Origin of the sequence: Corynebacterium sp. KPL2850 (assembly GCF_040225855.1) — a bacterium.
Classification (GTDB): Bacteria; Actinomycetota; Actinomycetes; order Mycobacteriales; family Mycobacteriaceae; genus Corynebacterium.
Window position 1 is genome coordinate 56,821 of record NZ_JBEHFV010000003.1, and the last position, 56,658, is coordinate 113,478.

56 protein-coding genes (2 of these 56 cut by a window edge) are annotated in these 56,658 nt (G+C 59.2%); 33 read left to right on the forward strand and 23 right to left on the reverse strand.

Features of this window, described 5'->3' with window-relative positions:
* The 9 genes from ABRP93_RS01680 to ABRP93_RS01720 all read right to left on the reverse strand — a co-directional run.
* Positions 1-15, reverse strand: partial view of an FUSC family protein gene (locus ABRP93_RS01680; protein WP_349886631.1) — the 5' portion only. 1,677 nt of this gene lie to the left of the window's left edge; 15 of the gene's 1,692 nt are visible here — the first part of the coding sequence; its start codon is at positions 13-15; its stop codon lies beyond the left edge, outside the window.
* 60 nt (positions 16-75) lie between these two features.
* Positions 76-1,524 carry an ATP-binding cassette domain-containing protein gene (locus tag ABRP93_RS01685; RefSeq protein ID WP_349886632.1) on the reverse strand — a complete coding sequence of 483 codons (1,449 nt, stop codon included), beginning with the start codon at positions 1,522-1,524 and terminating at the stop codon, positions 76-78.
* Positions 1,521-2,342 carry an ABC transporter permease gene (locus tag ABRP93_RS01690; RefSeq protein WP_349886634.1) on the reverse strand — a complete coding sequence of 274 codons (822 nt, stop codon included), beginning with the start codon at positions 2,340-2,342 and terminating at the stop codon, positions 1,521-1,523. Before ABRP93_RS01690 ends, ABRP93_RS01685 begins: the two co-directional genes overlap by 4 nt.
* Positions 2,339-3,304, reverse strand: a complete 966-nt coding sequence (locus ABRP93_RS01695; protein ID WP_349886636.1) for an ABC transporter permease — start codon at positions 3,302-3,304, stop codon at positions 2,339-2,341. The genes ABRP93_RS01690 and ABRP93_RS01695 overlap by 4 nt, the downstream gene beginning before the upstream one ends.
* Positions 3,301-4,821, reverse strand: coding sequence for an ABC transporter substrate-binding protein (locus ABRP93_RS01700; RefSeq protein ID WP_023023467.1), 1,521 nt, complete (start codon positions 4,819-4,821; stop codon positions 3,301-3,303). Before ABRP93_RS01700 ends, ABRP93_RS01695 begins: the two co-directional genes overlap by 4 nt.
* A 188-nt stretch (positions 4,822-5,009) precedes the next feature.
* Entirely contained in the window at positions 5,010-6,029 is a 1,020-nt protein-coding gene (locus ABRP93_RS01705; protein WP_349886638.1) for an LLM class flavin-dependent oxidoreductase, read from the reverse strand.
* A gap of 188 nt (positions 6,030-6,217) precedes the next feature.
* Positions 6,218-7,645: a branched-chain amino acid transport system II carrier protein gene (gene brnQ / locus ABRP93_RS01710; protein WP_349886639.1), complete on the reverse strand. Its 1,428-nt coding sequence runs from the start codon at positions 7,643-7,645 to the stop codon at positions 6,218-6,220.
* Positions 7,646-7,859: 214 nt separating this feature from the next.
* Complete coding sequence (locus ABRP93_RS01715; protein WP_349886640.1) at positions 7,860-8,990, reverse strand: MalY/PatB family protein; 1,131 nt, start codon at positions 8,988-8,990, stop codon at positions 7,860-7,862.
* Positions 8,991-9,032: 42 nt separating this feature from the next.
* A complete protein-coding gene (locus ABRP93_RS01720; protein WP_349886641.1) occupies positions 9,033-10,919 on the reverse strand; it encodes an ABC transporter ATP-binding protein in 1,887 nt (628 codons plus the stop codon).
* Positions 10,920-11,086: 167 nt separating this feature from the next.
* On the opposite strand from ABRP93_RS01720, the gene ABRP93_RS01725 reads away from it, so the two are divergent.
* A complete protein-coding gene (locus ABRP93_RS01725; RefSeq protein WP_023023457.1) occupies positions 11,087-11,635 on the forward strand; it encodes a hypothetical protein in 549 nt (182 codons plus the stop codon).
* Positions 11,632-12,174: an isopentenyl-diphosphate Delta-isomerase gene (gene idi, locus ABRP93_RS01730; protein ID WP_349886643.1), complete on the forward strand. Its 543-nt coding sequence runs from the start codon at positions 11,632-11,634 to the stop codon at positions 12,172-12,174. Before ABRP93_RS01725 ends, idi begins: the two co-directional genes overlap by 4 nt.
* A gap of 6 nt (positions 12,175-12,180) precedes the next feature.
* Here the strand turns inward: idi and ABRP93_RS01735 are convergent, their stop codons facing one another.
* Positions 12,181-13,443: a carboxylesterase family protein gene (locus ABRP93_RS01735; protein ID WP_349886644.1), complete on the reverse strand. Its 1,263-nt coding sequence runs from the start codon at positions 13,441-13,443 to the stop codon at positions 12,181-12,183.
* A 38-nt stretch (positions 13,444-13,481) separates the two neighbouring features.
* Here ABRP93_RS01735 and ABRP93_RS01740 point away from each other — a divergent pair, with 38 nt between their 5' ends.
* The 4 genes from ABRP93_RS01740 (at position 13,482) to ABRP93_RS01755 (ending at position 16,842) form a co-directional block, all read left to right on the forward strand.
* The gene (locus ABRP93_RS01740; protein ID WP_349886646.1) at positions 13,482-13,685 is read left to right on the forward strand and encodes a hypothetical protein; all 204 of its coding nucleotides are present in this window, start codon (positions 13,482-13,484) and stop codon (positions 13,683-13,685) included.
* Positions 13,678-13,953 (forward strand): hypothetical protein, encoded by a 276-nt coding sequence (locus tag ABRP93_RS01745; RefSeq protein WP_349886647.1) that lies wholly within the window; start codon positions 13,678-13,680, stop codon positions 13,951-13,953. The genes ABRP93_RS01740 and ABRP93_RS01745 overlap by 8 nt, the downstream gene beginning before the upstream one ends.
* Positions 13,954-14,104: 151 nt before the next feature.
* Positions 14,105-15,937, forward strand: coding sequence for an AMP-dependent synthetase/ligase (locus ABRP93_RS01750; protein ID WP_349886649.1), 1,833 nt, complete (start codon positions 14,105-14,107; stop codon positions 15,935-15,937).
* 224 nt (positions 15,938-16,161) lie between these two features.
* A complete protein-coding gene (locus ABRP93_RS01755) occupies positions 16,162-16,842 on the forward strand; it encodes a hypothetical protein (RefSeq protein ID WP_349886651.1) in 681 nt (226 codons plus the stop codon).
* A 128-nt stretch (positions 16,843-16,970) separates the two neighbouring features.
* On the opposite strand, the gene ABRP93_RS01760 is transcribed toward ABRP93_RS01755, so the two are convergent.
* The 4 genes from ABRP93_RS01760 to ABRP93_RS01775 form a co-directional block, all read right to left on the reverse strand.
* Positions 16,971-17,936 carry a hypothetical protein gene (locus tag ABRP93_RS01760; protein WP_349886652.1) on the reverse strand — a complete coding sequence of 322 codons (966 nt, stop codon included), beginning with the start codon at positions 17,934-17,936 and terminating at the stop codon, positions 16,971-16,973.
* Positions 17,937-18,101: 165 nt separating this feature from the next.
* Positions 18,102-19,256, reverse strand: coding sequence for a DUF8462 domain-containing protein (locus ABRP93_RS01765; protein ID WP_349886653.1), 1,155 nt, complete (start codon positions 19,254-19,256; stop codon positions 18,102-18,104).
* 110 nt (positions 19,257-19,366) lie between these two features.
* Positions 19,367-20,425 carry a CNNM domain-containing protein gene (locus ABRP93_RS01770; RefSeq protein ID WP_284624370.1) on the reverse strand — a complete coding sequence of 353 codons (1,059 nt, stop codon included), beginning with the start codon at positions 20,423-20,425 and terminating at the stop codon, positions 19,367-19,369.
* A complete protein-coding gene (locus tag ABRP93_RS01775) occupies positions 20,425-21,813 on the reverse strand; it encodes a hemolysin family protein (RefSeq protein ID WP_349886655.1) in 1,389 nt (462 codons plus the stop codon). Before ABRP93_RS01775 ends, ABRP93_RS01770 begins: the two co-directional genes overlap by 1 nt.
* Before the next feature lie 149 nt (positions 21,814-21,962).
* Between ABRP93_RS01775 and hemW the strand changes: the two genes are divergently transcribed.
* The 12 genes from hemW (at position 21,963) to ABRP93_RS01835 (ending at position 33,366) form a co-directional block, all read left to right on the forward strand.
* Positions 21,963-23,102, forward strand: coding sequence for a radical SAM family heme chaperone HemW (hemW, locus tag ABRP93_RS01780; protein ID WP_349886656.1), 1,140 nt, complete (start codon positions 21,963-21,965; stop codon positions 23,100-23,102).
* A gap of 163 nt (positions 23,103-23,265) precedes the next feature.
* The gene (gene hrcA / locus ABRP93_RS01785) at positions 23,266-24,306 is read left to right on the forward strand and encodes a heat-inducible transcriptional repressor HrcA (protein ID WP_023023433.1); all 1,041 of its coding nucleotides are present in this window, start codon (positions 23,266-23,268) and stop codon (positions 24,304-24,306) included.
* Between the two features lie 80 nt (positions 24,307-24,386).
* Positions 24,387-25,544: a molecular chaperone DnaJ gene (gene dnaJ, locus ABRP93_RS01790; protein ID WP_349886657.1), complete on the forward strand. Its 1,158-nt coding sequence runs from the start codon at positions 24,387-24,389 to the stop codon at positions 25,542-25,544.
* Entirely contained in the window at positions 25,544-26,287 is a 744-nt protein-coding gene (locus ABRP93_RS01795) for a 16S rRNA (uracil(1498)-N(3))-methyltransferase (RefSeq protein WP_349886658.1), read from the forward strand. The genes dnaJ and ABRP93_RS01795 overlap by 1 nt, the downstream gene beginning before the upstream one ends.
* Before the next feature lie 10 nt (positions 26,288-26,297).
* Complete coding sequence (locus tag ABRP93_RS01800; protein ID WP_349886659.1) at positions 26,298-27,275, forward strand: PhoH family protein; 978 nt, start codon at positions 26,298-26,300, stop codon at positions 27,273-27,275.
* A complete protein-coding gene (gene ybeY, locus ABRP93_RS01805; protein WP_349886660.1) occupies positions 27,276-27,896 on the forward strand; it encodes an rRNA maturation RNase YbeY in 621 nt (206 codons plus the stop codon). It abuts the gene before it with no gap.
* A 51-nt stretch (positions 27,897-27,947) separates the two neighbouring features.
* Complete coding sequence (gene pdxY / locus ABRP93_RS01810) at positions 27,948-28,796, forward strand: pyridoxal kinase PdxY (RefSeq protein ID WP_349886662.1); 849 nt, start codon at positions 27,948-27,950, stop codon at positions 28,794-28,796.
* 126 nt (positions 28,797-28,922) lie between these two features.
* Positions 28,923-29,942, forward strand: a complete 1,020-nt coding sequence (locus ABRP93_RS01815; protein WP_349886663.1) for a formamidase — start codon at positions 28,923-28,925, stop codon at positions 29,940-29,942.
* A 607-nt stretch (positions 29,943-30,549) separates the two neighbouring features.
* Positions 30,550-30,777, forward strand: a complete 228-nt coding sequence (locus tag ABRP93_RS01820; protein ID WP_023023418.1) for a hypothetical protein — start codon at positions 30,550-30,552, stop codon at positions 30,775-30,777.
* A 65-nt stretch (positions 30,778-30,842) separates the two neighbouring features.
* Entirely contained in the window at positions 30,843-31,880 is a 1,038-nt protein-coding gene (gene era, locus ABRP93_RS01825) for a GTPase Era (RefSeq protein ID WP_023023416.1), read from the forward strand.
* Between the two features lie 6 nt (positions 31,881-31,886).
* Positions 31,887-32,603, forward strand: coding sequence for a DNA repair protein RecO (gene recO, locus ABRP93_RS01830; RefSeq protein ID WP_349852878.1), 717 nt, complete (start codon positions 31,887-31,889; stop codon positions 32,601-32,603).
* A 10-nt stretch (positions 32,604-32,613) separates the two neighbouring features.
* Positions 32,614-33,366, forward strand: a complete 753-nt coding sequence (locus ABRP93_RS01835) for an isoprenyl transferase (RefSeq protein ID WP_349886666.1) — start codon at positions 32,614-32,616, stop codon at positions 33,364-33,366.
* A gap of 31 nt (positions 33,367-33,397) precedes the next feature.
* On the opposite strand, the gene ABRP93_RS01840 is transcribed toward ABRP93_RS01835, so the two are convergent.
* Together ABRP93_RS01840 and ABRP93_RS01845 are read right to left on the reverse strand one after the other, a co-directional pair.
* The gene (locus tag ABRP93_RS01840) at positions 33,398-33,817 is read right to left on the reverse strand and encodes a Fur family transcriptional regulator (protein WP_034658244.1); all 420 of its coding nucleotides are present in this window, start codon (positions 33,815-33,817) and stop codon (positions 33,398-33,400) included.
* A gap of 68 nt (positions 33,818-33,885) precedes the next feature.
* Entirely contained in the window at positions 33,886-34,176 is a 291-nt protein-coding gene (locus ABRP93_RS01845; protein ID WP_349886668.1) for an ArsR/SmtB family transcription factor, read from the reverse strand.
* A gap of 188 nt (positions 34,177-34,364) precedes the next feature.
* On the opposite strand from ABRP93_RS01845, the gene ABRP93_RS01850 reads away from it, so the two are divergent.
* The 3 genes from ABRP93_RS01850 to ABRP93_RS01860 are packed head-to-tail and all read left to right on the forward strand — an operon-like array spanning position 34,365 to position 36,794.
* Positions 34,365-35,744, forward strand: a complete 1,380-nt coding sequence (locus tag ABRP93_RS01850; RefSeq protein ID WP_349886669.1) for a glycine--tRNA ligase — start codon at positions 34,365-34,367, stop codon at positions 35,742-35,744.
* A 4-nt stretch (positions 35,745-35,748) separates the two neighbouring features.
* Positions 35,749-36,258 carry a hypothetical protein gene (locus ABRP93_RS01855; RefSeq protein ID WP_023029086.1) on the forward strand — a complete coding sequence of 170 codons (510 nt, stop codon included), beginning with the start codon at positions 35,749-35,751 and terminating at the stop codon, positions 36,256-36,258.
* Entirely contained in the window at positions 36,258-36,794 is a 537-nt protein-coding gene (locus ABRP93_RS01860; RefSeq protein ID WP_349886670.1) for a hypothetical protein, read from the forward strand. The genes ABRP93_RS01855 and ABRP93_RS01860 overlap by 1 nt, the downstream gene beginning before the upstream one ends.
* 63 nt (positions 36,795-36,857) lie before the next feature.
* Here ABRP93_RS01860 and ABRP93_RS01865 read toward each other — a convergent pair whose 3' ends face one another.
* Complete coding sequence (locus ABRP93_RS01865; RefSeq protein WP_349886671.1) at positions 36,858-38,876, reverse strand: TPM domain-containing protein; 2,019 nt, start codon at positions 38,874-38,876, stop codon at positions 36,858-36,860.
* 108 nt (positions 38,877-38,984) lie between these two features.
* Here ABRP93_RS01865 and ABRP93_RS01870 point away from each other — a divergent pair, with 108 nt between their 5' ends.
* From ABRP93_RS01870 to ABRP93_RS01885, 4 genes are all read left to right on the forward strand, one after another.
* The gene (locus tag ABRP93_RS01870) at positions 38,985-39,494 is read left to right on the forward strand and encodes a YdcF family protein (protein ID WP_349886672.1); all 510 of its coding nucleotides are present in this window, start codon (positions 38,985-38,987) and stop codon (positions 39,492-39,494) included.
* Positions 39,495-39,638: 144 nt separating this feature from the next.
* Entirely contained in the window at positions 39,639-40,277 is a 639-nt protein-coding gene (locus tag ABRP93_RS01875) for an ABC transporter ATP-binding protein (protein WP_349886674.1), read from the forward strand.
* Positions 40,277-42,040 carry an ABC transporter permease gene (locus tag ABRP93_RS01880; protein ID WP_349886675.1) on the forward strand — a complete coding sequence of 588 codons (1,764 nt, stop codon included), beginning with the start codon at positions 40,277-40,279 and terminating at the stop codon, positions 42,038-42,040. Before ABRP93_RS01875 ends, ABRP93_RS01880 begins: the two co-directional genes overlap by 1 nt.
* A 50-nt stretch (positions 42,041-42,090) precedes the next feature.
* Positions 42,091-43,383: a deoxyguanosinetriphosphate triphosphohydrolase gene (locus ABRP93_RS01885; protein WP_349886676.1), complete on the forward strand. Its 1,293-nt coding sequence runs from the start codon at positions 42,091-42,093 to the stop codon at positions 43,381-43,383.
* Between the two features lie 208 nt (positions 43,384-43,591).
* Here ABRP93_RS01885 and ABRP93_RS01890 read toward each other — a convergent pair whose 3' ends face one another.
* Both ABRP93_RS01890 and ABRP93_RS01895 read right to left on the reverse strand, forming a co-directional pair.
* Complete coding sequence (locus tag ABRP93_RS01890) at positions 43,592-43,825, reverse strand: hypothetical protein (protein ID WP_349886677.1); 234 nt, start codon at positions 43,823-43,825, stop codon at positions 43,592-43,594.
* Positions 43,826-43,827: 2 nt separating this feature from the next.
* Positions 43,828-44,250, reverse strand: a complete 423-nt coding sequence (locus ABRP93_RS01895) for a guanyl-specific ribonuclease (protein WP_284641428.1) — start codon at positions 44,248-44,250, stop codon at positions 43,828-43,830.
* A gap of 225 nt (positions 44,251-44,475) precedes the next feature.
* On the opposite strand from ABRP93_RS01895, the gene dnaG reads away from it, so the two are divergent.
* Positions 44,476-46,395 (forward strand): DNA primase, encoded by a 1,920-nt coding sequence (gene dnaG, locus ABRP93_RS01900; protein WP_349867882.1) that lies wholly within the window; start codon positions 44,476-44,478, stop codon positions 46,393-46,395.
* Between the two features lie 67 nt (positions 46,396-46,462).
* Here dnaG and ABRP93_RS01905 read toward each other — a convergent pair whose 3' ends face one another.
* Positions 46,463-46,744 carry a hypothetical protein gene (locus tag ABRP93_RS01905; protein WP_023023385.1) on the reverse strand — a complete coding sequence of 94 codons (282 nt, stop codon included), beginning with the start codon at positions 46,742-46,744 and terminating at the stop codon, positions 46,463-46,465.
* A 138-nt stretch (positions 46,745-46,882) separates the two neighbouring features.
* On the opposite strand from ABRP93_RS01905, the gene ABRP93_RS01910 reads away from it, so the two are divergent.
* Both ABRP93_RS01910 and ABRP93_RS01915 read left to right on the forward strand, forming a co-directional pair.
* Positions 46,883-47,008, forward strand: coding sequence for a hypothetical protein (locus ABRP93_RS01910; RefSeq protein WP_255342553.1), 126 nt, complete (start codon positions 46,883-46,885; stop codon positions 47,006-47,008).
* A gap of 144 nt (positions 47,009-47,152) precedes the next feature.
* Positions 47,153-48,439, forward strand: coding sequence for an acid phosphatase (locus tag ABRP93_RS01915; RefSeq protein WP_349886679.1), 1,287 nt, complete (start codon positions 47,153-47,155; stop codon positions 48,437-48,439).
* A 46-nt stretch (positions 48,440-48,485) separates the two neighbouring features.
* Here ABRP93_RS01915 and ABRP93_RS01920 read toward each other — a convergent pair whose 3' ends face one another.
* Positions 48,486-49,703, reverse strand: coding sequence for an acetyl-CoA C-acetyltransferase (locus ABRP93_RS01920; RefSeq protein ID WP_349886680.1), 1,218 nt, complete (start codon positions 49,701-49,703; stop codon positions 48,486-48,488).
* Positions 49,704-49,712: 9 nt separating this feature from the next.
* Positions 49,713-50,486 carry an IclR family transcriptional regulator domain-containing protein gene (locus ABRP93_RS01925; protein WP_023023374.1) on the reverse strand — a complete coding sequence of 258 codons (774 nt, stop codon included), beginning with the start codon at positions 50,484-50,486 and terminating at the stop codon, positions 49,713-49,715.
* A 115-nt stretch (positions 50,487-50,601) separates the two neighbouring features.
* Between ABRP93_RS01925 and ABRP93_RS01930 the strand changes: the two genes are divergently transcribed.
* Both ABRP93_RS01930 and ABRP93_RS01935 read left to right on the forward strand, forming a co-directional pair.
* Positions 50,602-51,345 (forward strand): CoA transferase subunit A, encoded by a 744-nt coding sequence (locus tag ABRP93_RS01930; RefSeq protein WP_005278125.1) that lies wholly within the window; start codon positions 50,602-50,604, stop codon positions 51,343-51,345.
* Positions 51,345-51,986, forward strand: a complete 642-nt coding sequence (locus ABRP93_RS01935) for a 3-oxoacid CoA-transferase subunit B (protein WP_284641414.1) — start codon at positions 51,345-51,347, stop codon at positions 51,984-51,986. Before ABRP93_RS01930 ends, ABRP93_RS01935 begins: the two co-directional genes overlap by 1 nt.
* Positions 51,987-52,110: 124 nt before the next feature.
* Here ABRP93_RS01935 and ABRP93_RS01940 read toward each other — a convergent pair whose 3' ends face one another.
* The gene (locus ABRP93_RS01940) at positions 52,111-53,457 is read right to left on the reverse strand and encodes an MFS transporter (RefSeq protein WP_349886681.1); all 1,347 of its coding nucleotides are present in this window, start codon (positions 53,455-53,457) and stop codon (positions 52,111-52,113) included.
* A gap of 425 nt (positions 53,458-53,882) precedes the next feature.
* Between ABRP93_RS01940 and ABRP93_RS01945 the strand changes: the two genes are divergently transcribed.
* The 3 genes in view from ABRP93_RS01945 to accC are tightly spaced (at most 17 nt apart) and all read left to right on the forward strand, a layout consistent with a single transcriptional unit that may run on beyond the window.
* Positions 53,883-55,439, forward strand: coding sequence for a hydroxymethylglutaryl-CoA lyase-like TIM-barrel protein (locus ABRP93_RS01945; protein ID WP_005278129.1), 1,557 nt, complete (start codon positions 53,883-53,885; stop codon positions 55,437-55,439).
* A gap of 2 nt (positions 55,440-55,441) precedes the next feature.
* A complete protein-coding gene (gene accB, locus ABRP93_RS01950) occupies positions 55,442-56,005 on the forward strand; it encodes an acetyl-CoA carboxylase biotin carboxyl carrier protein (protein WP_349886682.1) in 564 nt (187 codons plus the stop codon).
* A 17-nt stretch (positions 56,006-56,022) separates the two neighbouring features.
* Positions 56,023-56,658, forward strand: partial view of an acetyl-CoA carboxylase biotin carboxylase subunit gene (gene accC, locus ABRP93_RS01955; RefSeq protein WP_349886683.1) — the 5' portion only. The gene runs 741 nt beyond the window's last position; the window shows 636 of its 1,377 coding nt (coding positions 1-636); the start codon lies at positions 56,023-56,025; its stop codon lies off the right edge, out of view.

A 56,658-nucleotide genomic window follows, 5' to 3' on the forward strand; every position in this document is an offset into this window, starting at 1 on the left:
GTGGTCGATGCTCACGAGCCTGTGGGACTCCTTTCGCTAAAAACGTCTACCGCAACCACCTTACGCCGTGGGAATTTATTGCCCTGCGGCGGCGATGAGCCGGCGGGTGTAGTCGCTCTCGGGCTTCGACCACACGCGCTCGGTGGGACCGTGTTCGACCAGTTCGCCGCGGTTGAGCACGGCGACCCTATCGCAGAGCCCGCGCACCACGGAGAGATCGTGGGTGACAAATAGCAGGGTCAGCCCGCGATCCTCAATGAGGCGGGCGAGCAATTCCAGCACCTGGGCTTGCACGGACATATCGAGGGCGGAGACGGCTTCATCGGCAAGTAGAATATCCGGTTCGCCGCACAGCGTGCGGGCGATGGAGATGCGTTGGCGTTGCCCGCCGGAAAACTCGTGGGGATAGCGGTCGAGCGCTTTGCCGGAAATTCCCACTTCTTCCAGTGCGGCGGCGGCGCGCTCGCGCTGCTCGGCCTTGGATAGGCGCCCGGGCATGGCCTCGGCGATGGATTTCCAGATCTTCAGCCGCGGGTTCAGTGAACCTTGCGGGTCTTGGAAAACCATCTGCACGCGCCCGTCCACGGTGCTGGTTCCAGAGGTCGGGGCATCCAGGCCCGCCACAATCTTCAGCAGGCTGGTCTTGCCGGAACCGGAGCCACCGACAATGCCGAGCCGCTCGCCGCGGCGCACGCGGAGATCGATCCCCGCCAGCGCGGCCTGGGAGCCATGCTGCTTGCCGATGCCCTCCAATACCACCACATCCTTCCCCTCGCCCGCCGGGGTGAGGGCGAAGTCGGGCGGCTGCGAGGCCGAGACCAGCTCTTGGGTATAAGCGTGGCGGGGCTTAGTAAGCACGCGCTCGGTGCGGCCTTCTTCCACGATGTAGCCGTCGCGCATGACCAACACCCGCGGGCACATGCGCTGGATGACATTGAGGTCGTGGGTGATAAAAAGCAGTGCGGTGCCGCGTTGTTCGGTAACGCGCTCGATGACGCGGAGGACACCGTCCTGCGTGGTGGCATCGAGGGCGGTGGTGGGCTCGTCGCAGATGAGCACGTCGGGGCTGCCCGCCATGGCCATGGCTAAGAGGACGCGCTGGCGCTGCCCGCCGGATAGCTGGTGGGGAAAGCGCGAGGCGAGGTCGGCGTCGAGGTCGACTTCCTCTAGGGCCGCGGCGGTATCGTGTGCGCCGGCGTGGGTGAGCTGGGCACTAATGCGCATTAAGGGATCCAGCGCGCTCATGGGCTCTTGAAAGACCATGGCCATGGTCTTGCCGCGCAGCGGGCGGATAGCGGAATCCCGCGCGCCGATGATCTGGTGATCGGCCACTGTGACCTCGCCGGTGGCGGAAATGCCCGTGGACAGCAAGCCCATGATGGACAGCGCGGTCAGTGATTTACCAGAGCCGGATTCGCCGATGATGCCGAGCTTTTCGCCCGCCTCGAGCTCGAAGTTAAGAGGCCCGACGAGGGAGGATTCGGAGGCACTGAGGCTGAGATCGCGCACGCTTAAAAGGCTCATCGCGTGGCTCCTTTCATGCGGGGGTCGAGGGCATCACGGAGGGCATCGCCAAGCAGGTTAAAGCCCAAGACCGTGGCGGCGATGGCAAGGCCTGGCCAGAGGGCCTGGAGGGGATCGGTGCTCAGCAGCGATTGGGAATCCTGCAGCATGCGGCCCCACGAGGCGGCCGGGGGAGGCGTCCCCAAACCGAGGTAGGACAGGCCCGCCTCCGCGAGGATGGCGAGGGCAAAGTACACCGAGGCTTGGACGATAATAAGGCCCGCGATATTCGGCAGGACGTGGCGCACCGCAACCTTCCAGCCCGGCACGGCGGAGATGCGGGCGGAGGCGATATAGTCCTGCGTGACTACCTGCAGCGTGCCAGAACGCGCCACACGGGCAAAGGACGGGATGCCGGAAATACCGATGGCAATCATGGCCGTGAGCGTCGATGGGCCCCAGACCGCGCCGGCAATAATGGCGAGCAAGAGCGCCGGGAAGGCGAGTACGACGTCGGCGCCGCGCATGACCAGCGCCTCTACCCAGGTGCCACGGCGCATGCCCGCGAGAATCCCCAGCGGGATGCCGATAAGCCCTGCGATGCCGACGGCAATAAGCCCCACGAATACCGTGATTTTCGCGCCCGCCATGATGCGCGAAGCGGTATCGCGCCCGAAACGGTCCGTGCCCAGGATGTGATCCGCGGTGGGGCCGGACAGGCGGCTACCAGGTTGGGCGAGGGTGGGATCGTATGGCGTCCACACCAGCGATACGAGGGCGACTACTACGACCGCGCCGACGAGCACGGCGCCTAGCCAACCGGAAAAACGCATTTTCATCGCGCGTCACCTGCCTTGATTCGGGGATCGATGAGGCGGTAGGCGACATCGGTAAGCATGTTTACTGCCAGCGCGAAGGTGACCAGCAACATGACGAGGGTCTGCACCGTGGTCAGATCGCGCACGGAGACAGCATCAAGCAGCATGGAGCCCACACCGGGGATGACGAAGACGGATTCAATGACCACGGCGCCTACCACCATCGAGGTCAATTGCAGGCCAGACACCGTCAGCACCGGCAGGGCGGCATTGCGCAGCCCGTGGCGGCGCAGGGCCTCACGCGGGGAATCGCCCAGGGCGCGCGCGGTGCGGATATAGTCCTGGTCCATAACGTCGAGCACCGAGGAGCGCATATAGCGCGTGAGCATAGCGCCCTGGACTAGGGCTAAGGCGATGACCGGCAGGATGAGGTGGCGCAGGAAATCGCCCACGCCGCGATTGGGCGGAACCCACCCATTGGCCGGCAGCCAGCCCAGGTGGACCGCAAAGATGGCCACCAAGATGATGCCGACCAAGAAGCTTGGTACGGCGATGCCCAGCTGCGTTCCCGCAGAGACCAAGCCGGCAACCCGCGAATTGCGGTTGTGCGCCAACCACATACCGATGGGAATCGCGCAGGCCAGCGCCAAGGCCATGGCTAGGCCGATGAGGATGAGCGTGACCTGCAGGCGGTCAAGGACGAGCGGGGTGATGTCCTGCTGCGAGGACAGCGACTTGCCGAAATCGCCGGTGGCCAGGCCCTTTACCCACTCGACATACTGTGCGAGCAGCGGCCGGTCCAGGCCGAGTTCGGCGCTGAGCTCGGCGATAGCATCATCAGTGGCATTAACCCCCAACGCGACGCGCGCCGGGTTGCCCGGCACGGCGCGCATGAGCGCGAAGATGATGAGGGAGGCGAGAAAAAGCGTGAGCACAAAGCGCAGCAGCGGCCGGATTAAGGCCTGGGCTCGAGAGGTACTCATTGGTCCTCCTTGTCGTCGGTGAGATCGCGCAAGACGATCGCGTCGGTGACCTGGTCTGTGTGCAAGCCTCTAATGCCGTGGCGCGTGAGAACGACATTCGGCATATTCATCACGGTCAGTGCGCCGGCATCGGCCATGATTTGGTCCACCACCTGCGTCATGCGGCGGGGATAGTCTTCAGGTGCTGCGGTATCGGCCTTATCGAGCAGCTCGCGCGTGCGGGCGGAATCGTAATTCAGGTAGTAATCCGGGTTGCCAAAAAGCGCCGGGATATCGCGGGCCTCCACGTGGGAGATAATCGACATCTGGTAGTCCTTGGCGCCGTGAACCTGGCCCAGCCACACGGCGGGGAACTCGGCGGTTTCGAGGGTGACGTCGAAGCCGACATCGGAAAGCTGCGAGTACAGCAGCTCGGAAATGGCCTGGGCGTAGTAGAGCGTGGGCACGGTGATGGTAAGTGGGGTGCCCTCGGCGCCGGCATCGGCAAGCAGCGAGCGGGCCTTATCCGGGTTGAAGTCGTAATAGTTCTTGCCCTCGAACCAAGGATCGGTGGGCGGCATGGGCGCGCCGCCGGTATCGGTGGCCATGCCGGACCACACAATGTCATTGGCGGCCTTGCGGTCGACGGCGTAGGCCACGGCCTGCCGCACGCGCGGATCGTCGAAGGGGGCGCGGTCATTATTCATCGAAAGCAGGACCTCACCATTGGTGGTGCCTACGTTGGTATCGATGGAATCATCCAGGGAATCGAGGATTTCGGGGTTGCCCACGCCCCAGACGACGTCCACGCCGCCCGAGCGCAGCGCGGTGACCGAGGAAATGGCATCGGGGAAGTAGCGCACCGTGACATCGTGCTCAGACGGCGTGCCCCAATAATCATCGCGCTTGTGCAAGGAGACGAATTCTGAGGGGGAAAATCCCGCCACCTCGTAGGGGCCGGTGCCTATAGGCTTCGCTGCGAGGTCGTCCATGCCCTTAGGCGACATCATTGCGCCGATGGTGGTGCCCATGGACCACAGCCAGCCATTGGAGGGCTTTTCTAGGCGCACCTTGAGGGTGTGGTCATCTACTGCGGTGGCGCTTTCGACCGGGTCCATGGCAGCGGAAATGCCGTTGGCCCAGTCATTTTTTACGTAATTAATGGAAAAGGCTGCGGTCTGCGCGGTAAAGGGGTCGCCATTGGAAAAGGTCACGCCATCGCGCAGGTGGAAAGTATAGGTCTTCGCATCCTCACTGATGTCCCAGTCCTTGGCTAAGCCTGGGGTGATGGAGCCGTCTTCATCGATGCGCACCAAGGTTTCATAGACATTATCCATAAGCACCGAGGGCGCGGCGGCCCCACCGGTAGTGGTGAAATCGAGCGAGGTGGCCCCCGAACTAGATGCCACCGTTAGGGCGGCGTTGTCGCCGGAGGTATCTACCACCGCCGTATGGCCCGCTGAACAAGCTGTTATCGTGCCCAGGGCTGTCACCATCGCGAGACAGCCCAGCGCTGAGCGCGCGCGCAAAATTTTCATAAATGAAGAATAACGTGTGTGTTACTCAACACATAAACGCTCTAAAACCATTCGGGGGGAGGCATATATTGCCATTAATTAGGGCAATCTCAGCGGCTGTTGTGTGGCGAGCCTCGGTGGCACCGAGCGGCCAGCGTTGAGGCCGAGGGCGGCCCAACGCGGCGCTTTGTAGCGCAGTGAGGCGGGGTTTAGCGCGGGGTACCCGCTACGTTGGCTGGATCGAGCTGCCAGCCCTCGGCAAGCACGTGCATATTCTTGATGACGTTCTCGTGCGAGCTGGATTGCAGGGAAATCATCAGCTCGTCGGCCTTGGCGTGCTCTTGGAACTTCTCCAGGTATTCGGTGACTTCCTTGGTGGTACCGACCGCGGAGTAGCGCAGCATGTCCAGGATTTGCTGGCCCTGGTAGGACTCGATGATCTGCTCTACCTGCTGGTCGGTCAGGTACTTGCCGCGGCCGGCGAATGATTTCACGCGGTTGAAGCACACGCGCTCGTACTCGGCTTCTGCCTCCTGCATAGTATCGGCGGCGGTGACGTTTACTCCGGCGATGACGTAGGGCTCGCTAAACCGCACGGAAGGCTGGAAGTTTTCCCGGTAGTAGGTGGTTGCTTCCTCGAGGTGCTGCGGGGCGAAGTGGGAGGCAAAGGCGTAGGGGAGGCCGAGCTTTGCCGCGAGCGAAGCGCCGAACATGGACGAGCCCAGAATATAGATAGGAACGTTCGTATTAGCTCCGGGAATCGCGCTGACCCCAGGGATATAGGCCTTGCCTTCTAGGTACGCATTGAGCTCTTTGACGTCTTCTGGGAAGCGCTCGGCAGACTGCCCATCGCGGCGCAGCGCACGGCCCAAGGTATTCATGTCCGTGCCGGGGGCGCGGCCGACGCCCAAGTCGATGCGGTCCGGGTACATCTCCTCCAAGGTGCCGAATTGCTCGGCGATGACGTACGGCGAGTGGTTGGGCAGCATCACGCCGCCGGAGCCTAACCGGATGCGCTCCGTCTTGGCGCCGATGTGCGCGATGAGGACGGCGGGCGCGGAGGACATAATGGACTTCATATTGTGGTGCTCGGTGTACCACATGCGGGAATACCCCAGCTTTTCGGCTTCTTGGGCCAATTCCACCGACCGGTTAATGGATTGGGCAGGGGTTTCACCGTCATAGATGGTGCAAAAGTCCAATACGGAAAGCGGCGCCTGATCAGTCATGGGAAAATAATCCTTTTTCTCGCGGGGATAGTACCTATAGTGCAACGGTACGTGGGGCGGGGCTATTCCGTACTTTTTCGCGCGACCATGCGCATCCCGGCGTCCCTAGCTGAGTTGAAATCGCAGACAAAACCCCGCCGCGGAGCCCGAGGAATGCGGGCCCACGGCGGGGTGTGGAAGGAGAGAGCTTAGCTCTTTGGCGATGCCGCGGCATCGAGCGGCGAGTCAACGACGGCCTCGTCATCAGCATCGGCCGCCGCGGTCACGGAGTTGGAGTGCTTCTCCCCGGCCTTGGTGGAGATATCCACAATCAGGCCAATAACTGCCGCGATGACGGTAGGTACAATCCAGCCGAGATCCACTGTTTGGCCCGGCGCCAGCGACAAGATGGGATCCAGGGCGGACGTGCCCCAACCTTGTGCGGAAATAACGGTCAGGGCGGACCAGATGACCGATACCCACAGGGCAAGGCGGTACGTCCAGTAGAACACGATGGACTTCTTTACCGCCGGCTGGATAAGCGTGAGCAGGATAAGGGAGATGGCCGGTGGGTACAGGAAGGTGATAAACGGCACCGCGATGGACAGCACGGTGTCGAGGCCTTGGAAGGCGAAGAGGATGGACATCGCGGTGAAGATGCAGGCCCACAAGTGGTAACTCGTCTTCGGCACCAACATCTCGAAGAATGCGGAGGTAGCGGTGATAAGGCCCACCGCGGTGGTCAGGCAGGCGAGGACGACGATGGCGGAGAAGAGGGCCTGGCCGAAGGTGCCCATGGTGAGATTGGCGGCCTCGGCAAGCAGCGGCGCACCGGATTCATAGGACTGGCCATCGGGCAAGGTCTGGCCCACCCAGGCCAGCCCCAGGTAGATGGCGGCAAGCAGGGCGCCGGCGACAAGCGCTGCGGTAATGGTGCCCTTCACCAGGGACTTTTGGGTCTTAAAGCCCTTAGAGCGCAGGGAACCCACGATGACGATGGAAAAGGCCAGGCCAGCGATGGCGTCCATGGTGTTATAGCCCTCGAAAAGGCCGGTGACCATGGGGGAAGAGGCATAATCTTCGGTGGGCATCTGGGGGTCGCGCGGGTGGTTTAGCGCCGCCAAGGTAATGAGGACCACCAGCAGCGCCACCAGGGCTGGGGTGAGGAATTTGCCCAGCGTATCGATGATGGAATTGGGCTTCCACGCCAGGCCTAGCGCGATAAGGAAGAAGACGGTATTGAATGCACCGCTGGCCATCGTGCCTTCCCAGCCCAACAGGGGAGTGATCGCCGTTTCCATGGATACCGCGCCGGTACGCGGAAGCGCGTAGAACGCACCGATGGAAAGATAGGACAGGGCGGAAAAGACGACGCCAAAGATCGCGCCGCCATTTGCTCCTAAGTCACGGACGGAGCGGCCGGAAATCGCGACCGCGATGATGGCTAGGACGGGCAAGAGCACGCCGGCGGCGAGGAAGCCCAGCACGGCGGGCCAGAAGTTGGTGCCGGCGGAAACGCCCACCATCGGTGGGAAAATGAGGTTGCCGGCGCCGAAGAACATCGAAAAGAGCATGAGCGAGGCAATGACAACGGTGGCCTTGCTCTTGGGGGTGCCTGAGGCAGTGGTGGTAGCCATCCTGGCTCCTTAACATTGCGTACTAAAACCGTCGGCCGCGCCGAGGGCCGTGGTGGCAAGCGACGCGAACGAGAATGCGAATTCTGTAGCCCTATAGGGACTATTCGTGTAATGAGATATTACTGCCCACCTGTTGAGAAATCAAAGCATGGTGAAAATACAATAAATGCCCCATCGCGTGTGCGATGGGGCGAGGAGAAAGGGCGGCTGAGAACTAGTCGAGCTCGGCGAAGGCTTTTTCCATGCGGTCGAGTGCCTCGCCCAAGATTTCGCGGGAGGTAGCGAAGTTCAACCGCGCGTGGCCGGGGCCGCCGGTGCCGAAGGTATCGCCCTCGTTGAGGGCGACGCGGGCGTTTTCGCGCAGCCACTTAGCGGGCTGGGGATTGCCGGCGATGGCGGTATCGGAAAAGTCTAGCCACAACAGGTAGGTGGCCTGTGGCTGCGAGGTCTTTAGCCCAGGGATGCGCTGCGGGAGTTCTTCCACCAACCAGTCGCGGGTTTCGCGCAGGTACTCAATTTCCTCGTCCAAGAAGTCCCCGCCGTGGCGGTAGGCGGCCTCGGCGGCAAGCACGCCCAAGGTGCCGGTGCCGTCTTTGGCCACGCCGGTAAGCCCGTTCCACTTCTGGGCATCGGCGGCATTGGAAAAGATGATCTGCGCGCATTTGAGGCCCGCGGTATTAAAGGCCTTGGAGGTGGCGGTGACGGTGATGGTGCGCTGCGCTGCTTCCTCGCTTAGCGATGCCACCGGAATATGCTTTCCTTCATAGACCAGCGGGGCATGGATCTCATCGGCCAAGATGCGGGCATCGTATTTCTCCGCCAACTCCACCAGCCCGCGGAGGTAGTCCTCCGACAAGACGTGGCCGTGCGGGTTATAGGGGTTGGCCAAGAGAATCGAACCGGCGCCGTCCTTGAAAGCCTGCTCAATCTCATCTAGCTCGAGGCTGGTTTCGATCTTCTCGCGCCCCGCCGTGCGGGGTAGTTCCAGCAGCGGTGGGTAGGAGGGCACGGGCACGATGACGGGGGAATCATCGCGGGTAAAGTACTGCACGCCGAGCAAGAGGCCGCGGACGACATCGCCTATCCAGAAGATGTGATCGGCATTGGGGCGCCAGTCGTAGCGCTCCGCATAGAAATCGGCGACAGCCTCGCGCAGCCCCGAGGCCTTGGGGGAGGGGGTATAGCCGAAGGTTTCATTATCCACCATCTCCTGCAGCGCCTTCTTGACGGCGGGGGCGGTGGGGAAATCGGACTCCGCGATCCACAGCGGGAGGACGTCTTCATCGAAGACGGTCCACTTGCGGGTTCCGCGGGCTTGCAACTCTTCTAGGCTAGGAAACTGCATGCACACAAGCTTAACGCTTTAAGCGCAGCAGTCCCAGTGGATTTATTCACTTTCTTCGCCGTGCTCGCTGCGGGAATTGGCCCCGGTAACAAAGCCGTACTTTTTCAGCCGGCGGCGGTCCGCCGCGGAGCTGGATTGGGTGAGTTTGAGCAGCTCGGCATAAATGCCGCCGGATTGCGCGAGTTCGGCAGGCGAGCCCATTTCATCGATCCGCCCTGCCTCGAGGGTGATGATGGTATCGACATCCGCGATGGTGGATAGGCGGTGCGCGATAATCAGCGTGGTCCGATCCTTCATCAGCTCATCCAGGCCGGCTTGGACGGCGCGCTCGGCCTTGGTATCCAGCGCGGAGGTGGCCTCATCGAGCACCAAGATAGGGGCATCTTTCAGCATGGCGCGCGCGACGGATACGCGCTGTTTCTGCCCGCCGGAAAGTTTTAGCCCGCGCTCACCGATGACCGTGTCATAACCATCCGGGAAGGTCTCAATGAAGTCATGGGCATTGGCGCGCTTGGCCACATCCACGATTTCTTCCTCCGTGGCCCCAGGTTTGCCATAGGCAATATTGTCGCGGATGGTGCCCGAAAAGAGGTAGGACTCTTGGAAGACCACGCCGACCGATGCGCGCAAGCGAGACGCGGTGAGGTCATCGACGCGGTGGCCCAGTACATCGAGGTGGCCAGCCGAGGGGTGATAAAGGCTCAGCAGCAGGTTGACCAGGGTGGATTTACCGCCGCCCGATTCGCCCACGAGCGCGACCTTCTGGCCCTCGTGGGCGGAAAAGGAGATGTTTGTAACGACGGGCTTTCCTTCTTCATAGGCAAAGGAGACATCATCAAAGGCAAAGACTGGCGCGCCGGGCGTTGGCTCCAATGGGGCGATGGGGGTGAGGTTGAGATCGGGGGTGCCGGAATCCGTGATTGCTGCGACCAGCTCGCGCGGGGCGGTGGGCTCTAAGTCTTCTTCCATGACCTTGAAGTAGTCGCGTGAGCCGGCGATAGCGCGCTGGGCCGTATCGATCATCCAGCTCATCATGAATACGGGCTGCTTGGCCATGGTGACCATTTGCAAGAGCATGACCATATCGCCGATGGAAAAGTGGCCTTCAAGGGTGCGCCAGAAGATGACCGCGTAGATACCCAAAAAGATAACCGCCATGGCGATGCCGCGGAAGGTATCCATCATGTGCCACCAGCGCGACTGCGGCCGCGTGGTATCGACCACGGTGCCATAGCGCTGGGCAAAATGGTCCAGCTCGCGGGATTCGGCGACGAAGGACTTGGTGACCTTGACCTGGCCTATAACTTCAGCAAAGCGGCCATTGGCCTGGTCGATGTTTTCGTTTTTAACAGCCTCAAATTTTTGCCAGCGCTTCGAGGTTAGCGCGGTCAGCCACATATAAATGGGGAAAAGCAGCGCCAATAAAATGGTCAGCGGCCAGTAATACCAGGCGGTAATGGCCAAGACCGCGATGGTCTGGATGATCATTGTGAAGAAGTTATTGGCAAAGGACTGGATAAACTGCGTGATATTCGCAATGGAGCGATCCAGCCGGGCAATGATCGTGCCGGTGACCTGATTATCGTAATAGCCCTGCGGCAGCGCCAAGAGCTTGGCAAAGTAGCGATTGGATAAAATCTGGCGCAAGCGCGAGACCATGACATCGCCGATATAGCTGCCGACATTCCGGAATAAAGCATTGGCGGCATCGGCCAGGAAAAGGGCGAGGGCTAGGAAGAGGACGGCACGGAGGGTATCGCCAAGCGGCTCGTTTGTTTGCAGCGCCTCAACGATGATGTCGGTGGTTTCCCTGGTAAGGAAGGGTGAAATCAACGCTAGGACGGCGGTGACCGTCGCTGCGAGCAAGACGCCGAGATAATAAGGCCACAGGGCAGAAGCGCTGCGGGTAATGCGTACGAGGGATTTCATGGGGGGATGCTCAATTCAAAGACGCGCGGAGGAAGAGTACCTAAAAGAGACAGTCCAGTATGCCACACGCCACGGCGCGCAGCCCAGATGCATACCTTGGGCGGGCTTTCGGCTAAGGTATCTGTGCAGAAATAAAGTTATCTTCGCGTGCAAAGGATCCATCCACGGTGAAAATTTCTCACACTTTAGGCGCAGGCGTGGTCAGCCTTCTCGCCGTGACCCTGGCCGGATGCAGCATTCTCCAGCCGGAAGAGACCGGGTTGGGGGACAATATCACCGTCTCCAGCTCGGAAGAAGCGCCTTATCAAGCGGAAGACACCGACGATAAGGAGGTTACTTCCAACCTGGCGAGCCCGGTGAAAGATGCCGGCCTCGGGGTCAGCTGGGAGCTGCAGGGGGTTTATGCGGATAATAATTCCGGCGGCTCCGTGGTGACCATTTTGCTCAAGAATGAAAACGAAATGGCCCTGCCCACCGATGCCTTCGATGACCCCGTCCTTGAGCGCGCCGACGGAAACGGCGGCTGGTCTAAGGTAAAGGCCCTGCCCTATGACGAGAACTCCGCGCCTGACGTGGAACCCCCGGGCCTCGATCACCCGCTGGGCGCGGGCGCCTCGGTCAACCTGCAATACCGTTACGATGTTGCACCAGGCAACCTCTGGAATGCTCGCCTGCACATTGGAAACGTCACCTGGGTGGGGGATCTGAACCTATGACGGAACGGGTAGTCCTGGCGGGTGCTGATGGGAAAGCCATTGGTACTGCCCTCAAATCTGAGGTGCATACCACCGACACCGCCTTGCACTTTGCCTTTTCCGCGTGGGTTACCTGCCAAGGCAAGGTACTCATCACCCGCCGGGCGCTGAGCAAGCAAACCTGGCCCGGCGTGTGGACCAATTCCTTTTGCGGGCATCCTGGCCCGGGAGAGCCGACTGCCGATGCCGTCATTCGCCGCGCTGAGTTCGAGTTAGGGATTCCCGCGGACGCGCTATCTAACCTGCGCGAGGTGCTGCCCACCTTTTCTTATCGGGCGGTAGATTCTTCCGGCCTGGTGGAAAATGAAATCTGCCCCGTCTACTGCGTAGAGCTCGACTCCCAAGCGCAGTGGCAGCCGAACTCGGACGAGGTCGACTCTTGGGAATGGGTCGAGCCAACTCGCCTCATCGCCGCAACCGATGCCGTGCCGGCGGTATTTAGCCCGTGGATGTGCGAGGAACTGGCGGAAGCTGAATTGCGCACGGCGCTTCAGGCGTAGTAGCAGTTAGTCCTCTTCATAAAACGCCGCCGCCACGTAATCCAGGGTGGCATAAGCAATGCGCCGATCCCCGGTATCCAAATCAAACTCGAGGACGCGGTGGTCGCTGCCATAGCGAGGGAAACCCGGCTCGCCGGTGGTGGCGAAGTGGTAGAGCCACTCATTTAGCTCGCAGTCGGTGCCGAAGAGCGGGTAGAGCTCATCGCAGTGCAGCGCCGGCTTAAGCTTCCTCGTAAACTCCATCATCCAGGTAGGCCCTGGCGCGCCGGAGGCTACCTGCGCCGTCCAGCGGCGAACGAGGGAATCGCCGATTATCCGGCCCATCAGGCGGTCCGGGTCCACGTACTGCGCGAGCTGGCGCCATTGCGTGTAGCGCCCGTGTGGGAAGCCGAAGCGTTGGGAAAGGTAATTACAAATAAACTTGCCCAGGGCCATATTATCGATGCGCTTGCCGGCCGGAAGATCATAAAACTCATCCCGGGTAGAGCTCACCACGATGGGGATATCCGCCAATTCGGAGGCCTGCATCGGCGCTGGGCCGAGGGCCAAGTCATAGCGGTGCTTCTTGCGGAACTTTTTGTAGCCCTTTTCTAATGCCTCGGGCGACAGCGATTCCAAAGCGCTTTGTTCGATGGGCACCGAGAGGTACCTGTGCAATCCCGCCACGCGGTGTTCAAAAGTGTCGCGGGGATAGGCAGGCGATAGGGCGAGGACCCGCCGAAAAGCACCGCGGTAGTGATCGCGCCGGGCAAGCCACAGGCTAATCGCCGCGCCGGCGGATTGGCCCACCAGGGTGATATTCGTTTTATCCCCGCCAAAGGATTCGATATTGTCCTGTAACCACTCCAAAGCCAGCACGCAGTCATCGATGCCGCGGTAGCGGTCCGCTTCATCGTCGGCAAAGCGAGCAAATCCGGCTAGGCCCACGCGGTAGCCCACCCGGACCTGGATGATGCCCTTGCGGGCAGTTACCGTGCCTGGCACCCGCTCGTCCTCATGCGAGCCGCCTTCGAAGCTTCCCCCGTGGATATAGACCACCACGGGGCAATCCGCAGCGTTTTCGGGGGCGGTGATGCTGAGTGCTACCTCGTCCGGTTGAGGTGTCCGTGCATCCTGGTCGAGGGGCTGCTCCAGTGGCCGCGCCGGGGCGAAGCGGCTAGGGATTTCGCAAAAGCGCAGCGAATGAAAGTAGGAGAGGCCATCGCGGCTAAAGCCGGTGATGCGTCCAGATGGGGTGGCAATGGTGACGGGTATCTGTGCGCTCGACATACCTGCCAGATTACCGTGGGGAAGTAATATAAGAACCCATGGAGTGGTTGACTGAGGTGAGCAGCGCATTTTCGCAGTTCTTGGTGCAGGCGCCCGTGTGGGTACAGATGATCATCGTGGTCATCATCGTGGTGCCCATCATGATTGGCCTTGCGTGGTGCCTGATGTGGGCCGTGGACCGCAGCGCTGCCCTAATTTCCCAGTTTCGCGATCGCGGCACTACAGTAAAAGACCATGGCTGAACAACATTCGGAGGGCGCGGGCAATAACGCAGCTAGCGGCGACGTACCCGGCGCCAGCTCGGATAGGATTCAGCCGGTAGATCCCCGCGAAGGCCTGTGGGATCCAGAGCGCAAAAAGGATGAGCGCGCTACAACTACGCCGGTTGCCGGCACCTCCCAGTCCGTTCGCCGCAAGCGCTCCCTGCCCAAATCGCGGGTCTCGCTTACGCTGTGGTCCATGATTGCGCTAGTTCTCATCGTTGCACTCATCGGCAGCCTGTGGCCCTAGGGCAAGCTGGTGGATTGCTCCAATAAATAGGCCACTCTGGTGTTATAAGCCCTGAATAATTACAGCTTCGATCGTGGGTGAAACGCGTTGATACGCTCTCCGGTTGGTACAGTAGGCACAGATTATTATTAGCTGTGCGAAAGGATATCGCGTGACCCTGCAACAAGTGCACACCCCGGCGGAATTTACCATTGAGCCGGGGGAGACCTGCCTCACCGCCCTAATGGATACCGCGAAGAAGCGTCCGCACGGCGTCATGTTTACCCGCCCAGCAAATTACGAGTGGGTCAATGTCACCGGTAAAGAATTTATCGATGAGGTCTTTGAAGTAGCTCAGGGTTTAATCGCGCTAGGCGTGAAGCAGGGCGATCGCATTGCCCTCATTTCTGCTACCCGCTACGAATGGTCCCTGCTGGACTACGCCATTTGGGCAGCCGGCGCGGCATCGGTTCCGGTCTATCCCTCCTCATCTGCCTCCCAGGTGCGCTGGATCATTGAGGATTCCGGGGCGGTGCTGGCCATTACCGAAACCCGCGAGCACTCCGAATTGGTAGAAAACTTGGTCCTACAAGACGACGGGGAACCAAACCTGAAGGGCTCGCCATCGCAGCTGCGGCGCGTACTAGAGATTAATTCTTCTGCTATCGATACCTTGAAATTCGAAGGCCGCAGCATTGGTACCGAGGAGGTGTCTGCGCGCATTGCCGCCACCAATACCGATGATCTTGCCTCCTTGGTGTATACCTCCGGCACCACCGGCCGGCCGAAGGGTTGCATCCTGACGCACCGGAATTGGCTCTCAGAAGCTAGGGCGCTGACCACCAATCCCATCGGCGTATTCGCCGTGCCGGGTAGCCACACCCTGACATTTTTGCCCTTGGCCCACGTCTTTTCCCGTGCCGTATCGATCGCCGTGGCCATTCGCGGTGCTTCACAGAATCACTGGTCCGATTTTTCCACCATCTCCATCGAATTCGCCCGCTCTCGCCCCAACGTGATTTTGGGCGTGCCGCGCGTATTTGAAAAGGTCCGCAACTCTGCGGCCTCGAAGGCGGCGGATTCTGGCATCAAGAGCTTCCTTTTTGAGCAGTCCGAAAAGATTGCCATCGAATACTCCAAGGCACTCGATACGCCGGAAGGCCCAGACCGTCTGCTGAAAATTAAGCACAAGCTCTTTGACAAGCTGGTCTATTCCACCATCCGCCAGGGCGTGGGCGGCAATGTTCGGTACTGCATCACCGGCGGTTCCGCGATGGGCCACGATTTATTGCATTGGTTCCGCGGCATTGGTGTTCCCGTTTTTGAAGGCTATGGCCTGACCGAGACCGCTGCGGCCGCGGCCGTGGACTACTTGGACCAATCCATTGGTACCGTCGGACCGCCGCTGGGCGGGGTGACCATGCGCATTAACGATGACGGCGAAGTCTGCATCAAGGGCGGCATGGTCTTCCAAGGGTATTGGAATAACCCCGAGGCCACGGAGGAAGCCTTCGAGGATGGCTGGTATAACACCGGTGACTTGGGGGAAATCGACGATGATGGCAAGCTCACCATCACCGGCCGCAAGAAGGACTTGATTGTCACCGCAGGTGGTAAGAATGTATCGCCTGGCCCGATGGAGGATATCCTGCGCGGGCACCCCCTGATTTCGCAGGCCATGGTCGTAGGTGATGGTAAGCCGTTCGTGGGAGCGCTTATCACCTTGGATCCAGATATTCTCAAGCGGTGGAAATTGGACCACAATATCCCAGAAAACCGCTCCATGAGCGACATGGCTACCGACGCCACCCTGCGCGCCGAGGTGCAAGACGCCGTCAACAAGGTGAACACCACTGTCTCCCACGCGGAAGGCATCAAGAAGTTCTACATCCTAGAAAGCGACCTTACTGAGGATGAAAATGAGCTCACCCCAACGATGAAGGTCAAGCGCAACGTGGTGGCTCAACGCTACGCCAGCGCCATCGAGCACATTTACAAGCGCTAGAAAGGCGCGAAACGGGTACACCCGGGGATTTTATTCCTCGGGTGTTTTTCTTCTTGCAGGTCACAATGGGCGAAGCGCGAACCTGCCATAAACCTGTGAAACGCTTCGGAGTGTCGCGCTCTCGCGGTGGACGATCTGGCATAGAGTCATGAGTCGTCGCCGAAAACCTCAACCTCTACTAGAGGTTAGAAAAAGAAAACCGCGGAAGGAGTGGCTCGAAGCCTATGCAGAAGATCGCCGCCGAGCTGCGTCACCGCGAGCTCACCCAGGAGATTTATAATATCGGCGACGAAGTCGCGGAATACCTCGAGCACCTCATTGAAGCAATCGAGGATTGGGATGAGGAACTGTCCATGGATTGCCTGGCAGAACTCGGCGATATTGTCGACGATGCCCGCGTGGACTCGGGCCGCTGCGTGGGTGAGCTAATTGGGCTTCGCCAAGCGCTGGTGTCCGGTGTGCGTTCAGGAACCATCTCTGCCGCTCCCTCCGGCGCGAATGATGCGGAGGAGCCGGAGCAGCTCACCCCGCGCCTATTGGACGAGAGCTATCCCATTGCCAAGCCCATCGTCGTGCACGAACTGGCAGAAGCGCTGCGCCAGCGCACGCAGGCGGTAGCAGATTACCTCCGCGAGGTCGTGGAGTACGTGCTGGCGCAAACCGATGCCGTCGCCCGCAACCTCGACATGGTGTCCCTGCCGCACCTTTATAAGTGCACCGGGGAATCCGCGCTCATTGCCGTGCAAGCCTGGAAGCACACCGTGCTCGATACGCACCCAGCGTACGTGCGCTCCATGCGCGGGCATAACCCGCCGCAATTCCTAGAAGAACGCGCCCGCATTGCCGCGGTCGTAGAAAAAGTCCGCGCCAAGCGCGAGGCAGCCCGCCGGGCCACAACTGCATAGCTACTTTAGACTTCCTTGCTTAAAGCAAGGGGATTTTAGCGGCCACCGAGATTCCCTCTCTCGGTGGCCGTTTCATTTGTAAATGACCATCCCGCGAACCTGCCGAAATCTCCGGTGCCAGTGAGAATTCAGCGGCGAGACCACTGGGTGCGTACCGCGTTCTGGCGCGCAGAGATAGTGGCAGTGACCTCAGTGATGAAGCGTTCCGGGTGCTGTACTAACTGACGCGGGGAAAATCGTATGACGGTAAAACCCGCATCGTGCAGGCGCTTTTCGCGGGATTGGCCGGTTTGGTCCCGCGGCTTCGTTGGCATCGTGGTGGCCGCGGCGTCGTCTGGCCGCCCAACGGCTGTGGAAGAGGCCCCGGCCGTATGGTCATCGTTCGGTTCAGTGATGTCGATGATGTAGGTCTTATTGATACACAACTCCGCGGTAATGCCGGGAAGGGCAGTGTACTGAACCTCGAAAAACATTGGCCACGGAAAATCCGCCTGGATGAGCAGGGCGCGGGCAAAGGAGGCATGGGGAGACGGGGAGGCGGCGCAGCTGTGGTGGATCACGTCCCGGACGACCGCGCTATTGCGCACCCTGCCCATCCGCGCGAACTCCTGCCTGAGTTTCTTCTTCGTTATCCCTGCCCGCAAGGCAGAGTCGGCGGCAATGAGGCCTTCGCGAAAACCGTGGAATCGGGCGATATCGATCACAGCTCGGGCTGGCGAAACGGTGCGGGAGCCATGCACCAGCATCGGTTCGGGTAATTTCGTTTTGCGGTACATGCGTTCTGGATGGCGCCGATCTTTATTGGGTAAAGAGTTATGGGGAAGGGCCATTTCCACCTTTTCTTCCGCGGAGGCAAGCACCCATAGCCCGTGGACGCGGGCGGCGGACTTAGAGATGAGCACCGCGGTATAAGCGCTGCGGGCGGCGGCGATGGCGCGCAGGCGCAGCTGGGAGGATAGGCTCAAACCGTGGTAATGGTCGCGGTGTACCGCGATGCGGGGCGCGAGCTTGAGGTAGGTGCCGTTATCGAGGTCGCGGCCGAAGGTGGGATGGTTGTGCCGGATGGAAGGAATATTAGTTAGTGCTTTGCTCATGACCCCGAGCACATATGAGGCGCACGATGCCTGCTGCCCGAATGCGCGCGAGGCTGTGGAGTTCTCGTTGAATCTTCACTAAGTGTGAACCGTGGTGCTCGAGTGGCGCCACGAGCTTAAGTTATCCACACCCGCGCTATTGGTGGGTTGTGCGACTGAGCTTGATTAGTACGAATCGATTACCAAGCTAGCGGCATGCTCGCGCAAATAATCTCGAAGGTAGGGCAGGGCAAAGTCTACTTGGCCACTGGCTGGTATCTCGATTAGTTCCGAGTCAAGCAAGCGGCGGCGGTAATTGGATGCATATTGCGAGCTTTTTCCTAGGCGGGCCGTGATATCACTCATGGATGAGGGGCCATTGTCTTGCGCCATATGGAGCAGGAATGTCCGATCGATGGGGGAAAGCTCCGCTAGGGCGGGCTCATGGACTAGCTGCCCTAGCTTTCGTCGTGCTTTGGAAATGCCTTCCTGCGCAGCTTCCACCGAAATCGTATTGTCTGTTCGGTGGCGGAAAGCCCATAGGCCGACGAGCTGAATCATAAAGGGGTATCCCTGGCAAGCGGATACGGCAGATTTCAGCGCGTCCTTGTCCCAATTAACCTCTGTTTCTTCTACGGGAGCCTTGAGTGCCTTCCGGACGTCCGTATCCGCCACTCGGTCCAATTCAATACGGTTCGCACGGCGGAGAAAAGTGACAGGATTAGAGTCATCCTGGCTGGCTAAAAGCGGTTTAATCGAGGAAGGGATCCCTGCCATGACCACGGCAATATTTTCCCCTTCTCGCACGAGGTGCTGGATGGTAGCACCAAAATCGATGACCTCATCACTGCGCTGGTGGTGCATTTCATCCAACGTAATGAGCACCCCGGTGGGCTCGCCGTGGGAAATCCGGTCGAGTTCGCGCTGCGCATGGAGGAGGTCTTTCAAAGCCCTTCTTAAGGGATAGGATTCCACGGATAATGTCCTTGGATCCCATTCCATCCCTATGCCTAATTGAAAAAGGTGCAGGTTGAAACCTTTTAGCGCTGTGCGGTTGAGTTGAAGGGTATTAATAATTTCAGCTCGGAGCCGCTCTGCAAAACCGGCAGATGCCGTGTCATTAAGGATGCGCCAACCGCGATCTGACGCGGTGTCTTCGAAAGCATTGAGCAACACCGTCTTGCCGATACCGCGCGGACCCACGACGAGAGAAATACGTTCATGGGATCCGGGGCCATCGTCCAAGGCATAAGCGAACTCCTCAATGGAGTCTTTACGGCCAGCTAGGTAGGGAGGCGTGGCTCCAAGCGTGGCGGTAAACGGATTCTTCCGGTGGGTCATAGCTCAAGTGTAAAACACCGCGCTTGTGTACGCTTGTTTATCTTTTGAATTTTGTTTATAAAACTATTAGGTACCGAAACCAACGGGACTGGTTGGTTTCGGTGAGGACGCTATACCGCAGGGGGAGGGGTGACCTTGTCCAGCTGCTCGGTAATCTGCGGCCACAGCTGGCCCATGATGTCATCCCAGGTAAGGATCCACACGGCCTTGTCTTTGTCCGCTTTGCCTACGACCACGAGCTGCTCATTGCGGGCGCGCATGTGATCGAGCGTCTTTTGCACGGTGGTGGCGGAAGAGACGGAGATCGGGGCGCGGGAGAATTCGAGGACGGGGGTATCGGGATCCGCCATGAGGGTATCGCGTACGTGCACCACGCGGGGCACGCGGGAATCCTTGGGGAAGACGAGCACGCGCATGATGTTTTTGCGCAGGACGAGCTCTTGGAGCTGTTCCACCGTGGCATCGGAAGGCAGGGGCACAACTTCGGAGCCGTGGGCGCGCGCCATGGCGCCCACCGTGGAGTTCTCGAGCTCGATGACATCGGAAATCTGGTTGGCGGAATTATCGTCAAGCGCGCCGGTCTCGCGGGAGTGCTCGACCAAGGTGCGCAGCGTCTCGGCATCGTAGCCGGCAGCGCCGGCGCGGTCGACCGGTTCCTCACCCGTCATGGCCACCAACTTATTGGCCATCGTGTTAATCCACTTCAACAGCGGACGGAAGACCCACACGAATCCGCGGGCGGGGATGGCAATGACCTGCAGGGCAGATTCTGGGTGGGCGATGGCCCAGGACTTGGGCGCCATTTCACCCAGCACCAAGTGTAGGAAGGTGACGATGAATAGCGCGAGGATGAAGCTGGCGACATCGGCAATGCCCAGCGGCAGGCCAAGGGCCTCTAGCGGGGTCATCAGGAGGTGATGGACCCAGGGCTTGGTCACGGCGCCGAGCACGAAGGTGGCAGCAGTAATGCCCAATTGCGCGCCCGCCAGCATGATGGTCAGCTCATTGAGCGAGCGCAGGCCGGCGCGGGCGGTGCGCGAGGATTCCGCGTTTTCTTCAAGCCGGTTGCGGCGCGAGCCCATGAGGGAAAACTCGATGACCACGAAGAAGCCGGAAGCCGCAATAATGAGCAGCGTGACGATGAGGTTGAACCACCACGTATCGGTCATTATGCCTCCTCCTCTTCTTCTTCGCTGTCATGAACGTAGTCCTCAATAAGCTCGATGGCCAGGGAGGATGGCACGTGGCGGTCTACGTCATCCACGCGCATGCGAATGGAGCGAGTCGGTGCTTCGTCCTGATCCACCCAGTCGTCCGGCTCGGCCTCTAGGTCGATGGTGTGGACCTCGCCTACCTCTGGCAGGGCGCCGGCATGTGCGATGAGCAGGCCGGCGATGGTTTCAAAATCGCCCTCCGGAAGATCGTGGCCAATGGCGCGCTCGATTTCATCCAGCGGCGTATCGCCATCCACCAGCCAGTGGGATTCGTCCTGCTCGGTGATTTCTTCGGTTTCCTCGATATCGTGCTCATCGGTGACATCGCCCAAGATCTCTTCGGCCAAGTCCTCCATGGTGACGATGCCGACAAATCCGCCGTACTCATCGATGACGCAGGCCAGCTTTTGTTCTTCGCCGCGCAGTTCATCGACGACATCGGGAAGCGGCATAAGCTCCGGAACTACCAAGGGCTCGCGCATGATGGCAGTAGCGCTAGTGGCAGCAGGGAGATCGGAGCCCAAGACATCGAAAAGATGCACCACGCCGATGGGATTGTGCTCATCATCGATGACGGGGTAGCGCGTGTGGTTTTCAGACATCAATTCGCGCACCTCACCCAAGGTGGTGCCTGGGTCGATCACGTCCACGCGGGAGCGGGGGATCATGGCGTGCTCGACGTCGTGCTCGGGAAAGTCGAGCAAACGGTCCAAGACCATATAAGTATCCTCATCCAAAACGCCGGTTTCGTGCGAGGAATCGACGATGGACTCGAGGTCATCGGCAGTAGCAGAAGAATCGACGTCTTCTACCGGCTCGATGCGAAATAGCTTCAAAATCGCGTTGGAGGAGAACTCAAAGAAGCGGATGAGCCAGCCGAAAATGCGCAGGTACCACTGCGTGGACGCCGCCAGGCGCAGCGCCGTTTTCATGGGCGCGGCGATGGTGTAGTTCTTGGGGAAAAGCTCCGCGAAAAGCATCGTGGCGATGGTGGAAATAAACAGCGCTGCGATGGTGCCGATAGCCACGGATACGCCGGTGGGAATGCCCACGCCGCCGAGCAGCACGCCCAGGCCTTGGCCCACTAGGGGCTCTGCCACATAACCAATGAGCAGGCCGGTAATGGTGATGCCGAGCTGCGCGCCGGAGAGCATGAAAGAGGTGCGCTTGGTGATGTCGAGCGCGCGCTGGGCGGATTTATCACCTTCAGCGGCCATGGACCGCAATTGGGTGCGGTCCACAGACATGAATGAAAACTCTTGCGCCACGAAATAAGCGTTCGCGACGATGATGATTCCGATGACGACAAAGCCTGCCAGGATCATCAAAATAGCCGATAACATGAGTTACTCCCCACCGCCTATAAGGTGGCGGGGACATCGACTGGGAGGCTCCACTGAAGGTACCTTTCTATACGCGGGAAGTTGGCAATATACTACATGTTTAACACCCATTTCGGCCATTTTGTTCCCCTCCTATTAGGGTTTGATTCATGACTGAACCATTCGGGCTGTATATCCACGTTCCCTTTTGCGCCACCCGCTGCGGCTATTGCGATTTCAATACCTATACCCCCGGCGAGTTGGGCAGCCCGCGCGATCTCACTGGCCCGTACCTCGACGCCCTGGACAAGGAGTTGGAGATGGCGGCTGGCCGCGTGGGGCGCACCGCGGATACGGTCTTCATCGGCGGTGGCACGCCCTCGCTCTTGGGAGGCCAGGGCCTGAGCCGCATCCTGGACACGGTGCGTTCTACCTTTGGCCTAACCCCAGGCGCGGAGGTCACCACCGAGTCCAATCCGGAGTCCACCTCGCCGGAGTACTTTGCCGCGCTTGCCGATGCCGGCTTTAACCGCATCAGCCTCGGCATGCAGTCTGCCTCGCACAGCGTGCTCCAGGTGCTCGAGCGCGCCCACACCCCTGGACGTGCGTTTGACGCCACGCGCGAAGCCCGTGCTGCCGGTTTCCAACACGTCAACCTCGACATGATTTACGGCACGCCCACCGAAACCGACGATAACGTCCGCGAGACCTTGGACCGCGTGCTCGAGACCGGCGTCGACCACGTCAGCGCGTACTCCCTCATCGTGGAAGACGGCACCCGCATGGCCCGCAAGGTCAATAAGGGGCTACTGCCCGCCCCAGATGAAGACGTGCTGGCCCGGCGCTACGAAATGATTTCTACGGCCCTCGAGGACGCCGGCTTTGAGTGGTACGAGGTCTCCAATTGGTCGCTGCCCGGCGGCGAATGCGAGCACAACCGCATCTACTGGGTGGACGGCAACTGGTGGGGCGCAGGTCCCGGTGCCTACTCCCACTTAGGCGACGAGCGCTTTTATAACGTCAAGCACCCCAACCGCTATATCCAAACGATAGGAAAGGGTGAGCTGCCCATTAAAGACAGCGAAACCCTGACGGGTGCCGATCGCCACATGGAAAAGGTGATGCTCGGCCTGCGCCTGCGCGAGGGCATCCCAGAATCCTGGCTCGATGCCCACGCTGCCCCGGCATTGGAGGACTTCATCGACCGCGGCCTGCTCGAGCGCGCCGGCCAGCGCGTGCGCGTGACCAAGCCTGGGCGCCTGCTTGCCGATGGCATCGTCTCCGATCTCCTCATCGCCGAAGAGTCCTAGCCGCCGTCAGAAAGTTCTTATATTTTCCCCTGAACCACCAAAACCCCTTATTCGGGCTTATTCTTGTTAGACTTTTAAGATTGGCACTGGATTTACGCTGTATTTATAGAGAGACGCCGGTACATCGACTTAAACAAACCCGCAGAGAATAGGAGCACTTGAAGTGTCCACCTCAACTGATGCCCGCCGCAAGGAGGTCCTGCGGGCCATCGTTGCGGATTACATTGCCTCCCAGGAACCTGTTGGTTCTAAAACGCTGGTAGAGCGTTACCGGCTGGGCGTTTCTTCCGCGACCATCCGCAATGATATGGCCGTGCTGGAATCCCAAGGGTTGATTTCGCAGCAGCATGCCAGTTCTGGGCGCGTTCCCACGCAGCAGGGCTACCGGCAGTTCGTTGATTCTCTGCACGAGGTTAAGCCGCTTTCTACCCCGGAGCGCAAGGCGATGCTGAATTTCCTGGAAGGCGGGGTAGACCTCGAAGATGTGCTGCGCCGCTCCGTGCAGCTTTTGGCCCAGGTCACCGAGCAGGCGGCCGTGGTGCAGCTGCCCAATTTGAAGGTCTCGCGCGTCAAGCACTGCGAGGTCGTCACGCTATCTCCGGTGCGGGTGCTGCTGGTGCTGATTACGGATAACGGCCGCGTGGATCAACGCAACGTGGAACTAGATGAGGTCATTGACCAGGATCAGACGTATCGCCTTCGGGACATCGTCAATAATGCGTTGGTGGGCAAGACGCTTACTGATGCCTCCGTGGAGCTCGCCCACCTCGTCGATGACGCCCCGCTGGATATCCGCCACCACGTGCTCAAGGTGGCGACCACGCTCATTGAAACCTTGGTGGAACAACCTTCCGATCGCCTGATTATGGCGGGCACCTCCAACCTCACCCGCGTCGCCCGCGAATTCCCAGAAGGCCTGCCCAAAATTATCGAGGCCTTAGAAGAACAAGTCGTCGTATTGAAACTTCTGGCGCGGGTGCCGGATCTGGGCAATGTTTCCGTGGTGATTGGAGACGAAAACGAAGAGGATCAACTGCGCGATGCCTCCGTCGTTGCCGCAGGGTATGGTTTTGGAACCGGGGGACAGGCGGCGACGCTTGGCGGCCTTGGTGTGGTGGGGCCGACGTTTATGGACTATTCGGGAACAATCTCTAAGGTCTCTGCTGTTGCACAATACGTGAGTGAAATTTTGGCCGGCGAGTAGTGCGAGTAGACTAGCCGGTCGCTACATAAATTTTTTCAAGGTAATACCAACAAGACGATCGAGAAGGAATATCTCTAACAGTGGCTCGTGACTATTACGGCATCCTCGGTGTTGATAAGGACGCAACGGACCAGGAAATTAAGAAGGCGTACCGCAAGCTGGCCCGCAAGTATCACCCGGATGTGAACCCGGATGATGAGGCAGCGGCGGAGAAATTTCGCGAGGCCTCGGTAGCCCAAGAAGTTTTGCTGGATCCGCAAAAGCGCCAGATCGTCGATATGGGCGGCGATCCCATGGAGCAAGGCGGCGGTGGTGGCGCTGGCGCCGGCGGATTTAGCGGCTTCGGCGGCGGTGGCTTGGGCGATATCTTCGCCGAGTTCTTCGGCGGTGGCGCCGGCGGCGGATCCCGCGGGCCTAAGTCGCGCGTGCAGCCCGGTAACGACGCCCTCCTGCGCACCCGCATTACCCTTGAAGAGGCCTATACCGGCCTGAAGAAGAAGGTCACCGTCGATACCGCGGTGCTGTGTGATTCCTGCGGCGGCACCGGATCGAACTCTAAGTCCAAGCCCGTTACCTGCGATAACTGCAACGGTATGGGTGAAATCCAGGAGATGCAGCGCAGCTTCTTGGGCAACGTGATGACCAGCCGCCCGTGCCCGAAGTGCCAGGGGTTTGGCGAAATCATTGAGGATCCCTGCAACCAGTGCGCCGGCGATGGCCGCGTGAAAAAGCGTCGCGACCTTACGGTGTCCATCCCGGCCGGCATCAACGATGGCATGCGCATCCGCATGGCCTCCCAGGGCGAGGTTGGCCACGGCGGCGGGCCCGCAGGTGACCTTTACGTGGAGGTACACACCCAAGAACACGAGGTTTTCCAGCGCAATGCGGATGACCTGAACGTCACCGTGCACGTGCCGATGATCGATGCTGCCCTGGGCACCAACTTCACCATCGACCAGCTCAACGGCGAAGAGCTCACCATCGATATCGAGCCGGGCACCCAGCCGGGCGAGTCCATCAAGGTCGAAGGCGCGGGCATGCCACGCCTGCGCACCGATGGTTACGGCAGCCTCTTTGCCCATGTGGATGTGGTCGTCCCCAAGGATCTGGACCGCAAGAGCCGCGAGGCGCTGGAAAAGATCCGCAATACCCGCGATGAGGGCGCCCGCGTGCGCACCGCCAGCGACGGGCAGGAAGACTCCTTCTTTACCCGCCTGCGCGATAAGTTCCGCCGCTAATGTCACTGCCCGTCTTCATCCACCCGGATCTCTCCGCCGCCGAGGCCGGAGACAGCATCACGCTGTCTGGGTCCGAGGCGCGCCACGCCGTGACGGTCAAGCGGATGCAGCAGGGGGAGAAGCTGGCGCTTATCGATGGCACCGGAATCCGCCTTACCCTCACCGTCACCGAGACCTCGGGCAAGGACCACTTGAGCGGCATCGTCGAGTCCGTTACCCAGATTCCGGAGCCGAATCCGCGGGTAACCGTGGTGCAGGCGATCCCCAAATCCGAGCGCGCCGAGCTAGCCGTTGACCTAGCTACCCAAGCTGGGGCGGATGAGATCATCGCCTGGCAGGCGGATCGCTGCGTGGCTAAGTGGGACGGGAAGAAGGCGCCGAAGGCCATAACCAAATGGCAGGCCGCGGCCGAAGCGGCCGCAAAGCAATCCCGGCGAGACCGCATCCCGCAGGTTCGCGGCCCGCTGACTACCCGCCAGTTGGTTGCGGAGCTGGCAGAGCGCGCAGAATCAGCGAGCGTGCTGGTCTTGCACGAGGAAGCCACCGAATCCATCCGGGAGGTGGGCTTGCACGGCGAGGTCTTCCTCTTGGTTGGCCCCGAAGGCGGAATCGGGGAAGAAGAGCTGGCAACGCTGCGCGAGGCCGGGGCCGTTCCCATCAAATTGGGCCCGGAGGTTTTGCGCACCGCCAGCGCGGCGATGGTGGCCTTGGCGGCTATCGGCATGCGGACTGAGCGCTGGTAGCCTATTAGACGTGCCTATCATCACCAAGAAATGTGAGATCGATTCCGCGTATGTCAGCAGCGTATTGGGCAGCGCGGACGATAACCTCCGCGTGCTCAATGACCGCCTCGATGCGGACCTTTTTGCCCGCGGCAATATTGTCACCGTCACCGGCCCCGATTACGAGGTAGCCCGCGCGGCGAAGATCCTCGACGAGCTCGAAGCCATCGCTAGGCGCGGCCATGCCGTATCCACCGATACGGTCAAGCACACCATGGACATGGTCGCCGTAGAGGCGCCGCAGTCGGTGGCAGCGGCGATGGCGGCGGACATCGTCAAGCGCCGCGGCAAGTCGATCCGCCCCAAGACCGTGGGGCAGTCTGAATACGTGCAGGCCATCGACAATAATACGGTGGTCTTTGGCATTGGCCCGGCCGGTTCAGGCAAGACCTATCTGGCGGTGGCGAAGGCCGTGCAGGCCCTGCAAAATAAGCAGGTCTCGCGCATCATCCTTACCCGTCCCGCGGTCGAGGCGGGCGAAAACCTGGGCTTTTTGCCGGGTACGCTCAATGACAAGATTGACCCGTATCTGCGCCCGCTTTATGACGCGCTGCGGGACATGCTCGATCCAGAGATGATCCCCAAGCTGATGGATGCCGGCATTATCGAGGTCGCCCCGCTGGCGTATATGCGCGGTCGCACGCTCAATGATGCTTTCGTCATCCTTGATGAGGCGCAAAACACCACGCCGGCGCAGATGAAGATGTTTTTGACCCGCCTGGGCTTTGGTTCCACCATCGTGGTCACCGGCGATATCTCCCAGGTGGATCTTCCGCGCGGCCAGGTGTCCGGCCTGCGTATTGTGCGGCGGATTCTCAATAACGTGGACGATATCCACTTTGCGGATCTCAGCGCCCAAGACGTGGTGCGCCACCAGCTGGTGGGCCGCATCGTGGATGCCTATGATTCCTTTGATAATAAAAACGCTGCGGAATATGAGGGGGAATAAGTGAGTATCGAGTTTCTCAATGAGTCGGGGTTTGATGGTGTCAACGAGGAGATGCTGATCGATGTCGCCTCCTATTCCTTCGGCGCAATGGACATCAATCCCGATGCGGAATGCACCATTACCTGCGTGGACCTGAAATCCATCGAGGATCTGCACATCCGCTGGATGGACTTGGAAGGCCCTACCGATGTGATGAGCTTTCCCATGGATGAACTTACCCCCGGCGCCACTTCTGGTGGCGGGCGCCCCGATGCCGCCGATCCGGGGCCTGCCATGCTTGGCGATATCGTCTTATGCCCCGAGTTCGCCCTGCGCCAGGCCGATGCCGCCGGGCATTCGCTCGGCCACGAGCTCGCGCTATTGACGGTGCACGGTTGCCTGCACTTGTTGGGCTACGATCACGCCACCGCGGCGGAGGAAAAGGAAATGTTTGCCCGGCAGAATGAACTGCTGGCGGATTGGTACGACGACCTCGCCGCACGCGGGAAGAGCTACCAACCAAAGCCCTCGGGCCCGAAGGCCTTTCCCGATGCTGCCGAGCGAGCACGCCTTGATGAGCAGGTGCCTGGTGGCGGAATTCCTGCCATCGGGGAACCACGCGACGAGGAACCCCAAGAATAATTTCGCCCCTTCCTTTGTCTCTGTGCACAGTCAGTAGCACAATGGATAGCTATGACTATCCTTTCCATCCAGTCTCATGTCACCTACGGCCACGTGGGAAATTCCGCGGCCGTCTTTCCTCTCCAGCGCGCCGGCCACGAGGTGTGGCCCGTGCACACGGTGAACTTCTCCAACCACACCGGATACGGTGACTGGGGCGGACCGATGATTCCGGCCAGTGATGTCACGTCGATCATCGATGGCATCGAAAAGCGCGGTGCTTTTGAAGGCATCGACGCCATCCTTTCCGGTTACCAGGGTGGCTCCGACATTGCCGATGCCATCGTGGACACCGTCCGCCGCATCAAGGCCGTCAACCCCGAGGCGCTGTACGCTTGCGACCCCGTGATGGGTAATGCGAAGTCGGGCTGTTTCGTTTCTGATGACATTCCGCCGCTGCTGCGCGACCGCGTGGTGCCCGTTGCCGATATCATCACGCCAAACCAATTCGAGCTGGGCTATCTGACCGATACCGAGGTCAGCACCTTGGACCAGACCCTGGCTGCGGTGAAGAAAGCGCAGGAAATGGGGCCGAAGACGGTATTGGTTACCTCCGTAAAACGCCCGGAAACCCCAGCGGATCAGATTGAGATGCTCGCCGTCGATGGTGAGCGCGCTTTCTTGCTCTCGACCCCGCTGTTGCCGGTTAAGCGCAACGGTTCTGGTGACGTGACCGCGGCGCTGTTTACTGGCCACTACGTTGAAACGCATGACGTGAAAGAGTCGCTGCGCCGCACCGCATCTTCCGTTTACGAGCTTCTGCGCACGACGTATGAAGCAGAATCCACTGAGCTGCAGCTCATCCAGGCCCAGGACGCCTTCGCCCACCCGAGTATGCAGTTCCAGGCGGAGGAGCTATAAAGCTGCCCTGAAGGGGGATGCGGTCTGTAATTCGAGACAAGTAAACCGCAATTTTGGTGCATAACTTGGCGAATACCTATAAAGTGATAGGTGTAACTTAATCAACGACGCGATTGGAGTCCCGTCTTGTCCAGCACCGGAAGCATCAGCGCATCCCCAGACGGCCTGTTAATGGCCCTCATCCAGTACCCAGTTCCTGTAGTCAATACCCCAGAAGACGTTCAAGCAAACGTCGATGAAATCTGCCGCATGGTTGCCTCGACCAAGGCCGGCTACCCAGACCTGGATCTCATCGTCTTTCCGGAATACTCCTCTTCGGGATTGAACACCAAGATTTGGTCCTACGATGAATTCCTCATCGGGCTCGATGACCCCAAGGTGGACCAGTACAAGCAGGCTTGTAAGGACAACGACGTCTGGGGCGTCTTCTCCATCATGGAACCCAACCATGAGGAAGGAAAGCCGCCGTTCAATACTGCGATCATCATCAACTCCGACGGCGAGATTGCGTTGCACTATCGCAAGCTGCAGCCATGGACCCCCATCGAGCCGTGGTACCCGGGTGACTTGGGTATGCCGGTATGCGATGGCCCCAAGGGCTCCAAGCTCGCGGTCAATATCTGCCACGATGGCATGTTCCCAGAGCTCGCCCGCGAAGCAGCGTATAAGGGTGCCAATGTCTACATCCGCATCTCGGGTTATTCTACCCAGACCCAAGACCAGTGGATCATGACCAACAAGACCAACGCCTTCCAGAACCTGATGTACACGGCATCGGTGAACTTGGCGGGCTATGACCAGGTCTTCTACTACTTCGGTGAAGGCAATGTCTGCAACTACGACGGCCACATGATTTCTGAGGGGCACCGCAACCCGGGCGAAATCGTCACTGCAGAGGTCTTCCCAGCGCTGGCCGATAAGGCGCGCATCAACTGGGGCCTAGAAAACAACATCTTCAACTTGGGCAACCGCGGCTACGTTGGTTCCCCAGGCGGAAAGACCGAAAACTACCTCACCTGGGTAGAAGACCTCGCCAAGGGCGAGTACAAACTACCGTGGTCCGACGATGTCCGTATTAAGGACGGCTGGAAGTACTATCCGGACGGACCGCAGCTTGGCCCGCTTCCGGACGAATTCAAGAAATAGGTACACGGCTATTAGCTACTGAAGGCCCCGCACCCTCGTACATTTTGAGGGTACGGGGCCTTCGGGCTGGTGTTGGGCCGATCGAAAATGCAAAAGGTCAACGTCCTCGGGTATATCTGAGCGCGATTTGCTACATTTCAGGTGCGAAAATGCTCAGTTATAGCAGTGGACCTATAGCATCTGCGAAAAGCCGACGGGGCACAGCCTGAAGACGCAGCTCTAGAGGCCTTGTGCCTGCGAGGGCGTTTCCGCAAGAGAATCGTCGTCATAGGATTCTGGTGACGCTCCGCCCTGCGGCGTTCCCGAATATGGAGCGCCACCGTTGCAAAGCTCTGGCCATTCGTCTGGATAAAGCAAGTGTCCATTAAGGCCACCGCATACTCGTTCCGCGCGCATGGAACGCTGGAGTGCAGGGGTATTGCACAGTTCGGTTTGGTGGGAAGAGTCATCAGAAAACTTCCCGAATGCTCCAAGGCCTATTTCGCAATACAGCAGCTCTGGCTCAGCGGCTGCCGCCTGCGGTTGTGCACCTGGCTCCTCAGCTGCTACTTGGGTTTCTGGTTCTGTTGGGATTTCGGTAGTGGGCTCTTGCGTGGTTGATTGTGCAATGCTGCTCGATGAGGTCGCACTAGGTGAGCTGGAAGATGGACTGATTGAAGTACTGGTGGATTCCTCTTCGGAAGGCGAGGGGCCAGCATCAGGGGATGAACAAGCACTAATGGAAATGGTGAGGATGGCACCTAGGAGCAGTAGGGGAGACTTGGTTGGCATGGCGGAGTGTCTTTCAGGAAGCGGTGAGAAATACACCGAGGAGGAGAGAACGGTCTTAGCTTAGCCTGCAGATTTGTTAGTGCGTGAAACAATCGGAGATTTTGGTGCGGTGGGTTATCATTGCAGGTAATGAGTTCTGACATTGATACACAGTTTGATGCGGCATTCGAGGGCCTGCCAGATGACCCCGATGATGCTGCTCCGGAAGCCGCCGGGGAGAAGGCAGCTCCGTTAGATTATTCGCAGTACACGGATACCCCAGAAGGATTCCGCTCTGGATTCGTATCCTTTGTGGGCCGCCCGAATACGGGTAAATCCACGCTGACCAACGCGCTGGTGGGCCAAAAGATCGCCATTACCGCGGACCAGCCGGAAACGACCCGCCACACCATCCGCGGTCTGGTTCACCGCGAGGACGCACAGGTCGTCGTGGTGGATACACCGGGTCTGCACCGCCCCCGCACCTTGTTGGGCGAGCGGCTTAATGAAGTGGTTAAAGAAACGTATGCGGATGTGGATGTCATCGGCTTGACCATTCCTGCTGATGAGAAGATCGGTCCGGGTGACCGGTGGATCCTGGATAATGTGCGCTCGATTGCGCCGAAGACCCCCATCATCGGCATCGTGACCAAGCTGGATAAAGCCTCTAAGGACCAGGTGGGCGCGCAGCTTTTGGCCTTGCACGAGCTCTTGGCGCAAGAAGATCCGGAGGCCGTGGTGATTCCGGTTTCTAGTAAAAAGGGCGTGCAACTGGATGACTTGGTGCAGGTCATCGTGGAGCACTTGCCGGAGGGCCCGAAGTTCTACCCGGATGATCACATCACGGATGAGGGGCAAGAAAAGCGCATCGAAGAACTCATCCGTGAGGCTGCGCTCTCTGGCCTGAAGGCAGAGCTACCACACTCGGTTGCGGTGCAGATTGATGAAATGCTGCCTTCGCGCACGCGTGAGGGAGTGCTGGATATTCACGCCATCATGTACTTGGAGCGTCAAGGGCAAAAGCGGATCATCGAGGGTAAAGATGGCCTGCGTTTCCGCCGCATCGTGGGCAATGCCCGCAAGGAAATCATGGAGCTACTGGGCCAGAACGTGTACCTGGATCTGCGCATCAAGGTGCTGAAGAACTGGCAATCTGATGCCAAGTCGCTGGGCAGGCTCGGGTTCTAAAAGGCCATGCGCGAAAATTATCGCGACCGCGCCGTGGTCATTCGCTCCTATGATTTTGGGGAAGCCGACCGCGTCATCGTACTGCTCACCCAAAACCATGGGTTGGTGCGTGCGGTGGCCAAGGGCGTGCGCCGAGCAAAATCCCGCTTTGGATCGCGGCTGCAGCTCTTCGTCAATCTGGACGTCCAGCTGTATATAGGAAAGAACCTGGCCACGATTTCCCAGGCGGATACGGTGAATTATTTTGGTGCGCGCCTCATCGAAGACTACGAGCGCTATACGGCCGCCTGTGCGGTCTTGGAATCGGCCGAGCGGCTCATCTACGCGGATGGAGACGGCGACCCGTACCTCTACAACGCGGTGGTGGCGACGCTCGAGCAGCTGCAAACCGAGGAGCCGACGCAAACGCTTGATGCGTTCTTATTGCAGGCCATGGCGCATGCCGGCTGGGCACCGAGCCTTTTTGATTGCGCCCAGTGCCAGCGCCCCGGCCCGCACCATGCCTTTCACCCGGCCGTCGGCGGCGCCGCCTGCCACGAATGCCGGCCGCCAGGAGCTGCGGAGGTGGATCCGGAAACCCTGCACCACTTGTGGCTTTTGGCACATGGCTACCCGACGGATCCGACTAATGCGCAGCGGCAGGAGGGGCATCGGCTAGCGCGGGCGCACCTGCAGTGGCACATGGAGCGAAATGTGTCCGCATTACAGGTGATGGAACAGTAAACTGTAGCCCGTGATTACCCCAGATCCTTCTCGTCGCCTGACCCCGCCGAATATTCCGGATGAGCTGCTGCCACGCCATATTGCGTTGGTGATGGACGGCAATGGCCGCTGGGCCCAAGAAAAGGGCATGAAACGCACGGAAGGCCACCGTAGGGGAGAGGCGGTGCTTCTCGATGTCGTCGATGCCTGCCTCGCCGCCGGTGTACCGTATCTTTCGGCATATGCGTTTTCCACTGAAAACTGGCGGCGCAGCCCGGAAGAGGTGCGCTTTTTGATGGGCTTTAATCGCGATGTGCTGCGGCGGCAGCGCGAGTGGCTCAATGAGCGCGGCGTGCGCGTGGTGTGGGTAGGGCGTCGACCGCGCCTGTGGCGCTCGGTGATTAAAGAGCTCGAGACCGCCGAAGAATTGACCAAGGATAATACAAAAATGACGCTGGCCATGTGCGTCAATTACGGCGGCCGGGCGGAAATGGTCGATGGCGTGCGCCAGCTTGCGGAAAAGGTCGCCGCTGGTGAAATCCGGCCGCGCGATATTAAAGAAAGCACCATCGCAGAGCATCTCTATGATCCCGGCATGCCGGACGTGGACCTATTCTTGCGGCCTTCCGGAGAGAAGCGCACCTCGAACTTCCTATTGTGGCAGTCCGCCTATGCCGAGATGATTTACCAGGACAAGCTATTTCCTGATTTCACCCCGGAGGATCTCTTCGCCGCCATTGAGGAATATGCCCGCCGGGATCGCCGCTTCGGTGCTGTGAAGTAGGGAAATAGGGAGGTTAAAACAGCGCGCGTGATTATTGTGCGGCGGCGCACTGCGAGCACACGCCGAAGATCTCCGCGTCGTGGCCGGTAAGTTCGAAGTTGTATTCGGCGGCTACGGCCGACGCCCACTTTTCAATGGGGCCGCCATCGATTTCTTCGGTGCGGCCGCATTTGGTGCATACCAGGTGGTGGTGGTGCGCATCGGTTTCGCAATGGCGGTACAGGGTTTCGCCGTTGGGCATGTGTAGCGCGTCTACGGCATCAATATCGGAAAGAGACTGTAGGGTGCGGTAGACGGTAGTGAGGCCGACTTTTTCTTGTCGCTCTTGGAGCTGGTGATAAATTTCCTTGGCGGAGGCGAATTTGTCGATGTCCCGCAGGACCTCGACCACCGCGGTGCGCTGTTTAGTATTGCGCGAGCCGAGCTTGGGGATACTCTCATGAATGGACATGCCATCCATATTATCAACTCTTTTTCAACAAGCGCTATAATAAATCGTCTTTATATGCAGACCGGTTATTAAGAGGCGATTTTCGCGGCGTCTTCCAAAAGGGTTAACATCTCCGGTGCTACCAGAGAGTAGGTCACCTCGCGCCCATTGCGCTCGGAGCTGACAATCCCTGCCTGCTTAAGCACCCGCAGGTGCTGGCTAATCAGCGGCTGGGACTTGCCGGTGGCTTTTACCAGCTCGTGCACGTAATGGTCGCGCTCCGCTAGGCGGGTAATAATGGAAATGCGCAGCGGGGAATCGAGGGCCGCGATAACGCTTGCGGCCGCAGAGTTATTAAATGCTAATTGAACGGTCGTCATAGGGAGTGGGCACCTTCAATACGGTATCTATTATCTGTCGACCACTACTATATTACCTCAAGTTGGTCATTACCTGTACATTAACCGAATTAAATTTGCACCCCCTGATCCCACTACTGATGGGGGATAAGGGTTAAACTGAATGAGATTGTCACGACTGTCCCCTACCAGAGGAGTCCTTTACAACCATGGCATCCCTTATCGATACCGTTGTTAATCTGTGTAAACGCCGCGGCTTGGTCTACCAGGCGGGTGAGATTTACGGCGGTTCCCGCTCCGCATGGGACTATGGTCCTCTTGGTGTGGAGTTGAAGGAAAACATCAAGCGCCAGTGGTGGCGCCACATGGTCCAATCCCGCCCCGATGTCGTGGGTGTGGATACCTCCGTCATCCAGCCGCGCCAGGTGTGGGTCTCCTCCGGCCACGTGGAGGTCTTTACTGATCCGCTGGTGGAATCCCGCCACACCGGTAAGCGCTACCGCGCCGACCACCTGATTGAGGCCTACGAGGAAAAGCACGGCCACGAGCCGGAAAATGGCCTGGCGGATATCAATGACCCGGAAACCGGCCAGCCAGGTGACTGGACCGAGCCGAAGGCCTTTTCTGGCCTGCTGAAGACCTTCCTGGGGCCAGTCGATGACGAGCAGGGCCTGCACTACCTGCGTCCCGAGACCGCACAGGGTATCTTCATCAACTTCAAGAACGTGATGACCTCCTCGCGCATGAAGCCGCCATTTGGCATTGCCAATATTGGTAAGTCCTTCCGCAACGAGATCACCCCGGGTAACTTCATCTTCCGTACCCGCGAGTTCGAGCAGATGGAGATGGAGTTCTTCGTCAAGCCAGGCGAGGACGAAGAGTGGCACCAGTACTGGATCGATGACCGCTACAAGTGGTACACCGACCTGGGCATCAAGGAAGAAAACCTGCGCCTGTACGAGCACCCCAAGGAAAAGCTCTCGCACTACTCCAAGCGCACCGTGGACGTGGAGTACGCCTTCGGCTTCAAGGGCTCCAAGTGGGGCGAGCTGGAAGGTGTGGCCAACCGCACCGACTATGACCTCTCCGTCCACGACAAGGGCTCTGGCGAGGACCTGTCCTACTATGACCAGGCCAATGACGAGCGCTGGATTCCGTACGTCATCGAGCCGGCCGCCGGCCTGGGCCGTTCCATGATGGCGTTCCTGGTAGATGCCTACGACGAGGAAGAGGTCCCGAACGCTAAGGGCGGCACCGACAAGCGCGTGGTTCTGCGCTTGGACCGCCGCTTGGCGCCCATCAAGGTCGCCGTCCTGCCGTTGTCCAAGAAGGAGGAGCTTTCCACCCCGGCCCGCGAGCTTGCGGATAAACTGCGCGCCTACTGGAACGTGGACTTTGACGTCTCCGGCGCCATCGGCCGCCGCTACCGCCGCCAAGACGAGGTCGGTACGCCCTTCTGCGTCACCTTCGACTTCGATTCCCTCGAGGATAACGCAGTGACCGTGCGCGAGCGCGACACCATGGAGCAAGAGCGCGTAAAGATTGAGGATCTTGAGTCCTACCTCGCCGCGCGCCTGATTGGATGCTAAGCAGATGCACTACACCAGCTGGGATCGCTCCGAGCGCGACAAGCCCGTCCTCCTCGTTGAGGAGGGGCCGGAGCGCCTAGGCGTGTTCGCGGAGCATTCCGCCGAGGTAGACGGCAACTTTTGGCGCGTCGAGGTCAGCGATCTGGGCGCTTCGGCCACGCTTGACGATGGCTCCGTCTACCGCCTCGCCGGACGCCTCGGCCGCGATAAGCGCTTGGAGGCATCGCTCAACGGCCGCACCTTTCATTACGTCAATGAAAATAGCGGCGATTGGATCATCGATGATGTCGATGACAATAAAGTGGCGCAGTTTTCCGCCAAGAATTCTGGTGTGCGCAAGGCCATCTTGGAATTCGAAGACGATGCGGAGGGTCTAAGCACCGCCGAGATCGCCGGTCTGAGCTGGTTTACCCGCGCAATTTTGGAAAAGAACACCAAAAACTCCGCGTGGGTATGGATCATCACGCTGGTATTGGCCTCCATCGTTGCCCTGCTGGCGGTGTTCATTTTCTAATGGCGGGAACGATGCCGTGGCAGTGGAATGGTACTATTCTGCGCGACGTACGCGGAACCGATATCGCCTGGGTGCGAGATGGGGTACTGACCATTGCCGGCGCGCTCTCTGGGGATCCCACACAACCAGATACGCTGTTTGACGTGGAGACCTCGCTAGACGGGGCAACCGCCTCCCCGCGCTTTTTCCTGCGGGCTAGTCCGCGTGCCAACCGCAGCGCGGGCTCCGAGGCCGCGAAGCAGTGTGAAGTCTCGCAGGCGGGTTTGACCGTCACGCGTTTGCGCGCTACCTGCGGAGATGCCCACTACCTTTTGGAGCGGTCCGCCATCTTTGGCAAGCAGCGCCGCATACTGGCCCTTGACGGACAACAAGGTAATTCGGAGGGCACCGAAGTTGCCCGTCTTACCCCGCGGGGCAGTGGCCTGGAAGTATCGGCCTCCAATTCCAGCGGGCACGGCTTGCCGGACGTGGATGCGGTGGTGCTGAGTTATGGCTGCCTGCTTGTCGATGCCACACCACGCATCGTGCGCGGCTAAGTACCGACCAAGCCGGTCTTCTAAGCCGGCGGTCTAGAAGGAGCCGCTCTGGAAGGAGCCGCTCTAGAACGAGCCGCCGCGGAAACCGCCTCCGCCACCGCCGCCGGAGAATCCTCCTCCGCCGCCACCGAAGCTACCGCCGCCTCCGCTGAAACCGCCGCCGAAGCCGCGGCCACCGCCGCCAAGGATTTGGCCTAAGACCATTCCGGTGATGATATTTCCGGCAGCGGAACTCGTCTGCTGGCGTTGTTGCTGGCGGCGATACTCGTCGGAATCATCCTTGGCCCGTTGCAAGGCGGTTTGCGCTGCGGCAACGGCTTCGCGGGAGGATTGCAACGCGCCGCGGATATCGCTGCGCTGGGTGTGCAGGGCTTGGGCGTGGAGACGCTTGGCATCGGCAAGCGCGGTGCGGGCGCCGGAACCAACAATGCGCCCGCGCGAGGAAATGAGATCCTCGGCGGCCTGAATATTGGATTCTGCCACCGACATTTGCTGGTGGAAAAGCTCGATCTGGCGCGCGTGGGTAGAAGTCTTTTCCCGCACGCGGTCGAGGCCCTCATCCAGTTCGGTATCGATGCTCGTAAGGGCGGTGTGCTGGCCCAAGGGATCCGTATCGCCCTGCTGCTTGGCGTCAGTGACCGCAGCAGAGGCGCGCTGCAGCAGTTCTTCGAGGGCTTGCCAATCCGCCTGGGTTCCCTGGGATTTGCCTTGGCGCTCTAGCTCGCGGGCTTCCTCGATTTCGCCCTCGACCTCGGTGATAAGCGCACCCAGATTACGGCGGGCGGAGGAAATATTCTCCTCGGCGTGCTCCACTCCGGTCAGGAGCCTATCGGTGGCCTCCGTGGCGTGCTCGATATCGCGGATAAGCCCCACGAGCGAACCTTGTTTCCCGGCCGGCTGGCCTTGCACCTCGCGGGCTTGGTCCAGGAGCTTTTCCGCCTCATCGAGGGAGGCGCTCGCCAATTCAGGGTTATCTGCAATGGAGGATAAGACCTCTGTGGGGTAGTCCTTTTGAAGCTTTGTGAGGGTACCTTCGGCGCCAGGCAGGCGAGTGCGCAGACCGACGGTGCGCTGGGTGAGCTCGTCCAACTTGGTGTCACTTTGCAGCAGTAGGTCGCGCATCTGGGCGAACTCTTCTGCCTGGCTATCTAGGGCATCATCGGCCTGGCCGCAGGTGGAGACGATTTCTACCAGCATCTGCCGGCGCTCTGCTTGGGATTCTGGCACCGCATCATCGAGGCGCTGGCGAATCTTGAAGGCCTTTTGCAGGGTAGAGGTGGAATGATTCATCGCCTTGGTAAACGGGCGGGTGCGCTCCGGCCCGAACTCAGACAGGGCGATATTGAGCTCTTCCTTGCCGCGGCGGATGGATTCATCCGTGGAGACCAATTCTTCTTGGGCCAATTTATCCAAGGTATCCAGCGGCAGCCGATTTAATTGATCGGTATCTTCTGGCGCAATCTCGCGGGCGGACTCTAAGGTCTTTGCCTGATTCTTCTTTGTATTGCGGCGCGAGTAGTACCAGACGCCACCGCCTGCAGCGACGATGGCAGCGGCGCCACCGCCCAGCCAGGCTATGCCGGAAGAATCGGAGGAGCTGGAGGAGCCGAGGGCGGCATCGGCAAGCGAGATCGCAGAAGCGCCGTATTCCTCGGCGGATAGCTTGCTGTAGGCGGCATCATACATCTGATCCAGGCGGCCCTCGGGCCATTGATCGCCCGTCTGCACGCTCACCTGGCGCTCGTTCACACCAACGACATAGGCCGCGGAATTCGGGCCCTTTTCGTTGACGATGCTGCGCGCATAGCTTTCTGGATCAGTGCCAAGATCGTTTGCGAAGACAACAAAGATGATGAGCGACTGGTCTTTTTGCAGCTGGGTGATCTTCTCATTGATCTCCTTAATTTCCTCGGTGCTTAAGACCCCTGCCTCATCATTTACCCTATCCGTCACCGCCGCCGTATCCGGGGCTTGGGCAATGGTAGTGGTCTCCGCGGCTAGGGCCTGGCCTGCGCCAATGGAGGTGCAGCCGAGCAAAAATGCCGCGATGGTAGCGCGGCCGATTCGTGCACTAAGATTCATGCCCACAACCATACCTGCCCGAACGCTCAATCCGGAGAACCTCTTTCGCAGGCAGTAGGGTGGGAAGCATTGTGAAATACGTCGTTGTTTTAGGCACCGCGCAATACGATGGCCGCCCCTCCCGCATCCTGGCTGGGCGCCTGCGCCATGCCGGGGATTACCGTGGGCGGCCAGCTACCCGGGGATCGGTTTACGGAGGCCGGGGTTGCCCGCGATTACCTTCGCGAGCATTTCCCTGAGCTGCAGGTATCCGCCGTGGAAGAAGGCCTCGATACGCGCGGGTCCTTAGCTGCGGTTATCGATGCCCACGGCCTTGCCGATGCCATCATCGTCACCGATCCCTTGCATAGGTTGCGCACGTGGGTCGTCGCTAAGCAGGAAGGGCTCAACGCCCAAGTGTCCGGCACGCCCTATTATCCCGCCCGGCGGTTTTCTAAGCCTTGGTGGCGCTACCTCGCGCACGAATGCGGCGGGCTGTTTTATATAGGTATTTCCAGCATTGTCTCTCCCCGATGCGCGCGTGCCTGGAAAAGGCGCCTGTACCGCATTGAGCTGATGCTGCGGCCGAATCAGAAGCTGCGGCACGAAACGATGCAAAAGGAAGAGAGGACTCCTTAAACCTAAAAATGATTTTCATATGTTATTTTATAACCTGATGATACTTTTCAAATAGGGTATCTTGTTTATTAATGTGGTTACTGGGGCATCATGAAAAACTATCCTCACACATTTTGAAATGCTTCGGAGATTCACGTGGAGAACATGCTGCAACTAGAGGGCCTAGCGGTACAGCCAAGCAGGAAGAGTGGACCGTTATTTTCCATCAATTCCAAGCATGAGCCCGGTACCCTTACCTGGATCCGTGGAGCCTCTGGGTCTGGTAAAACTACGCTGCTCCGCGTGGTTTGTGGTCTCCAAAAACCCACATCGGGAACAGTTAACATCTTCGGAAACGATTTGTGGAGCTCCTCTGAAAAGAGCAGGGATAGGCTTCGAGCGAAGTCAATGGGAATTGTCTTTCAAGATTCCGGCATAGTCCCCTGTCTGACTGTCGACGAAAACCTATCCTTCGCTCGAGAGCTTAGTGGGGCTTCTACAACGTTGGAAGACAATCGTTCGCTGTTGGCTCAATTTAGCATGAGTGAATATGCTGACTCACTTCCACACGAGCTCTCGGGCGGGCAACGTCAACGTGCAGCTATAGCAACGGCGATGTCCAAAGGGCCTCGACTAATTCTCGCCGATGAGCCAACGAGCGCGTTAGATGAGAAAAATGCGTACTCGGTATTGCGCTATCTGCATAACTATGTAAAGGAAAAGCGGACAATCGCATTGGTCGTCTCCCACGACGATCGATTAGAGAAGTTTGCTGATGAGGTCTTGGAAATCGGGGGTAACTAGTGAACTTTCGCGCGGTCGAATCTAAGATACGCAAAGCCACTTTCGCGGAAAGTGTCCCGCTGCTCACAACGGCGTTTGTTCTTATGTTCTTCGTGAGCCTGTTGGTCTCGACTTTAGCGGCGGAAGAAGTAGCTGAATCTATGTCAATGGGGCTGATGTATTCAGCTATTATCTCCACCGTTCCCTTTGCCCTAGCTCTCAAATACTGCATAAGGCATGTGGTGGAAGGGAGGCGCCACCACTATGAAGCTCTCCGTCTATTTGGACTGTCGCTTAAGCGAATCCGGCGAGAATTATTTCTCGAATTACTTACGGCGTATGCGTGCTTTGCTATTATCAGCGCCTTTCTTGTTCCCGTGTTGATGAAGCCAATCTTTCTCTTGTTGTATTCGGACTTCGGCGTTGAGCTTCCTAAAGGACTTCCTTCACCGTTGCTAATTGCGCCAATTTCGTGGTGGATACTCACAGTCCTGAGCTTTGTTCCCTTTCAACAGGAAACGAAGGTTTTGGAGAATTTGAGTCGGGGTCCGACGAGTAGGGATTCAATGCCACGAAGCCCACGAGCTGCACAGCTTCTTCGCTATCCGCTGGGTATAGTGGCTTTTGCCGTGCTACTTGGAGGACTTGGATTAATTCCTCAGGCGACTCCTGCGAGTAGATGGCCATTAATATTTGTATATTGCGTTCCCTTTTTGGTGAGTGCGGCTTCTGTATTTATTTACGCTGTTGTCCTCTATCTTGTCGAATTTTTTGCTCTTAAGCTCAGAAGATGGAGTCCTCTGCTTTTGGGAGTCCGGTACACACGGTCCTTTATTGCTACTACCGTATTGCGGGTTTCTTGTATCTTTGTCATGTTTCCAATCATTCTTTTTATTGCGAATGATTCTGCACTTTTCTCCGCTAGAGAAGCATTAGCAGACAACACTAAGGACGTGTACGTCGCGACGCCGGAGGAAGGCGACACTTCCAACTCGGTAAACGTTGAGAATGCTTGCCGGACCCACTCGGAAGACTGCTTAGGTATTCTTAGCTGGGTGCCTGCTGTCGAGAGCCCAAACGGACTTCAGCCTTCCACCCCAGAAGAAGGCGCGGTCTTTGCTTTAGTGGAAGATCGGGAAGGAACGGTCGGTTCGTTGGTGAGAAACCCAACGGTAATCGAGCGGGAACCTAGATCGCCGTTTGATCAGACTTGGATGCGGCCATGGGATCAAACCTTTAATTCTCGGGAGGATCCTGCGTGGGAAAGGGCCGAAGAAGAAGGTGCAGCTTACTCTGTAGCTGTATTCTCGAAGGACGTAGAGCTGCGGGATTTCGAGGCATTACACGTTATAGGCGCTAATCAATGGGCCGATAACTTACCTTCGACATTGTTTTACGGTCCGAATGGTACAGGTACTAGCGAGTTTATCCCTCTGTTCGCTTATGTGATTGTTGGGGGAGCGGTTCTCATATTCGGACTGGCTTTGGCACAGCAAGGTCGGCTCATCCGCTTCGTTACAATCGCTTGGCAGCAAGGAGTTTCAGCCGCAGAAGCACACCGAAATAGGATACTGGCTAACTGTCTGCCGTCTGCCTTTGCAGTAGTTTTATCGCTAGGATCAGCCGGACTTTTGAGTCTGTACATGAACTACAATATTGCGCAAAAGCTGGTGTTACATTTCCCTGCTGTTCCTATTGGGCTCATCTTTTTCTTAGTAGTGGTCGTCGGCTTGGCTTCGATCGGCGGTAATTTCGTGAAAGGTCCGCAAGGTACTAAGAGCTAAGCAGCCACGTTGCTGCCCCAAAAGGCCAGTTCACAGAATAAACTTAGAGCGTGTCTTATTCTTATGCTGCAGCTGATTTCGCCCGGCTGGCCGAAGAACGGCCCAAGGGATCCACGATTAGCGATATCGAAGAACACCGCGGGGTATTCTCCCGCGACCGCGCCCGCGTCTTGCACTCGGCTGCGCTGCGGCGATTGGCGGATAAAACCCAGGTTGTAGGCCCACGCGATGGCGATACCCCGCGCACCCGGCTTACCCACTCGCTCGAAGTAGGCCAGATTGCCCGCGGTATCGGAGCAGGGCTTGGTCTTGATCCGGATCTCTGTGACATGGCCGGGCTCACCCACGATATCGGCCACCCGCCCTATGGCCACAATGGCGAAAATGCGCTCAATGAGGTTGCACAAGGCGGTTTCGAGGGAAATGCGCAAACCCTGCGCATCCTGACCCGCCTCGAGCCCAAAGTCCTAGTCGAGGACGCCGATGGCACCGCCCACAGCTTCGGCCTCAACCTCACCCGCGCCGCGCTCGATGGGGCCTGCAAATACCCCTGGACCAAGACCAATCCGGATGGCACCATCAACCGCAAATACGGCGCCTATGATGAGGATGCGGACCTTTTAGCGTGGTTGCGCGAGGGCCACACCGATAACCGAAAGTGCATCGAGGCCCAGGTCATGGACTGGTCCGATGATATTGCCTATTCCGTACACGACGTGGAAGACGGCATCATCTCCCAGCGCATTTCCCTGAACGTGCTGTGGGATTTGGTGGAGCTAGCCCACCTTGCAGAAAAGGGCGCCGAGGCCTTTGGCGGAACCGCCGATGAGCTCTTGGAAGCCGCCGATAGCCTGCGCAACCTCGATGTCATTAATGCCCTTGGCAATTTCAACTACACCCTGCGCGATTATGCCAAGCTGAAAAAGATGACCTCTGAGCTGGTGGGGCGCTATGTAGGTGCCACCATCGGTGCTACCTCGGAGGCGAATGCCGAACTCATCAGTGCCAATACCCTCGGCCGTATGCACGGTGAACTGCGCATTCCTCCCTTGGCGCAGGCAGAGGTCAAGCTCTTAAAGACGATCGCCGTGCTTTATGTGATGGATGAACCAGCGCACTTAGCGCGCCAAGACCGCCAGCGCGAGCGCATCTACCGCGTCTACGATTACCTCGTTGCCGGTGCGCCCGGTTCGCTCGATGCCACCTTCCGCCTGTGGTGGGAACAAGCCGATACCGACGCCGCCCGCGACCGCGCCATCATCGACCAGATCGCCTCCATGACCGAATCCCGCCTCGAGCGGCTTGCGCGCCGGAGCGCTGACCTTTCGGGGTTCTTGGACTAGTAGCTATGCAGGCTTGGTTGCCCTTTTTGAGGTGCTTGGCCGCGGACTTTCGTCAAAAGTGCAACCTCCGCTGCAATTTTTGAAGCGAAAAAGTGATAACTGAGGGCGCGCGATGCTCAGTTGTAGCAGAGGACCTATAGCATCCGCGGAATGCCAGCATCTGCGGGACGCCAGTATTCGCGGAGCCGCAGCATCCGCGGACTAGCTATTAGCGCGCGAGCCTAACTCCTTCATCTTGGACAACGGCGGCGATGGCCGCGAAGTCATCCAACTCCATTTCCATGTTGGCAGCCACAATGGTGGATACTTCATTCTCACGCAGGAAGTTAGCTAGATCCTCCAGGCTGCGCGGGCCACAATCCACACATCCATGGGTGCGTCCTAAGGCATTGAAGAAATCCGTACGGGTACGGATGGGTTCCGTAATTAAAATGCGGTGCACTATTAATCCTCTGCGTCTGGGATAGAACAGAATGTTTGGTAATGGTCGTCGGTGTAGTACCACACATCGGGGTCGGCTTCGGTGCCGCCGCCGGTGACGATGCGCCTCGATCCGCGATGATTACTGCCAGGGGTTTCTACCGTGTACTCGCGGTAATAGTCCTGCGCCTGCTGGGGGAGGACGCCTTCATAATTGCCAAAATGGGAATTATCTTTGTCGGGGTAGTCATAAGGGCCGCCTGCGAGAATATCGTCTGCGGTTTCTTCGGCCTCGCTGGGAAGGGAAGAAATTGCGCAGGTCTCATCCGTCGATGATGCATCCCCGTTACCGCCGAGGTCGAAGCCGAAATAACTAGCGCCTGCGACGATGGCGAGTCCACCAAGGGCCACTGGAAGCGATTTCTTAGACGCTTTGGACTTGGACATATTCCCTATTGTTGCAGGAAATATCTCGAAAACATAAACGTCCACTGCGTCAAGAGCGATATCCAAAATTGCCCCGTCCCGGGGGTGGGAATACCCGGCGAAAGGCTGCCCCACATGTGGGTAAAACACGGTAATTCTGTGTACTTATTGAGCGGGACAATCCAATGCGACCATCCTGGCTTTGGCGGTTGAGCATTCGATAAATGGGCGGGGTAGTCTGTAGCCATGGCAAAGGGCAGAATTCCGGACAGTGATATCCAAGCTATCCGTGAACGCGCGCCTTTAGAAGAAATCGTGGGCGAATATGTGCAGCTCAAACCAGCAGGGCATGATTCTTTGAAGGGCTTGAGCCCATTCAAGGATGAAAAGACGCCGTCCTTCCACGTCCGCCCGCAGCGCGGTTATTATCACTGCTTTTCCACCGGTAAGGGTGGCGATGTATTCAGCTTCCTGATGGAGATGGAACAGGTCTCTTTTCCGGAGGCCGTGGAAGCCGTAGCGCAAAAGATTGGCTACCACATTAACTATCAGGGTGGCTCGACCGGTGCTCGCAATGAGAAACCGGGGACGAGGCAGCGGCTAATTGCTGCGAATAAAGCGGTGCACGAGTTCTACCGGAAGCAGCTGGAAACCCCAGAGGCCGCAACGGCGCGCAATTTTTTGCTGGACCGCGGGTTTAGCCGCGAGGTTATTTATGATTTCGAGTGCGGGTACGCCCCAGAAGGCTGGGATACTGCCACAAAGCACCTATTGCGCATGGGCTTTTCCTTTGAAGAACTAGAGGCAGCCGGCATTTCCAAGATGGGCAAGCGTGGTCCCATTGATCGTTTCCACCGCCGGTTGCTGTGGCCCATTAAGGATCTTTCCGGCAACGTCATTGGGTTTGGTGCGCGCAAGCTCTTTGATGATGACAAGTTGGGCAAGTACATGAATACGCCCGAGACCATGCTTTATCACAAGTCTAAAGTGCTCTTTGGGCTGGATTTGGCCAAGCGCAATATCGCAGAAGGCCACCAGGCCGTGGTGGTGGAAGGCTATACGGATGTGATGGCCATGTACGCGGCAGGCATTAAAACTGCCGTGGCCTCGTGCGGTACGGCCTTTGGTGGGGAGCACTTGCAGGTGCTGCGTCGGCTCATGCTGGATGATTCTTATTTCCACGGCGAGCTCATCTACACCTTCGATGGTGATGAAGCGGGACAGAAGGCCGCGATGCGTGCCTTTGACGGGGAGCAGAAATTTACCGGACAATCCTTCGTCTCTGTGGCGCCAGACGGCATGGACCCGTGCGATCTGCGCCTTGAAAAGGGCGATGCCGCGGTGCGCGATCTGGTGGCAGACCGCATCCCCATGTTTGAATTCGTCATTCAGTCAGTTATTACTGATTTCCGGATTGATACTGCCGAAGGCCGCTTGCAGGCTTTGCGGCGGGCGGTGCCCATCGTCGCGCAAATCCGGGACCAGCCCCTGCAGCGCGAGTACGCCCGCCGGCTTGCCGGCTGGGTGGGCTGGAACGATCCGGAAGAGGTGCTCCGCCAAGTGCGCGCGGAGGCGAAGAAACCGAAGAAGGCGGATAAGCCGACGATACGCCGCTTTGATAATGCACAGCCGCAGCCGGCGCAGCAGGATGTGCCCATGATCCATCCGCCCAGCCCGAAGGAGACCCATCTGTGGCCGCAGCGGGAGGCGCTAAAGTTGGCCTTGCAGATGCCGGAGGTCGTTGGCTCGTACTTTGATGGCATTACTGCCGATGCCTATACCAACGACGCCTACCGCATTGTCCGGCAGGCGATTTCCGCCGTGGGCGGGGCAGACAAGGGCGCCACTATGTCCGGGGTGGATTGGATTGCCGCCGTTGCCGGGGAAATGCAGGATCTTACGGGAAGGAATTTCGTCTCCGAGCTGGCAGTCGAGGCTATCCTGCCCACGGACGTGGGCGCGGAAAAATATGCGGATTCCGTGCTCTCGCGGCTGCAGGAAACCGTCGTGGGCGATCAGATTGCACAGCTGAAAGCCCAGTTGGGCCGGATGCGGCCTACCGATGATGAGGCCGGCTATAACTCCCTGTTCGCGGACCTCATTGCCTTGGAGCAGGCCCGCCGCGAGCTAAATGACCGCGCCTTTCGCGGAACGCCAGGTATATAAAATCCCCGGGCAGGCACTCGAGCGCTAGTTCAGGTGCTGCACGGGGAAGGGCTAACGGGGAAAGGTTTTAATCCTCATCGGGCTCATAAATCCGGTCTGCCTGTGGAGCCTGGTTCCCGCGAGCCTTGCCTTTGCCACGGCGCTTTTCGGAAAGGTCGTGGATTTCGCGCATGCGTGGCTCGGGATCCAGGCGGTTGGCTACCATCTTGCGCGCGGAGCGCACCGCGGATTTGGTGGCGGGGGAGTTGACGGTCTTTTGGTAGGCGCTTTTCATTTGGTGGTAGCGCTTGCGGCCCGCTTTGGTGCCAAATACGTACCCTGCGGCGGCGCCGAAGACGAATTGGATCATTATTGACTAATTCCCCTTTATCCTATGCGAGCAAAAGTTCCTCTCTAGCTTACCGCGTATGTACGGTTTCGCGCCGAAACTGCCCGCTGGAAGTGCCTTCCTGTTTTCATCGGCGCCCATTCGCGCTAGGTTGAGTTAATGATTCTTCATCAGCAGCGAGATTCGGCCATGGCCGCCGCGGTGGCATTTGCCGCACTCGCCACGGCGGGCTTATCCGCGCCTGGTGCCGAACCGTCCGAGGAAACACGGTTCTGGGTGGAGTAGGCAGGGAGGCATCGATTAGCTTGAGCGGTCATATAACTATTTGTTTAAAAAAGCGCTGAGAAAGGTTAGCGCGCAGTTCATATTTCCTTAACGTTAGCTGGTTAGTGTGCAGAGGAAATCACTTCTAGCTGAAAGTTGCGTTATATGACCCGTATTTTCAATCGTGGTGTTTCGCGTCGAGTACTTGCTCTCGGAGCGGCCGCCAGCTTCACTGTTGCTTCCTTTGCACCCGCTGCGCAGGCGGGTGAGCTTTCGTCCAAGGTGCCGCAGGTACAGGGATCTAGCAGTGGATCCAGTATCGGCCCCTCTCCAGTGCAGCACCCAGGCGCGCCGGTTCCTCAGCCCTTTGGTGTGGACTACCTGGCAGGCTTTGAATCCGATATTTCGTCCTACCAATTTGGCAACTATTGGCAGGTTGTCCGCGGGTTTGACCAAATTAAGCACCAGCCTGAGGTCCTTGAAGAAAACATGGATAAGGTAGTGGCCATTAACAATGCGGCTGCTGATGACCCTGAGCTGATCGCCCGTGCGCAATCCGATGCCAAGGCAAGCTCCGGTGGGATGCTCGAGGCCATTTCTGACTCCATGGGCGAGAGCCTAGGCGGCGCATTCCGCGAGGCCTTGGCAGAGCATCGACTGCCAAAGACTCAGTACCTGCTGGGCAATGGCTACGCCGCCCGTGCTGGTGGGCTGGCTAGCTCCACCTTCGCAGAAAAGTACTATTTCCGTTATGACCGCCCATTCGTGCAGGCACCTGATGCTATTAACCGCTACGAAGACGAGTCGAAGGATCTCTATTCCACCTCGCCAGCTTTCCCTTCTGGGCACACTAACCAGGCAACGTGGATCACCACTTTGATGGCTTCTATGCTTCCGGAGGTAGGCCCACAGTTGATGCTGCGCGGCGCCGAAGCAGGGAACCACCGCGTCGTACTGGGTGTGCACTACCCATTGGACGTCATTGGCGGACGCATGACCGGTCAAGCTGCGGCGGCGGATCGCTTGAACGATGACCGCATGCGCGATGCATTGCAGCAGGCTGCGCAGGAAATTCGTGAAGAGATTCAGTGGCGTACGGGCAAATCTGTAGAAGAACTCGTCGCACAGGATAAGGCCGATGGCAAAGAATACCGGTCCACCGCAGATGCTGTAGACGAATACACGGATTTCTTGGATTACGATTTCACTCCAAGCAATCCGACGGACGCGCCGATGGTTGTGCCGCAGGGCGCCCCGATACTGCTCGCCGCTTCCCACCCGGACCTGACTCCGGAACAGCGCGCCGAGGTGCTACGCCAGACCGCACGCCCTGCCGGCAATCCATTGGATTGGCAAGGCAAGGACGGCTCCTGGCAGCGGCTTAACGTGGCCCGCGCCATGGCGGCGCAAGTTAACGTTAATGCAGATGGCAGCGTGAGCGTCCAAGGCTAGCTTGGTCGCCCGTCCCCCGATACCGCCTAGGTCCTCACTGCGAGGACTAGGCGGTTACGATTATGGCGGCAAGGCCCTGGCCGCCGCCGATGCACATCGTGACCAGCGCGCGCTTGCCGCCGGTGCGGCGCAGGTGGTGCGCGGCGGTAACCACGATGCGGGCACCGGTCGCGCCCACCGGGTGACCCAGTGAGATGCCGGAACCGTTGGGGTTGAAGCGGGGATCTTCGGGGGAAATGCCCCACTGATCTAGTACCGCGAGGGCTTGCGCAGCAAAGGCCTCATTGAGCTCGATGAGGTCGAGGTCATCGAAGGTGAGATCGAGGCGGTCCATGACTTTGCGGGTGGCCTCAACCGGTGCGATGCCCATGCGCTCTGGCTCCACGCCGGCAAGCGCCCAGCCCTTCAAGACCACCATCGGCTCGAGGCCGAGCTCATCCGCTTTTTCACGGGTGGTCACGAGAACGGCGGCAGCGCCGTCGTTCTGGCCGGAGGCGTTACCTGCGGTCACCGTGGCCTCGTCGTCCTGCTTGCCCATCACCGGGCGCAGCTTGGACAGCTTCTCCACGCTGGAATCGGCGCGCACGTGCTCATCCTTGTCCACGATGATGGGATCCCCCTTGCGCTGGGGGACGGAGACGGGGACGATTTCGGCATCGAAAAGCGCCTGCTCCTGCGCGCGGGCGGCGTTGTGGTGGGAGCGCACCGCAAGCTCGTCTTGGTCCTCGCGCGACAGGGAACGCTCGCGGCGGAGGTTCTCGGCGGTTTCGATCATGCCGCTGGGGATGGGGTGGTTTTTACCACCGGCGGTTTCGCGGGCCTCCTGGAGGCGATCGCGAAAGACCATGTTTCCGCCCTTCGCGCCCCAGCGAATGTCACTGTCCACGGTGTATTCGGTGCGCGACATGGATTCGGCGCCGCCTGCGATGACCACCTCGGCTGCGCCGGTGGCGACGTGGGCGGCGGCGGTGACGATGGCTTGCAGGCCGGAGCCGCAGCGGCGGTCGAGCTGCATGCCGGTCACGGAGACGGGCAGGCCGGCATCGAGTGCGGCGACGCGGCCGAGGGCAGGCGCAGCCCCGTTGGGGGAGGCTTGGCCGAGGATAACGTCATCGATGATGTTCGGGTCGATGCCGGATTCTTCCACGATGGTGGATACCACCAGGCTGGCTAGATCCTGGACGGGGACGGATTTCAGCGCGCCGCCGTAGCGGCCGACTGGGGTGCGCTTGGGGTAGCACAGGACTACGTCTTGGGTTTGCATGGATTCTCCTTAGGAAATTTCGGTGGTAGTGAGATCGTGGGAAATGGCCGCGCACGTAGAGAGGAGCTCTGGGAGGATCTGCGCGGTGAGATCTTGGGTGGAATACACGGAGGTCTGGGTGGAAATATTGATGGCCGCTACTGCGCGCCCGGTGCGATCCCGGATGGGAACGGCGATGGAGCGCAGACCGATTTCTAGCTCTTGATCCACGATGACCCAGCCGCGCCGCCGCACCTCACCGAGGCGGGCTCGCAGCGCGTCCTGGGATACCAGGGTGTGCGGGGTGACCTGCTCGAGCGGGGCGGTGGTGGCGAAATACTCATCCAGCTCCGCCGGCGTTAAATCAGCGAGCAGCACCTGACCCATGGACGTAGCGTGCGCTGGGAAGCGCGTACCGATGGTGATATTGGTGGACATGATGCGGTGCGCTGCGGCGCGGGCAATATAGACCACGGTGTCGCGGTCGAGCACGCTGACGGAGCAGGACTCATCGAGTTTGGTGGATAACTCCCTCAAATGGGGTTGGGAAATATCTGGCAGTCCCAAGCTCGATAGGTACGAATAGCCCAGTTCTAAAACGCGGGGGGTGAGCCAAAAATCTGAGCCATCGGTGCGGGCATAACCTTCTGCGACAAGCGTGTGTAGAAAGCGGCGTGCGGTGGCGCGCGCTAAGCCTGTGACCTCGGCAACCTGGGCCAGTGTCTGCCGCGGGCGTTCGCCATTAAACGAGTGAATGACGTTGAGTCCGCGGGCTAGAGATTGCACTACGGGGGTATCTGCCACGGTGTGTCCTCCAAGCTAATTTTAGGGTTAAGTGGCCCAGGTCTCTTTAGTGTACCCGATAATGTTCGCATTCTGAACCCTTGTGCTGTCTGTGAACCGCACGTAGTCTAAGGCCATGTTGAATAAAGTCATAGCCTCAGTAGAGGAGGCCGTCGCGGATATCCCGGACGGTTCCTCCATCGCGGTGGGCGGATTCGGCCTTGTGGGTATCCCGGCGCAACTCATTGCTGCGCTGCGTTCCCAGGGCGCGAGCGAGCTCACCATCATTTCCAATAACCTTGGTACGGATGATTTCGGCTTGGGCCTGCTGCTCAAGGATCACCGCATCGCCCGCTCCATCGGTTCCTACCTGGGAACCAATAAGGAATATGCGCGTCAGTACCTCGAGGGCGAGCTCACTGTTGAGTTCACCCCGCAGGGTACCTTGGCAGAGCGCATGCGCGCCGGTGGCGCGGGCATTCCAGCCTTTTACACCAAGGCTGGCGTGGGCACGCCGCTTGCCGATGGCGATATCCCCACCCGCTACAATCCCGACGGCACCATCGCGGAGACCTCCGCACCGAAGGAAACCCGCGAGTTTAACGGCGAGCTCTACGTTATGGAAGAAGCCCTCACCCCAGACTTCGCCTTCGTCCACGCCGCTCGCGCGGACCGCTTTGGCAATCTCGCTTTTAATAAGACCGCCCAGAACTTCAACCCAGATGCAGCCAAATCTGCCGATATCACCATCGTGCAAGCGGAACAGCTGGTAGAGGCCGTTCCGCCCGCAGAGGTGGATGTGCCCGGCATCTACGTGGACCGCGTAGTGGAAGTGGGCAAGCAAGAAACCGGAATCGAATTCAGGACGGTGAGCAAGTAATGACCTGGTCACGCGAAGAAATGGCGGCACGCGCCGCACAAGAACTGGACAATGGTGACTACGTCAACCTGGGCATCGGCATGCCGACGCTCATCCCTGGCTACCTGCCAGAGGGCCGTGAGGTGGTCCTGCACTCCGAGAACGGAATCTTGGGCGTTGGCGCCTACCCTGAAGAGGACCAGGTGGATCCGGAGCTAATCAATGCCGGTAAAGAAACCATTACCGAAGCCCCTGGCGCATCCTTCTTCTCCTCGTCCGAATCCTTTGCCATGATCCGCTCCCGCGCCATCGACGTCGCGGTGCTCGGTGCCATGGAGGTATCCCAATTTGGCGACCTAGCCAACTGGATGATTCCCGGCAAGATGGTCAAGGGCATGGGCGGTGCGATGGATCTAGTGCATGGCGCCAAGCGCATCGTGGTGATGATGCAGCACGTTTCCAAGCACGGCGATTCCAAGATTCTGGCGGAGTGTCAGCTGCCGCTAACCGGTGCTCGCTGCGTGGATCTAATCATCACCGACCGCGCCGTATTCACCGTGGACGAGCTGGAGGGCCTGACGCTTATCGAGGTCGCCGAGGGCGAAACCGAGGAGTCCATCCGCGAGGTCACGGACGCACCCTTTAAGGTAGCGCTCGACTAAGCACGGTTAAGTAGTAGACGCGAAAATCGCCGCTTCCCGGGAAAGACTGGGAAGCGGCGATTTAGTGTGCCGGTGTGCGGTGTGCAGGGCTGAGCCGCCGTGCTGGCTAAGCCCTGCTTAGTGTTTAGACATCGCGCAGGTCCACGCCCTTGGTTTCAGGCAGGATGTACATGCTGACAAGCGTGAGGATGCACAGTGCGACCACGTAGAAGCCAGAAGCCCAGGTAAGGCCGTGGGCCACGAACCACTGGTAAATATACGGTGCGGTACCGCCAAAGACGGCGACGGACAGCGAGTAGGCCAGGCCGATGCTGCGGGTGCGCTGAACGGTGGGGAAGACCTCGGACATGATGGAGGACAACAGCGCGCCGCCGGCGGCGACGATGACCACGCCGACAGTGGAGGCCACCAGCAGGGTCCATGGGCGGTCATCGATGAAGTTCATTAGCGGGATCTGCAGAACGGCTAGGCCAATCGCACAGATATAAATGACGGGCTTGCGGCCAATCTTATCGGACAGGCTGCCCCACAGCGGCAGGGCGATGAGGCCCGCGGTCTGTGCGGCCACGGTGACCCAATAAGCACCCTGGGTGGACATGCCCTCGTGGCTAATGGCGTAGGTGGAAACATAGGACGTCCACGTGTAGTGCGCGGCCGTAACGCCGGAGACCATGCCCACGACGAGCAAGATATTCTGCCATGCCGGGCGAACAACCGAGGCAGGCTTTTGCGAATTCACGGACTTCTTGGTGCGCTTCGGGGCCTCAACGGTGGGCTCGGCGCTATCGATTTCCTGGAAGTGATCCGATTCCTTCATGTGGCGGCGCAGGTACAACGCGACCAACGCTGCGGCGGCGCCCAAGAGGAACGGAATGCGCCAGCCCCAAGCACCAATCTGCTCGTCCGTCAGGACCAGCGAAATGCCGCCACCTAGGACGTAGGCGATGACCGAACCGCCGAAGATGGAGACATAGACCATGGAACCCCAGCGGCCGCGGTGGGCGTTCGGGGCGATCTCGGGAATGTAGCTATTGGCGGCTGCAGATTCACCGCCGTGTGCAAAGCCCTGCAGCACGCGGATGAAGAGCAGGCCGACAGAAGCCCAGATGCCAATGGTCTCGTAGGTGGGCATCAAGCCGATGAGGACGGAGGCGCTGGCCATCATGATGATGGTAGTCATCAAGACGGTCTTGCGGCCCCGCTGGTCAGCGATGCGGCCAAAGATGATGCCGCCCAGCGGGCGGACCAAGAAGCCGACGGCGAAGACACCGAAGGTGGCAAGCAGCGCGGAGGCGGTATCGCCCTTGTCGAACATCGCTGCGGCGATGAATGGGGCGAAGACCGCGTAGGAGCTCCACTCGTACCATTCAAGGACCTGGCCGGTCAGGCTGGCTGCGAGGGATTTGCGGTCCGTTTTGGTCGCGCCCGATGACGAAGTGGGTGTGGGGCTCGGCGGGGCGGTAGAAGTCAATGTTCCTCCTAGGGATGGGTCCGAATTATTGAGGAAGATATTACGCACATCACACTTCGATTAGTTCGCGATGTAGGCTACGAAAATCTCGGCACCGGCTAGGTAGATTTGGTTACTGACTAGAAACTGTATGTCTTCCACCACTTTTTAGGGGAGGAGACCGCAAAAACTTCATGTTCGCTAAGTGAACGGTAGTGCGCACTGTGACCCCGGATAGGGGTATTTGGGTAAAATCTTTGCCGTAACGAGCTTGGAATTCGCAGGAAAAGGTCATTTCTGACCGGAATTCCAGCACTGAAAATTTGGGTGTGGTGTAGCGTGTGAGCCACGACACGGAAGGTTTTCGAAGAGTCTTGAACCACCAAAGTGAACCATCACTGTGAACCAACCGAGTCTTTCCGGAGCCACACCCTAAGGAGGGATTTATGACTGCTCTTAGTCCCGAGGAACTAAGTACAGAAGGCCTCGCCGAAATCATGGCCGCGGGCGGACGCCCAGCCGATAGCGAGCGCAAGATCAACATCATCGATACCACCCTGCGTGATGCGCACCAGAGCATCTGGGCCACCCGCATGACCACGAGCCACATTCTTTCGCTGTTGGATGACATCACCAACGCTGGTTTCGAGCACGTGGACTTGGTAGCGCCCATCCAGTTCGACGTCTCCGTGCGCTACCTCAAGGAAGACCCGTGGGAGCGCGTCCGCCTCGTGCACGAGAACGCCGCGCCGGGCACTAAGTTCCGCGCCCTGATTCGCTCCAAGAACCTGGCTTCCTTCGACTTCTTGCCGGATGATGCCATCTTGAACTGGACCGAGCGCCTCTACGCCAATGGCTTCCGTGTGATCGGCTCCTTCGATGGGTTGAATGACATCGACAACATCGACCAGGGCCTCAAGCTGGCCAAGGAACTCGGAGCCGAAACCTTCGGCGCATTGTCCTACTGCTTGAGCCCGGTGCACACCGATGACCTGTACAAGCGGAAGGCCACGGAGCTGCTCGAGCGCACCGATGTGGACCGCATCATGCTGAAGGACGCCGGCGGCCTGCTTACTCCGGACCGTTTGAAGACCCTCATCCCGGCGATCCGCAGCTCCATCGGTGACGTACCGCTCGAGGTACACACCCACTCGCTGACCGGACTGTCCCCGCTGACCTACCTCTACGCAGCGGAATTGGGCGTGGATTCTATCCACACCTCCATCGCTCCGCTGGCCAATGGCCCGGGACAGCCAGCCACCCAGGCCGTGGTGCGCGACCTTCGCGCGCTGGGGTACACGGTGGACGTTGACGATGAGCGCATCGATTCCGCCAGCGAGCGCATTCAGGAAATCGCCGATACGGAAGATAAGCCAGTAGGTGTTCCGCGCGCATTCGATGGCCTGCACTACATGCACCAGCTACCCGGCGGCATGCTTACCAACTTCGAATCCCAGCTGGAAACCGCTGGGTTGGGGGACCGCTTCGAAGAGTTACTGTACGAGGTTGCACGCGTGCGCGAAGAGCTCGCATACCCCATCATGATTACGCCGTTTGCCCAGTTCGTGGGTACCCAGGCCGTCATGAACGTGATGACGGGTGACCGTTACTCCGTGGTCCCGAACGAGATTAAGAAGTACGCCTTGGGCTACTACGGCGAGCCGCTCGCCCCGCTGGACCCAGACGTGCTGGAGAAGATCATGGCCAACGGATCCTCCGAAATCACGGAGGAAATCCCAGAACTTAAGCCGGTCCTGCCGGATCTGAAGAAGGCTCACCCGGACGAGGACATCGACACTCTGTTGCTGCGCGTGATGTTCGCCGGCAGCCAGGTCGATGAAATGAAGCGCTTTGTGGCCGAAGGCCGCGGCGGCGAGGGTGAAGGCGTCAAGGGTGGCGTCCTTACCTCCCTGGTACAGCAAATCTACGACTCTTCCGATACCACCGACTTCCACCTCAAGACTTCCGATTTGGAAATCAACCTCACCAAAGGAGAAAAGTAACCATGACTGATTCCACCAACTTGCACGACCTGAAGTCCCTGCTGAAGTGGGCCAACCTTTCTGATGACATCCAAGAGCTGCAGATTAAGTACGGCGACGTCGAGCTCGCGATGTCCCGCACCCCAGGCGGCCTGAACCGCCCGGCACCGGCATCGGAAGCCGCTCCGGCTGCAGCTCCAGCTACCGCACCAGCACAGGAAGCAGCTCCGGAGGCCGCCTCGGCCCCGGCCCCAGCCGCTGAGCCAGAGTCCAAGCCTGCTCCGGCGCAGGAGGAAGCTCCGAAGGAAGAGCCAAAGGCCTCCGGTTCCGGTGAGCCGTCCGCAGAGGGCGAGACCGTGAAGGCTCCTATGGTCGGTACCTTCTACGCCGCTCCGAAGCCTGGCGCAGATCCCTTCGTCAAGGTGGGCGATGAGGTTGAGGTTGGCCAGGTGCTGTGCATCGTCGAGGTTATGAAGCTGATGAACAACATCGAGTCCAAGGTTGCCGGCACCGTGAAGGAAATCCTCGTTGATAATGAGGACGCTGTGGAGCACGGCCAGCCCATCATGGTCATCCAGCCGAAGTAATCGACCTGGAGGAAAATATGTCAGATCTATTAGGTAGCGTGCTCATTGCTAACCGCGGTGAGATTGCGCTTCGCATCATTCGCGCCTGCAAGGAATTGGGCATTAAGTCCATCCTTACTTATTCCGAAGGCGATAAGGACTCCTTGCCGGTAAAGCTTGCCGATCAAGCAGTCTGCATCGGCCCGGCGAATGTTTCCAAGAGCTACAACAGCCCCGAGCTGGTTATTTCTGCCGCCATGGCGTACAAGGCGGATGCCATTCACCCAGGCTACGGCTTCTTGTCCGAGAAGCCGGACTTTGTCCGCATGGTGGAAGAAGAAGAGATCGGCTTTGTTGGCCCTTCGGCTGAGCACATCGGCTTGATGGGTGACAAGATCGCGGCTAAGCGCATCGCTAAGTCCGCCGGTGTTCCCACCGTTCCGGGCTCCGACGGTGTGGTCACCGAGTTCGATGAGGCCCTCGAGGTTGCCCATAACACCGGTTTCCCGCTGCTGATTAAGGCAGCCGCCGGCGGTGGTGGACGCGGTATGCGCGTGGTGGAATCCGAGGACACGCTGGAAAAGGACCTCAACGAGATCATGAACGAGGCAGAGTCCGCGTTCAATGACCCGTCGGTCTACATCGAGCGCTTCTTGACGGATATCCGCCACATC

Excerpts from the sequence above, each read along its gene's own strand:
- ABRP93_RS01685 (WP_349886632.1), bottom strand. The coding sequence starts at position 1,524 with ATGAGCCTTTTAAGCGTGCGCGATCTCAGCCTCAGTGCCTCCGAATCC.
- ABRP93_RS01690 (WP_349886634.1), bottom strand. The coding sequence starts at position 2,342 with ATGAAAATGCGTTTTTCCGGTTGGCTAGGCGCCGTGCTCGTCGGCGCG.
- ABRP93_RS01695 (WP_349886636.1), bottom strand. The coding sequence starts at position 3,304 with ATGAGTACCTCTCGAGCCCAGGCCTTAATCCGGCCGCTGCTGCGCTTT.
- ABRP93_RS01700 (WP_023023467.1), bottom strand. The coding sequence starts at position 4,821 with ATGAAAATTTTGCGCGCGCGCTCAGCGCTGGGCTGTCTCGCGATGGTG.
- ABRP93_RS01705 (WP_349886638.1), bottom strand. The coding sequence starts at position 6,029 with ATGACTGATCAGGCGCCGCTTTCCGTATTGGACTTTTGCACCATCTAT.
- brnQ (WP_349886639.1), bottom strand. The coding sequence starts at position 7,645 with ATGGCTACCACCACTGCCTCAGGCACCCCCAAGAGCAAGGCCACCGTT.
- ABRP93_RS01715 (WP_349886640.1), bottom strand. The coding sequence starts at position 8,990 with ATGCAGTTTCCTAGCCTAGAAGAGTTGCAAGCCCGCGGAACCCGCAAG.
- ABRP93_RS01720 (WP_349886641.1), bottom strand. The coding sequence starts at position 10,919 with ATGAAATCCCTCGTACGCATTACCCGCAGCGCTTCTGCCCTGTGGCCT.
- idi (WP_349886643.1), top strand. The coding sequence starts at position 11,632 with ATGACGGAACGGGTAGTCCTGGCGGGTGCTGATGGGAAAGCCATTGGT.
- ABRP93_RS01735 (WP_349886644.1), bottom strand. The coding sequence starts at position 13,443 with ATGTCGAGCGCACAGATACCCGTCACCATTGCCACCCCATCTGGACGC.
- ABRP93_RS01740 (WP_349886646.1), top strand. The coding sequence starts at position 13,482 with ATGGAGTGGTTGACTGAGGTGAGCAGCGCATTTTCGCAGTTCTTGGTG.
- ABRP93_RS01745 (WP_349886647.1), top strand. The coding sequence starts at position 13,678 with ATGGCTGAACAACATTCGGAGGGCGCGGGCAATAACGCAGCTAGCGGC.
- ABRP93_RS01755 (WP_349886651.1), top strand. The coding sequence starts at position 16,162 with ATGCAGAAGATCGCCGCCGAGCTGCGTCACCGCGAGCTCACCCAGGAG.
- ABRP93_RS01760 (WP_349886652.1), bottom strand. The coding sequence starts at position 17,936 with ATGAGCAAAGCACTAACTAATATTCCTTCCATCCGGCACAACCATCCC.
- ABRP93_RS01765 (WP_349886653.1), bottom strand. The coding sequence starts at position 19,256 with ATGACCCACCGGAAGAATCCGTTTACCGCCACGCTTGGAGCCACGCCT.
- ABRP93_RS01770 (WP_284624370.1), bottom strand. The coding sequence starts at position 20,425 with ATGACCGATACGTGGTGGTTCAACCTCATCGTCACGCTGCTCATTATT.
- ABRP93_RS01775 (WP_349886655.1), bottom strand. The coding sequence starts at position 21,813 with ATGTTATCGGCTATTTTGATGATCCTGGCAGGCTTTGTCGTCATCGGA.
- hemW (WP_349886656.1), top strand. The coding sequence starts at position 21,963 with ATGACTGAACCATTCGGGCTGTATATCCACGTTCCCTTTTGCGCCACC.
- ABRP93_RS01795 (WP_349886658.1), top strand. The coding sequence starts at position 25,544 with ATGTCACTGCCCGTCTTCATCCACCCGGATCTCTCCGCCGCCGAGGCC.
- pdxY (WP_349886662.1), top strand. The coding sequence starts at position 27,948 with ATGACTATCCTTTCCATCCAGTCTCATGTCACCTACGGCCACGTGGGA.
- ABRP93_RS01820 (WP_023023418.1), top strand. The coding sequence starts at position 30,550 with ATGCTGCTCGATGAGGTCGCACTAGGTGAGCTGGAAGATGGACTGATT.
- era (WP_023023416.1), top strand. The coding sequence starts at position 30,843 with ATGAGTTCTGACATTGATACACAGTTTGATGCGGCATTCGAGGGCCTG.
- recO (WP_349852878.1), top strand. The coding sequence starts at position 31,887 with ATGCGCGAAAATTATCGCGACCGCGCCGTGGTCATTCGCTCCTATGAT.
- ABRP93_RS01840 (WP_034658244.1), bottom strand. The coding sequence starts at position 33,817 with ATGTCCATTCATGAGAGTATCCCCAAGCTCGGCTCGCGCAATACTAAA.
- ABRP93_RS01845 (WP_349886668.1), bottom strand. The coding sequence starts at position 34,176 with ATGACGACCGTTCAATTAGCATTTAATAACTCTGCGGCCGCAAGCGTT.
- ABRP93_RS01850 (WP_349886669.1), top strand. The coding sequence starts at position 34,365 with ATGGCATCCCTTATCGATACCGTTGTTAATCTGTGTAAACGCCGCGGC.
- ABRP93_RS01855 (WP_023029086.1), top strand. The coding sequence starts at position 35,749 with ATGCACTACACCAGCTGGGATCGCTCCGAGCGCGACAAGCCCGTCCTC.
- ABRP93_RS01860 (WP_349886670.1), top strand. The coding sequence starts at position 36,258 with ATGGCGGGAACGATGCCGTGGCAGTGGAATGGTACTATTCTGCGCGAC.
- ABRP93_RS01865 (WP_349886671.1), bottom strand. The coding sequence starts at position 38,876 with ATGAATCTTAGTGCACGAATCGGCCGCGCTACCATCGCGGCATTTTTG.
- ABRP93_RS01870 (WP_349886672.1), top strand. The coding sequence starts at position 38,985 with ATGGCCGCCCCTCCCGCATCCTGGCTGGGCGCCTGCGCCATGCCGGGG.
- ABRP93_RS01875 (WP_349886674.1), top strand. The coding sequence starts at position 39,639 with ATGCTGCAACTAGAGGGCCTAGCGGTACAGCCAAGCAGGAAGAGTGGA.
- ABRP93_RS01895 (WP_284641428.1), bottom strand. The coding sequence starts at position 44,250 with ATGTCCAAGTCCAAAGCGTCTAAGAAATCGCTTCCAGTGGCCCTTGGT.
- dnaG (WP_349867882.1), top strand. The coding sequence starts at position 44,476 with ATGGCAAAGGGCAGAATTCCGGACAGTGATATCCAAGCTATCCGTGAA.
- ABRP93_RS01905 (WP_023023385.1), bottom strand. The coding sequence starts at position 46,744 with ATGATCCAATTCGTCTTCGGCGCCGCCGCAGGGTACGTATTTGGCACC.
- ABRP93_RS01910 (WP_255342553.1), top strand. The coding sequence starts at position 46,883 with ATGATTCTTCATCAGCAGCGAGATTCGGCCATGGCCGCCGCGGTGGCA.
- ABRP93_RS01915 (WP_349886679.1), top strand. The coding sequence starts at position 47,153 with ATGACCCGTATTTTCAATCGTGGTGTTTCGCGTCGAGTACTTGCTCTC.
- ABRP93_RS01920 (WP_349886680.1), bottom strand. The coding sequence starts at position 49,703 with ATGCAAACCCAAGACGTAGTCCTGTGCTACCCCAAGCGCACCCCAGTC.
- ABRP93_RS01930 (WP_005278125.1), top strand. The coding sequence starts at position 50,602 with ATGTTGAATAAAGTCATAGCCTCAGTAGAGGAGGCCGTCGCGGATATC.
- ABRP93_RS01935 (WP_284641414.1), top strand. The coding sequence starts at position 51,345 with ATGACCTGGTCACGCGAAGAAATGGCGGCACGCGCCGCACAAGAACTG.
- ABRP93_RS01945 (WP_005278129.1), top strand. The coding sequence starts at position 53,883 with ATGACTGCTCTTAGTCCCGAGGAACTAAGTACAGAAGGCCTCGCCGAA.
- accB (WP_349886682.1), top strand. The coding sequence starts at position 55,442 with ATGACTGATTCCACCAACTTGCACGACCTGAAGTCCCTGCTGAAGTGG.